Genomic DNA, 56,988 nt, shown 5'->3' with positions numbered 1-56,988 from the left:
GGATAGCTTTATTTAGTTTTGATTAACCACTTTAACCGGTAAATATATTTGCGCACTTAAACCACCTTCAGGGCGATTAGAGAGCACAACCTTGCCATTATGCATGTCTATAATGCGTTTAATAATAGCTAAGCCTAAACCACTGCCTTCACTGCCTCGTGCAGCGTCACCTTGCTTGAATGGTTCGAACACTGATTCTAATTCACTCTCAGGAATACCTGGGCCATTATCATTAACCGCAATAATGACGTACTTTTTATTGCTATTAAAATAACTTTGCACCTCAATATCCCCTTGCGAGTAACGCAGTGCATTTTCAATCATATTCGTCACTACTCGCTTAATAGCCACTGAGCTTATGGGAATATTACCTAGGTTAGGATTGCTTTCAAACGTAATAACACGTTGATGCTTTAATTCACTTTGTACGACTTCGGCTACTAACGCATTGATATCTTCATAGCTCTGTTCTTCACAATTATGATGGCGTAAATATTCAATAAACTGATCAATAATGCCATTCATATCTTCAATGTCGTAAATAATACCTTCGCGTAAATAATCATCTTCATCAACCATCATTTCTGTGGCTAACCTAATACGGGTAAGCGGCGTGCGTAAGTCGTGAGAGACACCGGCCATGAGTAATCGACGATCATTTTCAAGGGCTGCAATACCTCGCGACATTTGGTTAAAAGCCCGCGTTACCTCAATAACTTCACTTGAGCCTTGTTCTTGTAACTTAGTACTAAAATCACCAACACCTACTTTTATTGCCGCTTGTTGCAGTGCTTTTAATGGTCGGTTCAAATGCCTTGCAAATAACCACCCGCCTAATACACTTAAGAAGCCTATACTGGATAAGTAAAAAGTTAGAAATTCAAGATTACTTTCTTTAAATCCGGTTAAGGGAACTTTAACCCAATAGCCCGGTGCTTGCGGGGCTTCCACCCAATAAATAAGTGGTTCGGTTTGACTAATGCGTACCCGAGAAAACCCATTCAACTGCTCTGACATACTTCGCGATAGCCCTGAATACTCACGACTTTGTCCTAAGCCATTGCGCATCGCTTCACGCTGAGTCATCACCTCAATACCGGTTATTTCAAAAAACTTTTCTGAAACTTCATCGGTTACTTCAACACCATCTTCCCAGTCAATAAATACAGTTTTAATTTGCTTAGCGAGCATCAAATTAACTTGCTCAATGGTGGGTTTAACAACATATAAACTTACTGTGACGTAGGATACAATTTGGTTAATCAGCAACAAAGCTGCCACTAAAAAAACAGTTTGCCCAAACGCACTACGTGGAAACATCCCCATAATTATTACTTTTCACCATCAGGAACAAACACATAACCTAATCCCCATACAGTTTGAATATAACGCGGGTTAGCCGCATCCACTTCTATCATATGGCGAAGGCGTGACACTTGCACATCAATACTACGCTCTAGCGCACTGTAATCACGACCTCTTGCCAAGTTCATTAATTTATCACGACTTAACGGCTCTCGAGGGTGAGATACCAACGCTTTTAATACGGCAAATTCACCACTTGTGAGCGATACGGTATTATCCCCTTCGCTCATTTCTCGTGTGGCTAAATTTAAGGTAAATTTACCAAACTTGATTAAATTCTCTTCTACTGAGGGCGCCCCTGGCACTTCTTTTGATTGGCGACGTAAAATTGCTTTTATGCGGGCAAGTAACTCACGTGGATTAAACGGTTTAGGAATATAATCGTCAGCACCGAGCTCCAAACCAATAATGCGGTCTACTTCATCACCTTTAGCGGTCAACATCACAATTGGGATTTGGTTTTCTTTTTGACGTAACCGTCTGCAAATAGAGAGCCCGTCTTCTCCGGGCAGCATTAAATCAAGCACCATTAAGTGAAAGTTTTCACGCTCAATAAGCCTATCCATTTGCTGTGAATCGGCGGCTGTTCTAACAATAAATCCTTGCTCTACTAAATAGCGCTCAAGCAAACTGCGCAAACGTTTATCGTCATCAACCACTAATACTTTTACTGTCTCTTGTCCCATAATCTGTTGCTTATTTTTATAATTTATTAATAGTTAATATAAATGAAAAACTTAATAATAAAAAACTAATTAAGTGCTTAGATTGTTACTGAACATTTCAAACCCATTGGTGGCTATTTTATCTCGACAAGCTGCCTTTATTTTAATACCGTGCCACACATGAAACTTAAACAAGAATACGGCGTGAAAACAAACTTAATTACTCGCGAAGGTTATTTACAACTTCAGCAAGAACATGACCATCTTTGGAATGTAAAACGCCCAGAAGTCACTAAAATTGTGAGTTGGGCTGCAAGCCTTGGTGATCGCTCTGAAAATGCAGACTATCAGTATAACAAGCGTCTATTACGCCAAATAGACCGCCGAGTGCGCTATCTACGTAAGCGCATCCCCGATTTAAAAATTGTTGATTACTCACCCGTGCAAGACGGTAAAGTTTTTTTTGGTGCTTGGGTTGAAATAGAAAACGAGGCTGGGGAGTGTAAGAAGTTTAGAATTGTCGGTCCCGATGAAATTTATGATCGCAACGATTACATTTCTATTGACTCACCGATGGCGCGAGCACTATTAAAAAAACAAGTAGACGATGATTTTGAGGTCATGACCCCTCAAGGTGCTAAGCAATGGTATGTAAATAATATTTCCTACCAAAAATAAAACGGCTTAGTCTTGATTCAGATCATATTAACTTTTTATTGTTTATATTATCTGAGTACGCTATAACTAAAGTAACTCAAGTTATGATGTATTAATTTGAGAGTAGTTAATTAAGGTCGTCACTATGTCAAACATTACAGCGCGCATATTACAAAATGCCCTATTGTTTACACTATTTATGAGTGTAAGTTTGACATTGCATGCAACACCCAAAAATACGCAAATTGATGCTGGTTTTACACCTGCAGAATTTATTGTTTGCGATTCTCCTGACCAAGCAAACCTCGACACCGATATAGACTCTCATGTCGGTGTTATTGCGCTTAGAGAAATTCAACCACTTCCTTTAGCGTTTTACTTTCATTATGAAAGCAGCCTTTTAGTCACACCTTACAGCCATGCACACCCGCGAGCGCCACCCGTTATTTAGTTTAATAACTTGCTTTTAAACATTATTAAATTTTATAACTAATTAGGTGGATATTATGTCTAACTTTAAAGAACTCCGTACCCAAGATATTTCTCATGGCACTATTGCGAATACATTTACTAATGAAGCTGTCATTGATTTAACTTCACCTGCTACACAAGTGGTGACTAGTTTTACTGATACAAGCCCGATGCGTGCATCGTTTGATACAACAATTGAACAAGCGTCAAAACAGTTAACGACTCAACGCTCTGATTTTATTTTGGTAACTGATGAGCAGCAAAAGCTAATAGGTATAGTGGCGAGTGCTGATTTACAAAGCTCAAAAATCATGATTTTAGCACAGCGTTTAGGCTTGCCTCGTAGTGAAATTAGCTTGCGCTATTTAATGACACCGCTAAGTAATTTAATGGGTGTAAGTATGAAAAGCTTAAGCTACTCATGCATTGGTGATGCACTGCAAACTATGGAACATCATGGCGCTATGTTTTTATTAGTCACTGCGGCTAATAATGAAATAAGTGGTTTAATTTCAGCACGCGATATAGCACGTAAGCTGCAAATTCCTGTTCATATTAGTCCAATAGCGCACACATTTAGTGAAGTACTCGAAAGTATAGAGCACCCTCACTAAATCAGCTTTTTATTAGTATAGTTCCAACCCCAGTAATGGCATCTTAAAGCAAGTAAAATAGCTTGCTTTAAGAGCTTTTTATTACCCTCCCCTGTGATATTATTCAAGACATTGACGCATCAGTTAACTTCTTAGCTGGTCTTATTTTTTGTATTAAAAGGTTTTTGCATGAGCGATATCTCTGCACGTTTAGCAACTGAGCTAAATGCACAACAGCAACAAGTGGTTGCAGCAACAAAGTTACTTGATGAAGGCGCAACCGTCCCCTTTATTGCCCGTTACAGAAAAGAAGTGACCGGTGGATTAGATGACACCCAACTACGCCTTCTAGAACAACGTTTGTCTTATTTACGTGAACTTGAAGAGCGTCGTGGCTTTATTCTATCGACGATAGAATCTCAAAATAAGCTTACCGGGGAATTAGCAGCTGATATAAAAGCAGCGCAAAGTAAAACCGAGCTTGAAGATTTATACTTGCCTTATAAGGCAAAGCGTCGCACTAAAGGTCAAATCGCTATTGAGGCCGGTTTAGAACCTCTTGCTAATGCGTTATTTAACGACCCAATGCTCGACCCAGAAGCTGAAGCCGCTCACTATATTAATGCCGATAAAGCCATTATTGATACAAAAGCAGCCCTTGATGGTGCCAAATTTATTCTAATGGAGCGTTTTGCTGAAGACGCTAAATTACTCGCTAAGTTTAGAAGCCATATTAGTCAAAATGGAGCAATTGAGAGTAAGTTAATTGATGGGCAAGAACAAGCAGGTGCTAAATACAGAGACTACTTTGAACATCAAGAGCCGTTAAAAAAAGTGCCCTCGCACCGTGCATTAGCCATGCTAAGAGCACGTAATGAAGGCATTTTACAGTTAACGATTAACCCTGAGCCAAGTGCTGAAAATCCAGCCCAGTTATGTGCCCAAATGATCAGTGATCATTACCGCCTAGATATTAAAAACAAACCTGCTAGTGCATGGTTATTAACTGTGGTGCAGTGGGCATGGAAAATTAAGCTTGGGCTACACTTAGAAAATGAGTTTTTAGCCGCAATGCGTGAAAAAGCCGAAACCGGTGCCATTGACGTATTTGCTAAAAATTTAAAAGATTTATTAATGGCAGCGCCTGCAGGCCCTCGCACGACACTTGGTTTAGATCCCGGCTTGCGTACCGGCTGTAAAATTGCGGTAGTCGATAGCACAGGAAAACTGCTCGCTACACAAACAATCTTCCCACATGCACCACAAAATCATTGGGATAAATCACTGCGCACGCTCGAGCAATTATGTCGCCAACATAAAGTTGAGCTTATTGCGATTGGTAACGGCACTGCTTCTCGCGAATCAGATAAACTAGTTGGTGAGCTTATCAAGGCAAATACGGAGCTTAAACTAAATAAAATCATGGTCAGTGAAGCCGGCGCTTCGGTGTATTCTGCGTCTGAATTTGCCGCTAATGAGTTCCCAGATTTAGATGTATCTTTACGCGGTGCAGTATCTATTGCACGTCGCCTACAAGATCCATTAGCTGAACTAGTTAAAATAGAGCCTAAGTCTATCGGTGTAGGCCAATATCAACACGATGTATCACAAAGCCAACTTGGGCAAAGCCTAATTTCTGTAGTAGAAGACTGTGTAAACAGTGTGGGTGTTGATTTAAATATGGCCTCAGTGCCTTTGCTTGCACGTGTTTCTGGCTTAAACAAAACGTTGGCTCAAAACATTGTAAACTACCGTGACACGAATGGGTCATTTACAAAACGTAGTCAGTTGAAAAAAGTAGAACGCTTAGGGCCAAAAGCATTCGAACAAGCGGCTGGGTTTTTACGCATTAATAATGGCAGCGATCCGCTAGATAACTCATCAGTTCACCCCGAAGCATACCCTATCGTTAAGCGTATTTGTGAACATAACCAGGTAGACGTAAATAACTTAATTGGTAACAGTGAATTTTTAAGTAAACTCGCTGCAAACGACTATATTAACGATAAATTTGGCTTACCAACCGTGACTGACATTATTAGCGAGCTTGATAAACCAGGTCGCGATCCACGTCCTGAATTCAAAACCGCGGAGTTTAAAGCCGGTGTTGAAAAAATTAGTGACCTCAAGCCTGGTATGATTTTAGAAGGTGTGGTTTCTAACGTTGCTAATTTTGGTGCATTTGTTGATGTAGGTGTTCATCAAGATGGACTCGTGCATATTTCAGCTATTACTAACAAGTTTATTTCAGACCCACGCGAAGTGGTTAAAGCAGGTGACATTGTTAAAGTAAAAGTGGTTGAAGTCGATGCTGCTCGTAAACGCATTAGTTTTACTATGCGCCTGGATGACGACATAGACACCAGCAATAAAGCGACACCGCAAAAGCCTCGCAGCAATAATACCAACCAAGCACGAGCGCCTAAGCCTAAACGCGATACAGGCAATGCGATGATGGGGAATGCCTTTGCTGACGCCTTTGCTAACGCAAAAGTGAAAAAGTAATTTAAACGATATATTTAAAAATAAAAAAACCGCCTAGGCGGTTTTTTTATTTTTTAATCAGCTAAATTTGCGCTGAAAATTCGCTCTGGATCGCGGGGGATGTGGCCAGTTGATAAAAGCTAGCAATGCGTCCTGCACGCGCTTCAACTTCAATATCACGCGATTGCTCTTCGCTTTTAGCGGTTTTTAGTTCTGAACTTTCACTATTAGAAAACGACGCACTGACTCTGCTTTTATCTTCGCTGCTGTCTTCGTCATCAGCTGAAGCTAACTCAGCTTGTGCGGCAGCCATTTTCTGTGTGGCGTCTGCCGCAATCGCTCTGTCGGCACCTGAGGGTTCTGCTGGTGCTAGTGCAGCAGCACGTACCGTTTGCATTTTATCGATGGTTGCTTGCGGATCGCCATTGATAACCCCAACATCAATCGGTACTTCACCACCTACGGCATAATTAGTGCCATCGGGGCCTCTTTGGTATTCGTAACTGGGTGAACCGGCATATTGTCCACCAACAGCGGCATGCGCTTGCTCGTGGGTTCGCACTTCGGTATCACGAGCTTTGAGCTCTTTAATTTGTTGCTGTTCTTGCTCAAGTTGAAGCTCTTTTTGCTCACTAACTTCTTCGGCAGCTTGCTGTTTTTCTTGCTCGGCATCATCTTGATCACTATCAGCATTGCCTTCGCGTTGTTCAATAGTTTTGTTGTCTGCAATTTTGCCGCTTGCAGTATAAGTTGAACTATCGCTGTTACCAGGTAGTTTGGCTTTTTCTGCATCACTTTGAGCTTTGTTTTCAGTACTACCGGCGGTGTTTGCAGCGGCTGGGGGAATGACTTCACGTAACTGATTGTCACGCCGAGCAGTCTCCGTATAAACATTTGCAGTGTTTATATTGATAGACGGAAACGGCGTGACGATATTCATGAGGAATTACACTTTAATATCAACTAAAGTGCCTAGTACATCATCTGCAGTTTGAATTGATTGCGTGTTAGCCTTGGCATTAAACTCTTCAACTTTCAAGCTTACTAATGCATCATCAATTCGTGCAGGTTGAGATACCGGCGCGGTTACGGCTTCTTCAGGGCGAGCAGCCGTTAATTGACGTTGCTGCGCTAATTGAGAATCATCTTGCTGCTCTATGCTGGCACGGTTAATCTCAGCGCTGGCCTTTTCAATACCTTGGCTGGCTCTATTAAACCCTTCAACACCGCTATTAAATACAGATCCAATCGGCATAATAATAAACCTCAACCAAATAAATATTGTTTAATTATCGCTCAAAAATCACGCAAAATAAAGCTTTAAACCGCTGTATTCATGGCTTTGCTTCAAAGCATTGATTTAACGGCAGATAAAAATTCGTTTTTATGAGAAATAAATGGCGCATGGGATGCTTTGTCTATCACTTCGTACTCAAAGCCAGAATTAAGTGCGACCATTTTTTCAATTGCTCGATAAGGAACGAGAGAGTCTAAACGCCCAAAAATTCCACTAATCGCGACGGGACAGTGAGAAAATAATTCACGTAAGTCTTCACTTTGCAGTATATCTAACCCCGCACTTAATGCTTGATTACTCGGCGGCGGTGACTGACTCAATAGTTGTTTTAGCTGTTTTACATCATCTCGCGCCGACTCACTGCCCATCGCTTGAATCGCCAAAAAGCGCTCTATCGTTTTTGAACGCTCTTGCAATAGCTGTTCTTTAAACTGTGTGAGCACTTTAGGTTTAATACCTTCCCAGGGCAATTGCTCTACAAAAAAAGGAGTGGAGGCAACTAAAATAACTTTTGACACTTTTTCTGGCCAATGTTTGGCAATATAAATGGCAAACAAACCGCCTAAAGACCATCCCATCAAAACAGATTGTGGTTTTAATTGCTGACTCACCAACTGAGCTGCATCATGTAAAGTATACGGTTCCAAAGAGACATCATGATCACCGTAACCAGGTAAGTCTAAACAATGTACCTTACCAGAATATAAAAATTCTAATTCTGGTTTTATTAACTGCCACACGCCTTGGTTCATTCCCCAACCATGCAACAACACACATTCATTTTGCATATTTGCCTAACCTTAACCAAACTTAAATCTATGATAGCGTTTTAGGGGGAGTTTGTAATGAGGAGAATCAGCGAATGAAACTTAGCCTAACTGATTGGCTTTTTCCCTCGTATTGCGTGTTGTGCCAGAATCAGATACACAGCTCACTGGGACTATGTCAGTTTTGTTTAGATGACCTGCCTTTGCTAGATTTGGCTGAGTATGACAATTTATTTTACCGCCCAGATATTGTAGAAATGTTTCCTAACTGCAGCTTTGAGAAACTATTTGCCTGCGCTTTTTATCAACCCCCTTTTGATTTATGGCTAAAACAACTCAAATTTAATAATCAAATTCATTACAAAAAAGCACTACAGCAAGTCATCAAAAAACAACTTACTACTTTTACTAATAAACAGCATTTAGCTGCTGCTGTATTTATTATTTTACCTTTGCACAAGTCGCGTTTTTTTAGTCGAGGATTTAATCAGGTTACCCAAGTATGGCAGCCTTGTTTGTCATCCTTTAATGTCTTGAATAATGTTTTAATACGCAATAAAAACACCTCGGCACAGTCACAACTGAGCAAAACAAAGCGGATAAAAAATTTACAGCAGGCTTTTTCATGTACTGCCAATTTAGAGGGTAAAACGGTGGTCATTATTGATGATATTATGACCACAGGTGCAACACTCAATGCAGCCACCTTGTCGCTAAAAGAAGCGGGCGCTAAACAAGTCTGGGCATTTACGACCTGTTTAACGCCACTTTAGATTTAGTTACCACTGACACGAAAGGTATGACCGAAAAATAAAGCGTTACTTAATAATCGGCTGGTGCCATACCAGTAACCTCTAAATACAGGGTTGTCTGTCATCGCAATCACACTACCTCGACCATAAGAGTGAGCCATTAGCGCAGCACCACCGGCCACTTGCTCTACATTAACTGCATCAGTAAAACCAGCAAGTAACGGCTGTTGTGTATAGGTGAGTATATTTACAAACGGCGCTTGCGAGGCTTCAAGTAACCAGGTACTGTTTTTAAATACTGGCAGAGTGTCACGCTTAAATGAAAACGTCAGTGGGTGCGTAGTATCTACATCAGTATTAAATATAGCGCCTGCAATACGCTGGCGACCCGCTAGATGGTCTTTGTCTGCATATTTTAAACCTTGAGTATCAAATGCGCTGGCAACATCTTTACGTGATAAGTAGTTTGCTTTTAATAACTGCTGATCAGCTAAGAACTTTGCCCCACCTTTATGACCCCAAATAACGCCGCCTTTTCTCACCCAGCTTTTAATTGCCACTTTGTCGGTATCAGATAACGTCGAATAATCGCCATGCGCCAAAACAATATGGCTGTAATTACTGAGCTCTAAAGACGCTAAACGATTCATTTCAACAATGGTTGGCGCTACGCCTACAAAGCGATCTAGGTAATACCACACTTCACCTGCTTCATATTGGCTAACCCCTTTACCGCCAACTAATAACACCTTAGGCGCAGAAACAACCGCCATAGAGCGCGAGCCTAAGTCGGCACCTTTACTGGTTAAGCCTGTGGTAATTGGCTTAATTTCAATATCAAATTGGCTTTGTGCTTGGTTTAGCTTTGCCACCCAATCAGTCTCTGTTTGTAGTCCTGCAGGGATAATAATACTGCCAGCATCAAAATTTATCTCATTACTCGTTGATGTTGCGGTTAATGGTTTTAATGCAACACGTGCTTTAATACCTTGCTGTAACAGACTATTGAGCATTTTTGGGGCAAGCATGTCGTCCCAAGCAAATCCATAGGCATAGTTTTTAGTTAGCGGCGTTAAAACAGGCTGTTTTGCTTTTTGCCAAGCCGTAGTATCAACCTCTAATCCCCAGCGGCTGTTTACTTTAGCAAATGGTAAATTAAACGCATGCGCTAATGTCCAACCTGATACATCGTAAAAAGTGTTATCGGCAAAGTTTTGCTGTTCACTAAAAATAGCTTTAACTAATCGGTATTGTGGTTGCGCAAGCGGCACAAAATAGCTATTAGCGGTAAAGTTTTTACCTTCAGCTTTTAGTCCCTCTTTAACTGGATAAGCATTGATTTGGTGCTGTTTAAGTATGCTTAAAAAATCGTTAATACGTGTTTTGTCTTCCCCACCTTGAACAATATAACCTTGATAGTCTTCATCTTTGGCAAGCTCAACCGCTTTGTTATAAAAGTTAGCCTGATACTCAAGTAAAGCTTGGCGGTTATCAATTGCCGCTTTAAACGTTGATAAGCTCGTTAAAAGTTGGTTTTTAATCGTAAACGCAAAAGTTAGCGGGCCATTGATCGTTTCTTGAATATGGCCACGAGAACTTGCTTGTTCAAATAAAATACCGACACCACCATTTACATCAGGGTAAGTTGAACCTTTGCCATAATAAAAGTCATCAAAGCTTTCTTCTGTAAAATACAGTGCATTGTTTTCATCTAAAGTTTTTGCATGATAATTTGCAATTGCTTTTGTTAAGCTCACATTTTCTTCAGGGGTAATGGGGTGTTTACGACTTGGGATCCCTGGTTGAAAAAAGTAGCTACTGTTTGGTCCCATTTCATGAAAGTCAGTTAAAATATTAGGTTTCCAATAATGAAACTTGGCTATACGCGCTCGCGACTCAGGGTGCTGCAGTAAAAGCCAATCACGATTTAAATCAAACCAGTAATGATTGGTACGGCTACTTGGCCAGCTCTCTACATGCTCACGCGTTTGCGGATCTGACGATAAGTTCATTCCACGATTACTATTAGCCCAATTAGCAAAACGTGCTAAGCCGTCTGGGTTAAGCGACGGGTCGAGTAAAATCACCGTGTTGTTAAGTAGCTCATTTATTTCATCACCTTGCGCGGCTGCTAAATAATAAGCCACTAGCAAGGCAGCATTACTCCCTGACGATTCGTTACCATGAACACTGTAACCCATCCACACAACACTTGGCTGCTCCGCTGTTTTATTGTTTGAATTATTTAGGCGAGTTAAGTGTGCTTGGCGAGTTTGCTCTATATTTTTTAGTTTGTTCGCTGCGGTAATAGTGAGCATAACTAGTGGGCGTTGCTCGTGGGTACGACCTATTACTTCAAAATTAATTCGATCACTTTTTTGAGCTAAAATTTCCATGTAGCGAACAAGTTGGTCATGCCTTACATGCCATTCACCCACTTGATAACCAAGTACTTTTTCAGGTGTTGGAATGCTGGGTTCAAATTCAACCTGTTGCTCAAAAAAATACGACAGGGGCTTTGCCACACTTGAAAAACTGGCTAGTATCACCATTACTGTTAATATAAACTGCATATAAATCACTCTAAAAATGCTTGTTAATTGCACGCTACCATTGCTTAAAATAGATGCCAACTTTTTTCGCTCAACACTAGCCGCAACACGATGAGCGGAGTATGATATGCAGTATCCGAGTAATTTAGTCAAGTATAGACGGTTTTATGATTTCAATTTCCGAAACAGCGCAAGCGCATTTTGCTAAGCTATTAGCAGATCAATCTCAACAAACGAATATTCGTGTGTTTGTTGTTAATCCTGGTACATCACAAGCTGAATGTGGTGTTTCTTATTGTCCAGAAGACGCGGTAGAAGAGAGCGATATTCGCCTAAACTTTAACGGTTTTGACGCTGTTGTTGATGCCGAAAGCGCGCCTTTTTTAGCCGAAGCTGAAATTGATTTTGTTACTGACAAAATGGGCACTCAGCTAACTCTAAAAGCGCCTAACGCTAAAGCACGTAAGCTAGGTGAAGACGCAAGCCTAAATGAACGCGTTCAACACATGCTAGAAACAGAAGTTAACCCACAACTTGCAAATCATGGCGGCCAAGTAAGCTTAGTAGAGATCACCGCTGCTGGTGTTGCTGTGCTTCAATTTGGTGGTGGTTGTAATGGTTGTTCTATGATTGATGTCACACTAAAAGAAGGCATTGAAAAAGAAATGATTGCTAAGTTTGATGAGATCACCGGTGTGGCTGACATAACCGATCACGAAGCTGGCGAGCACTCTTATTACTAAGTATTAACCCACTATGCTAAAGCCACTTATTTACCGCTTAGGGAGTGACCCTAAGTTGAGTTTAAAGCGCTTTTTTCGCGGCCTAGCACTGTTTGTGCTGGCCGTGATATTTATCACTTTGGGTTATTACAGCCATTATAGTTTACAAGTCATTGGCTTAGTAATTTTAGCACCGGCATTATTTTTAGCATTCTGGGGCTACGCGGGTATTTTTGCCAATCGTTTTTCGCAAGTATTGAAAAACATCCCCGCCAAAAATAACGACCCCGATCTGTGGAAATAACGGTTTAATCAAGTAATTGATTATTGGCTTTTAGCTGCTGATATTTAATGATAAGTGTTACACCACGCATTAGCATAAAACAGCTCATTGCTAACCATAAGCCATTATTTTGCCACGACTGAAACAACCAAAATACCCCAAAAAACCCTATCGTTGCCGATAACAGCATGCTATTTCGCATTGCTTTTGCACAAGTTAAACCAACGAATATGCCATCAAACAAAAAACAACTCATTGCTAAAATTGGCAGCACAATTACCCACGGTAAGTAATATGTAGCCTTTTCAATAACCTCAGGTACATTAGTCAACAGCTTTATAATAGAGCTGCCAAATAATATAAAAAATACACTATACAAAATGCCAAACAACATGCCCCAAAATACGCTTATTTTTACCCATAGCCTTATCTTTTCAACACTTTGTTGACCTTTCGCTTGGCCTACTTTTGCCTCGCTAGCATAAGCAATCCCATCAAGCGCAAAGCTGACCAACATTAAAAAGTTGAGTAGTACCGCATTGGCGGCCAATGTAGTTTCACCTATACGTGCAGCATAAAAGGTCATAAAGCTAAAACATAACTGCAACACTAAAGAGCGAATAAAAATATCGCGATTTAAACTTAATAACCCTGCCATTTTTTCTATGCTAAACCAATTTGCAACCGCTAAACTTATGCTCTGTTTTTTAGCCAGTTGAACCACTAACAGCAAAGCAAAAATTAAAGCCGTGTAATCCGCTATAAATGATGCCCAAGCCGCCCCTGCAACCGCCCAATCAAGATAAACTACAAAATAAATGTCGAGTACAATATTGGTAATATTAGTGACTAACAATAAATAAAGTGGCCCTCGCCCATAATGAACGCCGAGCATCCAGCCTAATAAAACTAAGTTACATAGTGCTGCTGGGGCGCTAAAAATACGAATACTAAAATACCGATAGGCCTCATTGAGCACATCACTATTGGCAGCAGATAAATACGCAATGGCGTGTTTTATAAGGGGGGATAATAAAATCAGAATTAGAGCTACGCTGCTGGCCAATAACAAACTGCGTTTGAGTAAAGCTGCCAGTTGGGTCAAATTATTTTTACCATAAGCCTGTGCCACCAGCCCAGTGGTGCTCATTCTTAAAAAGCCAGCAAGCCAAAATAAAATGGAGATCACGGTAGAACCTAAGGCAATTCCCGCTAAATAATGCGCACTCCCCAGGTGACCAATCACTGCCGTATCAACAATTCCTAACAACGGCACAGTAATATTTGATAATATCATTGGACCGGCTAACAACAACAAGCTTTTATGGTGTGCTTTATTATGTATAAGAAATTGTTTCATTTAGTATTATTGTTCCTGATTTGTGGTTCTTTACGTGCGCAAGCAGTTGTTATTCTACAGTATCATCACGTCAGTGAAACCCTTCCCGCGGTGACCAGTGTAAGCGCCAACACTTTTACTAAACACTTAAATTATTTAAAAGAGCATAACTTTAACGTTATTCCACTAAATGAGCTGATTAGCGCATTAAAACAAGGTAAAGCTTTAGACGATAAAACGCTCGCGATTACTTTTGATGATGGATACAACAATAACTACGAACAAGCTGCGCCTATTCTTGAGAAATTTGGCTATCCGTACACTATTTTTGTAAACCCTAAACTCATTGATGAAAAAGCGAGCTACGTTATGGGGTGGGATAAGCTCAGAGAACTGGCAAAAAAAGGTGCCCTTATTGCCAATCATAGTGCCGAGCATAACTATCTGCATAGAAAGCGCGAAAATGAAACGCAAAGCCAATGGCGTGAACGCACTAAAAACGACATTCTTAGTTCACAGCAGCGTATAAAAGAAGAAATAGGCCACGATTATAAATACCTTGCCTATCCCTACGGAGAGTTTAACAATCAGCTACAAGCTATCGTTACTGAACTAGGCTTTATTGGCATTGGTCAGCACTCTGGTGCAGTTAATCAACATTCTAATTTTAGCCGTTTACCACGTTTTCCCGCATCTGGTTTTTATAGCAAATTAGATACGTTAATTACCAAGCTCAATTCAACTGCTTTTACTATTAATAAACTAACCTATAAAGATAGTGTAACCACACAAAATCCACCGTCGTTAACTATAAATCTAAAGACTGATGACTTTCATAAAAGCCAATTTGCCTGTTATGTATCAAGCGTTGGGCAAGCTAATTTAAATTGGTTAAACGATAATACGGTTGAGGTGACCTCGCCAAAGCAGCTTAATAAAGGCCGCTCTCGCTTTAACTGCACCGCCCCATCAATAAAAAAAGCAGGCAGTTATTATTGGTTTTCACAGCCTTGGGTGATCAATTAAATTCTATTGTTTAATCACTTGATTTAATAACCGCTGGGTCATTTTATCCAGCGGTACGACCTCATTTGCAGCCCCGATATCAATAGCAACCTTGGGCATTCCCCATACTACAGACGAAAACTCATCTTGTGCCAATGTATAAGCCCCTTGTTGTTTTAACGCCAGTAAACCTTTCGCGCCATCACTTCCCATACCGGTTAATAGTGTGGCAACAATATACTTAGCACCAATTTCAAGTAATGAGTTAAACAGTACATCTACTGCGGCTTATGCCTATTTACAGGTTCACCATCATCAAGCTGACAATATAATGCACTACCTTGTTTGTTAATACGTAAATGTAGCCCGCCAGGGGCTATATAAGCGCATCCTGCTACCAGCTTGTTGCACTTCTTTTACGTTAATGGTACGGGTGCGCTGCATTCGCTCTGCAAATGAGGTACTAAATACAGGAAGAATATGCTGCGTTATTACAATGGGTGGGCAGTTTTTTGGCATGCGTATAAGTACTTCTTTTATCGCCTCAGTGCCTCCGGTTGACGCACCAATCGCAATCACTTTATTTACTAAAATTGGGCATTAGTGGGGATGGGTTCTGCTACAGCACTATTTTTTTATAGACTCGAACCCGTGCACTGGCTGCCACTCTGACTTTTTGCTAAACAATATCAGCATATTGACTCATTTGCTCCTTGACATTAACTGTTGGCTTAGCAATAAAGTCAACTGCACCAATCTCAAGCGCTTCAAGCGTAATGGGTGAACCTTTTTGTGTTTTAGCCTTATAACTTTGCCCATCTTTACTGGTTAAAAACCAGCGTTTTAGTAAAGCATCATCAAGACCATTTACGTTCGCTGCGGTATAAATACCACTTTGCGCCTTCGCCAGTACATTAGAGTCAAGATCAGTGGCTAACATCTTCACATCCCAATCACTTGGAAAAGCTCTTTGCAGCGTCATTGCTAAACTATAGGGCTCTTCACCGGTAGAGCAGCCTGCAGACCAAATTCGAACGCGCTTAGTCTGTTTATTTTCTTAAACAGGGTTGGTATTAACTGATCTTTTATAAACTCAAAATGATGCATTTCACGAAAAAAAGAGGTTAGATTAGTGGTAATGGCATTGATAAATGTATCAAACTCCTGATCTTTATGATTTTTTAAGTAATCGAGGTAGCTTAAAAAGTTTGTTAATTTTCGCTCACGAATTCGTCTTGCCAAGCGTGAGTAGACCATCTCTCGCTTATGCTCTCCTAGTACAATACCGCAGGCGTTATAAACTAAATGAGCCACTTCCTTAAAATCACTACCCGTTAATAAAAACTCTTTCATTATTTGCTCTCATTTAAAAATAAAGCGAGATTCACGCATACATTGCAGGTGAACCTAACTAAAGTGAGTTTAAAACTCCTCCCACTCTTCAGCCGAGTCTACAAAATTTTCACCTTTGCTTTTATTACTAACGAAGCTATTTTGTTGCTGATAAGATATTTCAGGTGTGCGAATAATAGGCGATACCACTGTCATATCTTGCTGGCCTAATGAGAAAAAGTGCAGTAAACATAAAACCCCTTTAAAATCGTAAAACCTTTAAAAGCTAGTTTTTGTAGTATTCGGCTATTTCAATAAATTCTGCGGTTAATTTTGTAGTATTAACCAAAGGCACATCACCTTGTTTAAATTCAGGCTTAAAAATAGCTCTTAGTGCGCCACTGCCATCAACAAGGGCAACAGATGCACTATGATCCACCGCATAATCAGATTCATTACTATCACTAATTGCGTAAATTAATCCAAGCTCGCGGACAAATGGAAATAAGTCTTTATGCTCACCTGACACAGCTAAAAAATCTGGATTAAAGTAATCTATGTACTCTTTACGTTTTTGGGCAATATCACGTTTAGGATCAACAGATATAAACCATACTTGTAGTGGGTACTCAGCCTGCAAATTTTTATAGATATTGTTGAGCTTAGCTAGCGTCATTGGGCAAATATCAGGGCAACTTGTGTAACCTAAAAACACTAAATTCCATTGACCTAAAAACTGCTGTTTGGTTACTAACTTCCCTTGTTGATCATTCAACGAGAAATCAGATAACGGCTTTGCGGTTTCATAAACTAACGCATCAAGATCTTGTAAATTTTTTTTATCACTACAGGCCGATAAAAAGAGTACTGAAAAAACAACTAAACCACACCATAACTGCTTCATATAACTAGCCATTTATCTATAAATAAGATGATAAATAGTACCATCAAATGAATAATCGAAAAACGAAATAAATCCATCGCAGTGTCTTCTTTGGCAGCAAACTTTAAGTTAATTGCTTTGTATATAAATACAATATTGAGAAGACATGCCCCGCTTAGATAAATAAGCCCTGACATGCCAATCAAATAAGGAAACACACATACAATGGCGAGTAATACCGAATATGCAAGCACGCATGTTTTACAAAAATCGATACCATGGGTGACCGGTAACATGGGGATTTTAGCCCGCTCATAATCACTTTTACGCGCGATGGCGAGCGCCCAAAAATGAGGTGGGGTCCAGGTAAATATAATCATCACCAGCAACCAAGGGGCTGCCGCCATTTGATTTGTTTCAGACACCCAACCGAGTAATGGAGGCATTGCACCGGCTAATCCCCCTATAACTATATTTTGTGGTGTGGCACGTTTTAAAAATGACGTATAAATAAACGCATAACCAACAAGTGCAAATAAGGTCAGTATGGCTGTGAGCGTATTTGCCCACAATATCAGCATAATAAACCCAGCACCCCCAATCACAGTGGCAAAGCTCAGTGCATGTAATTTACTTAAACGCCCTTTAGCAACAGGGCGATGGCGGGTGCGTGCCATTTTGCTATCAATTTCACTATCAACAACATGATTAATGACTGCGGCGGCCGCAGAGAGTAATCCAATCCCTAATAAACTGATGAACTGAACCCCAACACCTCTGCCAACATCAGGGGCTAGCGCTAAGCCAACCCATGCTGTTAACACTAGCATAGCCACTACTTTAAATTTACTTATTGCCAAATAATCTTGGATTAAGTGGTAACTTTTAGTCAATAACGATGCGCTGTAAACGGGCTGCATTGCTTTTTTATTAATTGTAAGTGCCATAATCATTCCCCTCTAAGTACTTACTTTTAGGTAATAACATAACCTAACCATAGTTAGTAACAGTATGGCAGCCATTAAGTTATGCGCCAGTGCCACGCCTAACGGAAAATGAAAATGCACCACGGCTAACCCTAAAGCTATCTGGCAAAATAACGCCACTAACACACTCACCGTACAGCTTTTAATTTTTTGCGAATAGGCATGACTGTATATACGCCACATCACCAAGGCTAAAACAATGCAAGTCACTAAGGCCCATATTCGATGCAGTAAATGAATCGACATACGCGCCTGTTGCGACAACACACCAAATTCATAATTACTGTGCTCAAGGGGGAGCTGAAAGACACTACTGAATGAAAAAGGCTGAGCGTAACTACATAGCGGTAAGCCATTACAATGTGGAGCCGCATAATTAGCCGCTAACCAACCTCCGAGGGCGATTTGTAAAATCAGTACCGTTAATGCCACGAGGCTTAATTTAAAGTGAGGTTTTGCGCCCGCATCACCACCTGTAATAGGTTGGCTGGTCAGACGCAAATACAATAGCGTTAATAACGCTAAAATACTAAATCCTCCGAGCAAATGCCCCATAACTATAAGCGGCTGTAGGTTCATAGTAACCGTCCACATACCTAATGCGGCCTGAAAAATAACAAGCAGCAGCAATATCATAGGCAACCTTACAGGCGTGGTTGGGTACTGACGCTTTAGAAAAGCTAAAATAAACAACACTAAAATTAATACCCCAAGCGTGCCTGCAAAGTAGCGATGGATCATTTCTTTCCATGCTTTTGCTTTTTCAAATATCATATCGGGATAACTTTGAATCGCTTGTGCAATCTCTGCTTCGTGTTTAGGCACGGTTAAAAAGCCATAACAACCAGGCCAATCGGGACAACCAAGCCCAGCGTCACTTAAACGCGTGTATGCGCCCAGAGCCACCACAATTAATGCGAATAAACTCGTTGCTAATACCAAATTTTTATAGTTTTTATACATAGCATCCTCTACTTAGCTCGAACGAGAGTAATTGAGTAATTTTTTTAGATCTTTTAATAACCCTTTTTGGATCAAACGGTTTTCTTGTGGTTGAGAACTAAATGGATACTCCAGTACAATTAGCCCCATATGATCGATTAAATACAAACTGGCAGGCTTTAACTGCTGTTGCTCATCAATAACATGCCAACGCGTTGTAACTAGCTCAGGCTGTCCCATAATAGCCATATCAACTTTGTGTTGGTTTTTGCCAAGGGCAATATATAAATTGTCTAAAGCGGCTAATTGCTCTGTGCAAGACGCTTTGCATTGTGCTGAATAATTTAAAGCGATGGTCCATTGCTTAGGGTTATGCTGCGCCCAATTGTCTAGCTTAATTTCACGCTCTAAAAATTCACCATGGTTAGTAATTGCTGTAGGTAGCCAATCAAGTTTTAACGCGCTGTAAGCCAGCACTAAGGGAATAGCGCAGCACACAGCAAAGAGTAACAGGGGTTTATTTTTCATTATCTATCCTCTTCCTGCTTGCGAAAATAGCGACCACCACACAGGCAACCGCAATTAAAAACCACTGTACTGAGTAGGCATAATGTTTTTCTGGACTCATAACAACGGCTTCATAATGAGGGGCAGCAATTTCATCAGCTTGACCTTGGCGGTAAGCCATAAAATTCACTAAAGGGCGATTAGATTGGCTACTCAATGCTTGTAAATCAATGATTTGAATTCGTTTGGCTAAATCCGACTGAGTATTGTTATTGGCTAAAGTAAAGCCACTTAAATTATCTTCTTTAATTTGTGCCGTTAACGTAAATTTACCACTGGGTATTGTTACGTTTGGTAGGATTTCTCTTGAACGTTCTGCTTTTACCCAGCCTAAGTTCACTAACAAAAAGCGTGATTCATCAGACAGTTTTAATAATGCCAGTAAGTCGTAACCAACCTGACCATTATAGATTTGGTTATCAAGCAACCAATAATTATTAGTGTCAAAATAACCATTTAACGAAACCAATACACCGGTTTTGTTCCACTCTTTTGGCAGCTGTTGTAACTCTGCCCAGCTCATTACGCCATGTTGTTGTATATTTTCAATGGCACTAAGCTGCTGTTGCTTTTGTTCTGCTCGCTGTAATTGCCAAAACCCTAGTCGCACACAAACCAATACCACAATAACAACCAAGCAAATTGTTATTATTGAGCTAAGCTTTTGTTTGTTAAATACAACTAACTGCATAAGGGTAAAATCCAGTGATTATTAAAATTATTATTGTTCTACTGTTATTATTTATATTATTTAATTTATTTCGTGCTTTATTAATTATGGTGTCAGGGAAAACCAATGGACGCCCTATGTCTCACTTTTTAGGGCGTCGGGTGCTATTTTCTGTTGTGGTATTAATGATGGTGATTGCCGCACTAAAACTTGGTTTTATTACGGCAAATCAGTCCCCCTTAATCACTAAAGCACATACACAAATACAAACAAACACAGCCAAACAACATCAACAAAATGCCAGTACCAAGCTGCAGCTTGAAAGGCAAAGTGCTTATCTTTAGTGAAATGTCCTTTCATAATGCGTAAAAACACCACCAATAAAATAATTGTTCCTAAGGTGACGTGCATGCCGTGAAAGCCGGTTAACAAAAAGAAGGTATTGCCATAAATGCCCGCATCAAGGGTTAAGTTAAGATCGTTATAAGCATATATATACTCTTCTACCTGCAGCCCTAAAAAGCACACTCCGAGTAAAATGGTCGCTCCCAAGCATACTTTGAGTGGGGTACGTTTATTATTTTCCATCGCCACATGGGCAAAATGTAAAGTTACCGACGAGGCAAGCAAAATAAGGGTGTTGATAAGCGGCAACCCTTGCCAGCCCATTGCTTGGGTCGTGGTGCCTCCTGGGGTATTTAGCAATGGCCACATGGCTTCAAACGTCGGCCACAATACTTCATTTGTCATGGCGTTGTTATCCGCACCTCCAAGCCAAGGCACAGAAAACATGCGAGCATAAAAAAGCGCCCCAAAAAATGCCATGAAGAACATCACTTCTGAAAAAATAAACCAGCTCATACCTTGCCTAAAAGAACGGTCCATTTGTGCAGAATAAAGCCCTTGATCAGACTCGTGTATGACATTTTTAAACCAGCTAAACAGCATGTAAAGTAGTACAGCTATACCTACGTATAACAAGTAAACGCCATTACCACCCTCTTTGCCCATATCCATTACGGTTAAGGCTGCGCCTACCGCAATAAAAAATAACGCAACTGCCCCAACTATTGGCCATGGACTTTGCTCTGGTACATAATAATGTTCATATTTTTGATTCATTTTATTTGCTCCTAGTTTTTCACCAGTTTTATAAGCTAGTTATTACTGGCTACTAGCCTCTCGCTAATATCAAATACGGTATAAGACAGGGTTAACTCTTCTACATCACTGGGTAATTCAGTATCTACATAAAACAATAATGTAAACTCCAGCTCTTCACCTGCCTTTAACGGTTGCTGATCAAAGCAAAAACACGCTATTTTGTGTAAATACTTGGCCGCTTTTCCTGGTGCTACCGACGGTATAGCCTGCATTACTTTATCTTCATTGCTGTTATTTTTAGCGCTAAACTTAACTTCACGCATGGCCCCAGGCTTTACATCTACACTGTACTGTTTAGATTTAACTTCAAAAGGCGCACCACTTTGCGCATGCGTAGTGAAACTAACGCTGACTTCTCTATTTTCAGTGACCAAGGTACTTTGCTGTGCCTGCTCTAACGAGGGCTTACCATTAAGCCCCGTTATATCGCAAAACACGTCATACAAAGGGACCATGGCAAATGCAAATGCAAACATTGCAATGCAAATCACCACCAGCTTTTTTAATAACGGCAAGTGAGTCATTATTTAATGTCCGGCGGCGTTGAGAACGTATGATAAGGCGCAGGTGAATCAACTTCCCATTCAAGCCCCTCAGCTCCATCCCAAACTTTTGCAGGCACTTTGTCGCCCCCTTTTGCACATTTATACACAACCACCACAAATAATAATTGCGATAAACCAAAGGCAAACCCACCTATACTAATAATGGCGTTAAAATCAGCAAACTGTAGCGCATAATCTGGAATACGGCGTGGCATACCGGCTAACCCCACAAAATGCATTGGGAAAAACAGCACATTTACACTTATTAACGACAACCAAAAATGCCATTTTGCTAAGGTAATATTGAACATGTTTCCGGTCCATTTTGGCAGCCAATAATAAGCCCCCGCCATAATAGAAAACACCGCGCCCGTTACGAGTACATAATGAAAGTGTGCAACCACAAAATAGGTATCATGATATTGGAAATCGGCAGGTGTAATCGCTAGCATCAATCCCGAAAAACCACCTAAAGTAAACAACACAATAAATGCGATACTAAACAGCATTGGCACTTCAAAGCTAATAGACCCGCGCCACATAGTCGCTACCCAGTTAAATACTTTTACGCCGGTAGGTACCGATATCAGCATAGTCGCGTACATAAAAAACAACTCACCCGCCACGGGCATACCAGTGGTAAACATATGATGCGCCCACACAATAAAGCTCAACAAGGCAATGGAGGAGGTGGCATACACCATAGAGGCATAACCAAATAGTTTTTTACGTGAAAAGGTGGGAACAATCGTAGAAATAATGCCAAAGGCAGGCAAAATCATAATATAAACTTCAGGGTGACCAAAAAACCAAAAAATATGTTGGAACATCACCGGATCGCCACCACCAGCGGCATCAAAGAAACTGGTCGCGAAGTATTTATCGGTGAGCACCATAGTAACTGCACCAGCAAGTACCGGCATAACTGCAATAAGTAAAAACGCCGTGATCAACCATGTCCACACAAATAACGGCAGCTTCATCCACGTCATACCCGGAGCACGCATATTTACTATGGTGACCACCACATTAATGGCCCCCATAATCGAACTAATACCCATAATATGCACAGCAAATACAAACATTGCTGTGTTGTCGTTACTATAAGTGGTGGAAAGCGGCGCGTAAAAGGTCCAACCAAATGCAGGGCCACCACCAGGCATAAATAATGAAGCTAATAGGATTAAAAACGCAAACGGTAAAATCCAAAAGCTCCAGTTATTCATTCTCGGTAAGGCCATATCTGGCGCACCAATCATTAGCGGGATCATCCAGTTTGCCAAGCCGGTAAAGGCTGGCATAACCGCACCAAACACCATTATTAAACCATGCACTGTGGTCATTTGATTAAAAAAGTGAGGATCAACCAGTTGTAGGCCCGGCTGAAATAACTCAGCTCGAATAACCATCGCCATTGCCCCACCAATTAAAAACATGGTGAGTGAAAAAATTAAATATAAGCTACCTATATCTTTATGGTTGGTTGTAAATAACCAGCGCTTAAAGCCTGTGGCAGGTTGATGGGCATGATGAGCCTCATTGGTATTAGGTTGTTCTGCAATGCTACTCATTATTTAGCCTCCCCATCAGCATCCAGTGCCGCTTGTATCTCGCTCGGTTGAATTACATCACCAGTGTCATTACCCCACGCGTTGCGTTTATAGGTAATAACAGCTGCTATTTGCTTGATTGATAATTGCTTTGCGAAAGACTGCATAGCCGTACCCGGTTTACCGTGGAGCAAAATATCTATATGCCCTTTGATATCACCTATGACTATTGGGCTGCCTTTAAGAGCCGGAAAAACACCTGGTAAGCCTAAGCCAGTTGGTTGATGGCACGCCGCGCAGCTCGCCATATAAACCTGCTCACCAAGCGCCATCAGCTCTTCTTTTGGTACAACTTGGTCTAATAACGCAGCGTCTGCCTCAGCTGCTTTTTGTTTGGCTTGTTTAGCCTCTGCTAACCACGTTTTAAAGTCTTCTTCTGTTTTAGCTTCTACTACAACAGGCATAAAACCATGATCTTTACCGCAAAGCTCTGCACACTGCCCACGGTAAGTACCGACCTCATTAATATTAGTCCATGTTTCGTTAATAAACCCAGGGTTTGCATCTTTTTTAACGGCAAAGTCAGGCACCCACCATGAGTGAATAACATCATCTGAAGTCATTAAAAAACGTACTTTTTGATTAATTGGTAGTACCAGCGGTTTATCGACCTCGAGTAAATAGTTCGGGTTTTTATCAGCAAGATTGGTTATTTCATTTTGAGGGGTAGCTAGCATGGAATAAAACTCAACGTCCTCCCCCATATACTCGTAATGCCACTTCCACTGTGAGCCTGTAATTTTAATGGTGAGATCAGCTTTGCTGGCATCCTCCATGGCAATTAAGGTTTTAGTCGCAGGAATGGCCATAACAATTAATATGACAAAAGGGATCGCAGTCCACAGTATTTCTACTTTGGTGCTTTCATGGAATTGGGCAGGGACAGCCCCTTTAGATTTGCGATGATGAATGAGTGCCCAAAACATAATGGCAAACACGATCACCCCAATCACACAACATATTAAAAAAATAGTCATGTGCAGTTGGTATACATTATTACTTATATCGGTTACGCCTTTACGCATATTATATTGGCTATTAGCAAGCACATTCTGCGAAAAAACAAACAATATAAGCCACAAGGAAGAACTCAGCTTACCCATGTGACGGCTCCTTTGATGCTATTGCTGACGCAAAGCGAAGAGGCATACGGCTTAAACGCCTATTCGTTATTTTTATTTTTTATAAGGGTGCTGGATTTAGTAAATGTGTGTTCTCAAAACGACTAAGCTGTGAGTTATTTTTATTCCAGCTCTTTAATAACTAGTTAAAAAATAAACAATAAGCAAGGTGAGTATGAAAAATAGACAAGGTGAATTTTTTAAAATGCGCAGTTAAAAAATAGCAACCAGTCAGGCAATTAATCTAAGAGTCAGGTTTAGTAGGGGGTGTATTGAAATTACAGGATAGAAATATAAAAAAATTGTTAACTTAAAAAAGCAGAGTAAATTTGTTTATTTATAAAGTATTTAGTGATTTTATTTATGATAGGGGGAGCACTTAACATCATATAGTCATACATTTGATAAGTTAGACATTGTGCTGCTAACAAACCCAGCGCCTAATCACCATTAAGCGCTAAATTATGCTTTAATACTACATCCAGTCAGCGTTACGAATAACACCTACCGCTAAGCCTTCAATATTGAACGACTCATTTTCTAAATCGACCTCAATAGCTGAAAACTCATCATTTTCAGCATGTAAGAGTACTTTTCTGCCCGCTTTTTCTAAACGCTTCACGGTTACATCGTCGTCAACACGGGCAACAATAACTTGTCCATTTTCGGCAACTTGGGTTTTATGCACAGCAAGTAAATCACCATCCATAATACCAATATCTTTCATACTCATACCGTTAACACGCAATAAAAAATCGGCCGCAGGTTTAAACATTAAAGGGTCAATTTTACAGTGGCTTTCTACATGCTGTTGCGCCAATATTGGCTCACCGGCAGCCACCCTGCCAATTAAAGGTAAGCCTAACTGCTCTGGCTCCTCTTCTTCAACAAGCTGAATTCCGCGACTCGCGCCTGGCTTCATTTTAATAACACCTTTTTTGGCCAATGCTTTTAAGTGTTCTTCTGCAGCATTTGCACTTTTAAAACCCAGTGTTTGTGCAATTTCGGCACGTGTAGGAGGCATACCAGTGTCTTTAATAAACACTTTAATGAGTTCGAGTATTTGCGCTTGGCGTTTCGTTAATGGTCGCATACAACTGGTTTTCCATACAGTACAATTAACTGTGAGTATATACAGTTATTTAAAAATCGCAAATATAAATTAATGCCTTATATTCTGTTATCATCAAACAATAACCTACTTTAAAAGCAGGGTAATAAATGTAATTATTAGCAACGCATTATCATATTAATAAATTTTAATTCTCGATTACTTATCCAAGGAGCTAGCATGAGTATTTGGCATCAACCGATTACATTAGAGTTTTGTAAGCAATTAGATCAAGGTATTACAGGCCAAGGGACACTCATGAAAACCATGGGAATAGAGATCAGTGAAATTGGTGATGACTACTTAGTGGCAACTATGCCGGCAATTCCAGAGCATCATAACCCTATGGGTATCGTTCATGGTGGTGCAAATGTGGTACTTGCTGAAACAGTAGCAAGTTATGCCGCTAATTTTGTGGTTGATTTCAATCGGTTTTATTGTGTTGGCCAAGAGATCAGTGCAAGTCATTTAAAGGCATCACGCAATGGCACATTAACGGCCACAGCGAGAGCTTATCATATCGGCAAACGCAGCTCGGTTTGGGATATTAAAATAACCAATAGCCGCAATGAGCTTTGCTGCGTATCACGTATGACCGCAGCCGTAGTAGAGCGAAAAGGCTAGTAAATCTGTTAACCAAGGTTGAGGTTAAATTACTTTTCGAGAGGGTAAATAGTAATTTCCACGCCTGCACCAATTGCAGATATACGTAACAAGGTATCTGCATGTAAAGCTTGGTTAAAGCATTTTGGCGAAGTGCCAGACTCAAAACCCATATCGAATGTTCTGCGTGAACAACTCAACCATTGCTTTAATGCATTGCGTGAACACGACTCGATTAACTCGCACAAGTGATTAATCGCTTTATCTGGCGTGGTTATTTCACCTGCAACCTCAATGCGAGCAAGTTGACGGTATTCGTCTTTATCATAATGTAAAATAGTTGCGACCTTTTTTAAATCAGCAACTAATACGCTAATATCTTGCTTTGACTCAAGCTCTAGATCTACATTTAAAAATTGAATTTCCGACATTATCTCGTTTTTACCCTCTATTAATCTCATTGCAAACTTTAACGCAGTTTTACCGTTATACCAAATCAACAACGCAGGAATCACTGCATTAACGCGTTTTTAGCGTTAGCCTCTGAATATTACCCACTATTTACTCCTAAAAAACGCCCTACACAAAATACGCAAATTAAAATTAAAGCATGCCGGCGGCGGTTTACTTTTTTATTCTAGGCCTTAAACTAGCCGCTCCTGTAGTTCACGTATGTGATGGATATGATTCGGTTTATTTTAGCTTTGTTGGCTTGCTGTGCTTGTTTTTCAGCAATGGGCGAACAATTTACGCGGTTTTCGAGTGCCAAAAAGCACTTAATTAATACCCTTCCCGAAAACGCTAAAAGTATTTATTGTGGTTGCGATATAAAAAAACAAGGCAAAAAGTTAGTACCCGATCCTACCCATTGTGGCTACGTGCCTCGCAACACACTAACCCGCTCAGGCAAAGTAAATCAACGTGCATTGCGAATTGAATGGGAACATATTGTCCCTGCATGGGAATTTGGTCACCAGTTACAATGCTGGCAAGATGGTGGGCGTAAAAACTGCCGCAAAGTTAGCGCTAAGTTTCGCTTGATGGAAGCCGATATAAACAATTTAGCCCCTGCAATCGGTGAAATTAATGCCGATCGCTCAAACTACCGCTTTGGTATGTTAGCCCAAAACGCGACGCAATATGGTCGCTGTGAGGTTAAAGTTAATTTTAAACAACGTGTTGTTGAACCGCCTGTTCATGCACGTAAACGCATTGCCGATGCGTACGCTTACATGCAAAAAACGTATGGTTTAAAAATTTCAGCTAAACAACAAAAGCTATTTAATGCTTGGCAACAACAAGCTTATGCTGCTAACACAAATAGTAAAAAGCTGTAAGTTTAAATTAAAAGCGTGTAACACACGCTTTTAATTAACCTATAACGCTTGGTGTGGTCCAAATATTTCGTAGTGAATATTTGAGCTTTGCACACCTAAATCAAGTAGCTGGCCTTTTACGTAAGCCATAAATGATGCTGGTCCACACAAATAAAATGCCCCTTCGCTAATAGGTAATGATGCCTCAAGCACCGTTAAATCCATTAGCCCAGTGAAATCACACTCCTCGCCACCTTGATTAAACCAAGTAAATGTTTTTAGCTGTGGATGCATTGCCGTTTGCTGCGCTAAATACCCTTTAAATGAAAATTCGCGGCTGTTTTCACACGCGTGCAAATAACTAATCGCTTGATTTTTATCACCACTAAGTAGCGTTTGCAGCATTGCCATCATCGGGGTTTGGCCAACACCTGCTGAAATAAGTACCACTGGAGTTGCCTCATTTTTTAAAATAAAATCTCCCGCTGGCGGGTATAACTCTACTCGTGCGCCTTGCTCTAGTGAGTGTAAATAATTAGACACCACGCCAGGCTTTGGTTGGCACTCTTTTTTAACGCTAATACGATAGTTTTTAGCATTGCTCTTTTGCGAAATAGAATACTGGCGGATCTCTTCATATTCTGCGCCCTCAGGCTTAACTTTAATGCCAATGTACTGTCCTGGCTTGTAGGTAATAACTGCTTTACCATCCACAGGTGTCAGCGTAAAACTAGTTACGAATTCAGATTCAACATGTTTATCAGTAATTTCAAACTGGCGCGTGCCTGCCCAGCCACCATGGTTGTTTTTACTGTGCGCATACAATGCCGCCTCTTCGGTAATACAAATATCAGCAAGTACACCGTAGGCCTCGCGCCACGCATATTCAACATCGGCAGTAAACTGCTCAGGAATAAGCTCTTTAAGTGTGCCGATCAAATGCGCCCCTACAATAGGGTAGTGTTCGGGTAAAATATTCAAGCTGGTATGCTTATGGTTAATTCTAGCTAATGCCTCTTTTAACACGGCTAAATTATCAATATTTTGCGCATACGCAGCCAAGGCATTAAATAATGCAAATTGCTGACGACCCGTTTCTTGGTTGGTCATATTAAAAATATGTTTAAGTTCCGGGTTATGGCTAAACATGCGCTTATAAAAATGATCGGTGACGGCTGTACCCGCTTCTGCAAGTAATGGAGCTGTACTTTTTACAATCTCAATAGTTTTTTCAGATAACATTTTGGTTTCCTATGGGTGAACTAACCACGACGCCCATCAACACGACGCCGCGTTAATATAGGAGTGCAGTGAATTAAAAATAATAAAAAGGCCAGTAACCAAAGCACAGCACTGCTCTGCCAAGCTAGGTGTGGCCCAATAAAAGACGGGAGAAAAGCACGAATAATTGCGGCACTAAACACCAATGCAAATGCAAGGTTCATAAAACCAGGAATAGTAAGTGAGCGACCGGTATGTCCTAGTGATACCCGTGTCATCATGGCTAAAATCATCATGCCGATACCACCAATAGTGATAAAATGCAGCGCGTCTTTAAACAGTATTACACTGCTATAAAAACTGATTGCCACTAACATTAAACCTATACCTAAGGCTAAATACGCAAAGTGTAACGACCATAATAATGGGACTTTTAGGACTTGCTTGTTCCACCAGCAAACACCGCGAACTAAATGCAAAAACGCTGCACTCATCACAACTATTGCCGGGTTAATTACAGTGAAAAATAATTTACTAATAAAAAATAATGCTATCGCCAATACCGATAAGTATAAAATAGCTTTATCTATGTTTGGTGTGCGTACCTGCTTAGATAAGCCCAGCCCTTTGGCGGTAAAAAAGGGTAATACACGTCCAGCCACAACCCCCACCAACAAGCTTATAACCAGTACTGCGGTATCAACCATTACAAGCGCTAGCTGCGTTTGGTTTTTTAGCACTAGTATTAAATACAACATATTGAGCGTACATAAAAATGAAAGAATAAATAAAAACAAGTAGTTGCGTTTACTGCTCGCCTTTATCAACATGCTAGCTAACACTATGATTACCGAGAGCCACCAAACAACTTGTAAAATCAGTACCGCATAAACATTAAACTGAGCAATGCTAGGCACAACTATAAAAAAACTAAGCCGTGCACTAAGCCATATTAAGCTAAGCCACATCAATGGTTTACCATTAATACTTGCAACACCGGTCCACGTTTGTGCTGCAGTAAGTAAAAAGCCAGCCACAACCACGCCCGCAAAACCAAATAACATTTCATGTGCATGCCACAAATTAGCAGGCATAACTAAATACCACTGTGCATCGCCACTTAAAATAAGTAACCAATAACCCACAGACAAACACGCTAGTGATCCACCCGCTAAAAAAAAGGGTCTAAATGCCAACATCCATAATGACCATTGTGATACCTGATGAAATGCGACCTGCGCTGGCATAGGTTCGGCTAAGTTTATGGGCTTCATTAGCGCACCTCCTGTCCCAGCCCATGCTGTGCAACACAGCGCAGTACGTAACTCACTTTGATAATAGCCGCGAGAACAATCGTGCTAATATGTGCAAAAATTTGTACCGGTATAGAAAAGTAGCCTGCATAGGGATAACTTATTAGCAGCGTAATCAACACCCCCAATACGCTAATCCATAGCATCTTATTTGCATGAGATAGCACACGGTAATACAGAGAATTAGACTTCACTGAATAATTAACCTGTCCTAAAAAAATACTGCTCATAACAACTCCAATAACTGCTTTCGTTATTTTGTTATTACACAGACCATGCCAATTAAATAAAACTCTTAAATTCAACGCGTTATTTAATTTCACTTTACAAAAAGAGTCTTTATGACCTACTATAAAAACCAATTAAATACACTAACAGGTCATTTTGACATGAACCAACAACTCAACCTGACTCAAGTTGCCTTGGAGCTTGCACAAAGCACCTTACATGCCCACAGTTTTGAGCAGCTCTTAGCCACGGTTGAACGTGTTATTCCAAGTGATGCTAGCGCCTTGTTAATTCGCCAAGGCGAGCAATTAAAGCCTTTAGCGATTAAAGGTTTAATGCCTGATAGCTTAGGCAGGCGTTTTAATATTGCAGAGCATCCTCGTCTTGATGCTATTTGTAATCACCGCTTGGCACTGCAATTTGCACATGACTGCCCACTACCTGATCCATATGACGGCTTACTACTAGCTAAAACCGGTGATATTCCAGTGCATGCCTGCTTAGGTTTACCGCTTTATGATAAAGATTCGCTGCTTGGTATTTTGACCTTTGATAGCCTAAACGCTGATGCGTTTGACGGCATTACGGCTGATACACTCAACACCTTACAAACCTTGTGTAGCGCACACTTTAAAACAGCTCTAGAGCTTGCCCATTACAAACAGCATGCTCAGCATTCAAATGAATTAGTACAAGCGTTAAACCGTGAGGCACTCAAACGCGATGGTGGTGAAATTATTGGCCAAAGCCCAGTAATACAAACCCTTAAAAACGAAATAAAGCTGGTTGCAGCCTCTAATTTTAGTGTATTAATTTTAGGTGATACTGGGGTCGGCAAAGAGTTGGTGGCGCGTAATATTCACTTGCATTCAGCACGCAAAGATCAGCCATTGATCCATTTAAATTGTGCATCACTGCCTGAAAACCTCGCAGAAAGTGAATTTTTTGGCCATGCAAAAGGCGCTTTTACCGGCGCCCAAAATGCCCGCCAAGGTAAATTTCAGTTAGCCGATGGCGGTACCTTATTTTTAGATGAAATAGGCGAGCTACCACTGGCAATGCAAAGTAAATTATTACGGGTACTGCAAAGTGGTGAAGTACAAACCGTTGGCGAAGATGAACTTAAATATGTTGATGTTAGAGTGATTGCAGCAACTAATCGCGACCTAAAACACGAAGTAGAACAGGGGCGATTTCGCGCCGACTTATATCATCGCCTAAGTGTGTACCCGTTAAGCGTAGCGCCTTTAAAAGCCCGTGATGAAGATGTTATTTTATTAGCCGGTTATTTTGCAGAAAAAACAGCCCGCAAGCTCGCTATTAAACAGCTAAAACTCAGTATTGAAACGCAACTGCTGCTTAAAAAATATGACTGGCCAGGCAATGTGAGGGAGCTTGAGCATGTGATTAACCGGGCTGCATTAAAGGCTAAACAACATCATTGGCAGCAACCAATTATTACTATTGAACCTGTGCATTGTGAATTAAATTTAAGCGCTGTTAACACCTTAGCTCTTGAACACTCAAACCAGCTTGTAATCCCATCTTTAGCAAACAACATTTCGTTAAAGCAAGCCACAGATACCTATACTCAGCAACTTATAATACAGCAACTTAAACAACATAATTATAACTGGGCCAGTACCGCGCGCAGTTTACAGGTCGACCGTGCTAATTTAACACGGCTGGCCAAGCGCTTAGGTATTTCAATAAAAAAATCGTTGTCGCCTAGTTAACTTAACTTTCGCTGCTTAAAATAATTTTTTAATAGCTGACTAAACGCTTGAACTTTTGCCGTTCGGTGCACTAAATGATGCGTAACCAGCCACAAATCGGTTGGCCAACTCAGTTCATTAGGCAGTACAGGGACTAAATCAGAGTATTGCGCTGCAACATCATGCTGTAATCCGCCAATACCGAGCCCTTTAACTATGGCGCGAGTCGCTTCTGAGGTTTCTGACACTCTTAGCTTAACTTGCGACGGGGGAATATTTTCATCAACCCATGCAAAGTAAGGCACTTTGGCATTATACCCTGCTACACCTGACACAAAACTATGCAGCGATAGTTGCGCTAATGTTTGTGGCAACCCATAACGGCTAATGTAATGCTTTGATGCATAAAATCCTGACGAGAGCGCCGCTAAATGCTGAGCAATATAATCACCCTCATCCGGTCTGGGTCCAGCTCTTACTGCGATATGTGCTTGGCCATGATCTAAACGTAAGCGTTTTTGATCCATAATCACTTGTAATTGCACTTGCGGATGCAAGGTTTGAAACTGCTCGCACACCTCACTTAATACATCAATAAAGCCACTAACTGTGGTGAGTAACAAGCTACCTTGCAAGGTGCTATCTGCAGCAATAATGTCATTATGTAGGCGCTCTAGTTCACCATTAATCGCTTGTGCTGTGGTAAATAACTTAGCGCCAATTTCTGTGACTTTGTAGCCGCGAGCATGGCGATGAAATAATCGCGCATTTAAGCTTTTTTCTAAGTTATTTATTCGCCTGAGCACCGTACTATGGTGAACATCTAACACTTCGGCCGCGGCAGTTAAAGTACCTAAGCGCGCTACCTCGTAAGCAACTTTCAGGTCTTGCCAATCATTAAATTGAATTGCCATGATAACTACTCTTTAATCTGTGCATATGCGCACACAAGTTTTGCGTTTATTTGGCTTTTCTGCAAGTGATTATTTGTTAAAGTCACATTATACAAACTCATTATCAGGAGCAGCTCATGACAACACCAAAAATTATTGCCCTAGCAGGTAGCTTACGTAAAGATAGCTTTCATCAAAAACTCATTAACGAAGCGGCACGCTTTGCTTTAGAAAGTGGCGCTGAAGTAGAAGTGATTAAACTCGCAGACTTAGCCATTCCTATGTTTGATGAAGATCTCGAGGCACAAGGCACACCAGCCGGTGTACAACAACTTAAAGACAAACTTCGCGCAGCCGATGGCATTTTGCTGGCCAGCCCAGAATATAATGGCTCTATTACCGCGGTGTTAAAAAATGCTATTGATTGGGCATCGCGCACCGAACAAGGCGCAGAGCCTGCATTTGCAAATAAAGTAACCGCGTTATATGCAGCCTCACCAGGTGGGTTGGGCGGCTTACGGGGCTTAAATCACGTGCGTGATATTTTATCTGGCATTGGCAGTTTAGTATTAGCCAATCAATTAGCTGTACCGGCTATTCATACTTTGTTAGACGAAAACGGCCGTATTAATGACCCTGCTACCGCTGAAAAAGTGGCTGGTCTTGCACAGCAGTTAGTTAGCGTAGCAAGTAAGCTTAAATAAGCAGCAACTATAACTTTGTTGCTGCAAGCTTTGCAGCAATAAAGTCTTCATGGGTAACATACAATAAATTAGCAACACGACGAATAACGTATTCTTCTTGTGGATCAAGTTCACCATCTGAGTATGCTAATCGCCAGAGTAGTTCAACTATTTCAATGCGCTGTTGTGCACTGCATTGATTATTAATTTGCTTTGAAAATTGAAAATAATCAATGGCGTCATCTAAGCTCGAACTTGCTTGTTCGGTTAACTCATCTACTGCTTCATCAGTTAAATCAAAATACTTTTTTAATGTCAGACTTAGCGTTTGTTGCTCATCTGCCTGTAAATCGTTATCCGCTCGCATTACCTCAATTAATAATGCGGCAACCGCTGTTTTTAAATCATGTTGTTCAATATCATAATCTTGCTGATCAATACTCGAAAAAAGCTGTTTAATTTGCTTGAACATCACATTTCCCCTTTTTGGGTGTTAGACTTATATCATAACGGGTGTAATTGATATGCTGATCACACTACCCAATATCAAGATGGAGTTAAAGGTTTATGAGTATAAAAGCCAATCATTACATACATGGAATTATTAGCTGGGGTTTATTAACAGGGTGTTTGAGTGTGTCGGCAGAGCAAAGTGAAATGCAACGGCTCTACGATTTTGATGAAAAGGTGCATTATAAGCAAACTCAAATAGACACTAACAATTACCACCTAGAAATACAGTCTGATGACTACCCGCACTTTAGAAACCAAAGTGTCTTTTTGTTGCGCCACGCAAATCGTTTATGCCGCGATAATCCTTTTATGTTAAAAGTGATTGAGGGCGTGCAGGAGTACCAACGCTTTCCAACTAAACCGCGTGCTTATCAGCCACCGCTCAGTGTATTTGTGCAGTGTGAAATGCCCGCAGAAAAAACCTCAAAAAAATAACACCTTGTTATTTTCAGTAAAACCACTGAGTATTAAAATAGCCTGTGGTTTTACTGTAGTTAACCTGAACTAAGTTAGTTAGCGCCATATCCCCACGGCGCAGCCGGTGGTGTAATAGGTTTAGTTAAATCAAAATCAACACGGAATTCGCGACCTTGGCGAATAAGTCGATAAGTGAACTGCTCAGGGTAAATATACATTTGCCATGTATTGCCTACCGATTGCGGTATGCCTTGGCTAACAAATAACTCTTTTGAATACTGATCTGCAGGGAATGACTGCATATTAGCAAAACCCGCATTTAAAGTATGACCACCATACATAGTAGATACATCATCAGTACCATCTTTATGGCGGTGATCGTGCTTTAGGCTCAACCCACTGCCTGTTTTAGTAATGATCCACGTACGAGAGGCGTCATCACCGACATGAAACGGCACTTGTAGTTCATGTTCATTACACTTACGCACATGCATAACTAACTTTTTATCGGCAAATGAACTCGGCCCTGTGGCATTATCAACCGTTACTTTACCCTCGAAAGCTTTACCGCAATGGGCAGCAATACTATTGAAAAAGCTATCATGACTTGGAATTGATATCAAAGGCGCTGGACGTGCTATTGCTGCAGTGGATGCCAGCATAAGCGCTGCAGCTGTTAATAATTTCATAATGTGTCCCTAAACATGTAAAAAATCAGCTTAGCGTTTAAGCAAACACAAAGAAAATAATCACGATGAACAGCAATAAGAAATTAACAGAGCAATAGGATTTTACTGTAATTAATTAGTAAAAAAATATCGCTTGAAAGAAAATGAGAAATTAAATATCGTTGATTGATAAAGGTAGGTAATTAAACACAAAGTCAGTTTTAGCACGGAGCACATATATAGATGGAGAACTATATCGGCCTAGTAATCATCGTATTACTATTAATTATTCAAAATCGCTACACTTTGCACATATATCAACACCTTGCTGAGCAGCACCCAGAACAATGGAAAAAATTATCACAAAATTCATTAGATGGGACACCCTATGCCAATCTTGCTGAGTCATTTAAAGATGGTTTTTTTTCGACTATCAACGACCCAAAGGTAGTCCGCTACCAGAAATTTAAAACTCTCAATTTATTACTAATGGCAATGATTACATTAGCAAGCTTATTGCGTGGTTTTTTAATATAAGCGATTAAAAAAGCGCAACCTAAGCTGCGCTCCAGTTTCATATGTAAAAGGTTACTGCCACGGTCTCTCTGCGGCTAACTGCTTTTCAAACGCATCAATTTGCGGATTGAGGGTTTCGGTTACACCGATAAAGTCTAAGCCACTTAATAAACGTTCTTTTACGTCTTTGCGAATATCAAAGCTGATTGGCGCAAACTGATTGCTGGTAAGCACCTGGTTTTCAAGATCCACATCAATGTGAATATCGTCGTGCTGCTCACTTAACACAAATAACTCTTCCAGCGTTTGCGCTGGCAATGCAATGGCAAGCATTTGGTTGTTGCCACAGTTATTAAAGAAAATATCAGCAAAGCTTTCAGCCAAAATCACTTCAAACCCATATTGCTTTAATGCCCATGGTGCGTGCTCGCGTGATGAGCCACAGCCAAAATTATCGCGGGTTAATAATATTTGCGCGCCTTGGTAACAAGGACGGTTTAAAATAAATTCAGGGTTTGGCTCGCCATTATCTAAATAACGCCAATCGTAAAATAGCGCAGCATCAAAACCATCACGGCTGGTTGAAGTTAAAAACTGCTTAGGAATAATTTGGTCGGTATCGACGTTGTTTTTATCAAGTGGGGCCATTAAGCCGCTAAAATAGATGCTCATTAAGCTTCTCCTCTAATATCAACAAAGTGACCATGTATTGCAGCGGCTGCCGCCATTGCAGGGCTCACTAAGTGTGTACGCCCGCCTCGCCCTTGGCGACCTTCAAAATTACGATTCGAGGTGGAAGCACAGCGTTTACCAGCCCCTAAACGGTCATCGTTCATAGCTAAACACATAGAGCAGCCTGGCTCGCGCCACTCAAATCCTGCAGCTTTAAAAATATCGGCTAAGCCTTCATCTTCAGCTTGTTGCTTAACTAAGCCTGAGCCTGGAACAATCAGCGCTTCAATACCAGCTAAAACCTGTTTACCTTCAACAATTTTTGCTGCAGCGCGTAAATCTTCAATGCGGCTGTTGGTGCATGAGCCAATAAATACCGTGTCTACTTTGGCGCTTGATAGTTTATCGCCCGCTTTTAAGCCCATGTATTTAAGCGCACTGCGAATTGCATCGGCTTTAATTAAATCGGTTTCTTTGTCTGGATCTGGAATACATTCATCAACGCCAATCACTTGCTCTGGATTAGTCCCCCAAGTAACTTGCGGTTGGATACTGCCTGCATCTAACTCTACTTCTAAATCAAAATGCGCACCGTCATCCGTTTTTAAAGTTTCCCAGTAGGCAACAGCGGCATCAAAATCAGCACCTTTAGGCGCAAATGGGCGGCCTTTTAAGTACTCATAAGTGATTTTATCTGGGGCAATTAAGCCCGCCTTAGCACCCATTTCAATGCTCATGTTACACAATGTCATACGGGCTTCCATTGATAGAGCTTCTATGCCTTCACCACAAAATTCAGCCACATAGCCAGTGCCACCAGCAGTGCCTAGCTTGCCAATAACCGCCATAATTAAATCTTTAGCTGTTACTGTAGGGCGTAATACACCGTTAATTTGAATTTTTAACGACTTCGCCTTTTTTTGCTGTAGCGTTTGCGTAGCTAATACATGCTCAACCTCTGAGGTACCAATACCATGTGCCAAGGCACCAAACGCACCATGCGTTGAAGTATGACTATCGCCGCAGACTATAGTGGTACCTGGTAAAGTAATCCCCTGCTCAGGGCCAATAACATGCACTATGCCTTGGTTTACTGAGTTTAAGTCGTACAGCAAAATGCCAAATTCTTTACAGTTTTCATCCAGTGCCATTAATTGATTTTTAGAGACTTCGCTAGCTGCATCCAGTGAACGACTTTTAGTTGAAACATTATGATCCATGGTGGCAATGGTTTTTTCTGGACAACGCACTTTACGATTTTTTTCACGTAAGCCGGCAAATGCTTGTGGTGACGTCACTTCGTGTACTAAATGACGGTCAATATAAAGTAAATCGGTTTGCTCATTAATGCTGGCAACGGTATGTGCTTGCCAAATTTTATTGTATAAGGTTTGGGCCACTTGCTAACTCCCTGATCTGATTGAGCCACAGCCTGACGGTGCTGTGGCTTTAATAATTAAATGCGTGAAACGATGGCCGCTGCTACATCGGTGGTGGTATAGCCGCCCTGCGGATAAATATCCGACGTTCCCACACCGGCTTCAACCGCCTCTGCGACTGCTTTTTCAATCGTACGAGCCGCTTCGTCTTGGCCTAATGAGTAACGTAGCATTAAGGCGGCACTTAAAATTTGTGCGATTGGGTTTGCCACCCCTTTTCCGGCGATATCAGGCGCTGAACCACCCGCGGGTTCATACAAGCCAAAGCCTGATTGATTTAAGCTAGCGGAGGGTAATAACCCCATTGAACCGGTGATCATCGCGCACTCGTCCGATAAAATGTCGCCAAATAAGTTATCGCACAGTAATACATCAAACTGGCTAGGCTGTTTAACTAGCTGCATCGCTGCATTATCTACATAAATATAATCTAAGCTCACTTCTGGAAAGTCTTTACTCACTTCGGTTACCACTTCGCGCCATAAAACGCTTGATGCTAAAACATTGGCTTTATCGACCGAGGTTACATGATTGCTGCGTAATTTAGCGGCCTCAAAAGCAAAACGTGCAATACGCTCTATCTCTTTACGTGAATAAGTTTGCGTATCAAATGCAGTTTCTTCTGCCCCTTCGCCACTGCGACCTTTCTCACCAAAATAAATACCACCCGTTAGCTCGCGCACACATAAAATATCAAAGCCTTTTTCGCTAATATCAGCACGTAGTGGTGATGCAGCGCTTAATGCTGGTAATAATTGTGCTGGGCGTAAGTTACAAAACAAACCAAAGTGCTTGCGCAGTGGTAACAGTGACGCGCGCTCCGGTTGGTCATTAGGTGGTAAATGTTCCCACTTAGGACCACCTACTGAACCAAATAAAATAGCATCGGCGTTTTCACATGCTTTTAAAGTGGTATCAGGAAGGGCTTTGCCAAACTCATCAATCGCTGCTCCGCCAATCGCGTGGTGTTCACGGTTCAGAGTAAAACCAAACTTATCACTTACTGCATCAAGCACTTGCTCTGCAGCTGCCATAACTTCTGGGCCAATACCGTCGCCCGCTAATACGGCAACGCTGTAATGTGTTTTACTCATCCAGCTTTCCTTTGTTGTTTTAAATCAGACACTTTTTGTGCTCGATAAATTAAGTTATAAACCCGAACCATAGCGCGTACTGAGGCTTCGACCACATCGGCCGCAATACCGGCACCGTGATAAGGACGGCCATCATATTTAGCAATAATATTCACTTGTCCTAATGAGCTTGCACCTTGGCCGGTGGCCTCTAAATTGTATTCAATCATTTCAACGCTCATACCAGTTAAGCGCTCAATGGCTGCAAATGAGGCTTCTACCGGGCCGTTACCTGTGGCCGCTTCTTGTTTTGCTTCGCCATCAATCAACAAACCTATCGTTGAGCTGGCTACCGATTGAGAGTTCGACGTAGAGTGAACAAACTCTAATTGATATTTTTCATCTTTGTCGCTGATTTGATTAAAGTAAATCATTGCTTCTAGGTCGTAGTCATATACTGTGCCTTTTTGGTCAGCTAACGCAACGAAACTTTGGTATAAGCTATCCATGTCGTAATCAGATTTTTGATAACCTAACTCTTCTAAGCGATGCTCTATAACATGACGCCCTGAACGCGAGGTCATATTTAATTGATTACTTGGCACACCCACACTTTCAGGTGACATAATTTCATATGTATTTTGCGCTTTTAAGACACCATCTTGGTGAATACCTGAACTGTGGGCAAACGCATTTTCGCCAACAATCGCTTTATTTGGCTGTACCGGCATATTACAAATTTTGGCTACTTGGCGAGAGGCGCGGTAAATTTCTTCGCTTTTTATATCGGTATATACGTTTAAATGGTCTTTGCGCATTTTCATGATCATCGCCACCTCTTCAAGTGAACAATTACCCGCGCGCTCCCCTATACCATTAATCGTACATTCGATTTGGCGAGCACCGGCTTGAACGGCAGCAACAGAGTTAGCAACGGCTAAGCCTAAGTCGTTATGGCAATGCACACTTAAACGGGCTTTATCAATATTTGGCACGTTGTTCATTAAATGACGGATCATTGCTGCGTATTCATCTGGCGTTACAAAACCGACGGTATCTGGCAAGTTAATCGTGGATGCACCGGCATTAATAGCTTGCTCAACTATTTTGCATAAATCCCAATGTGGTGTACGTCCTGCGTCTTCACATGAAAATTCCACATCATCAGTGTAATTACGGGCAAGCTTGATTGATTTAACCGCCATTGCAGTGGCATCATCAAGGCTCATTCGCAACTTGTGTTCAAGATGAAGCGGGCTGGTTGCAATAAAAGTATGAATACGGCTTTGCTGTGCACTGCGAAGCGCCTCGCCACAGGCCTCAATATCTTTGGCAACCGAGCGTGCTAAGCCACAAATAATAGGGCCTTTTACTTCAGTGGCAATTCGCTGCACTGAGCGAAAGTCAGCGGGGCTCGAAACCGGAAAGCCCACTTCCATGACATCCACATTTAAGCGGCTAATGGTATGCGCTAGTTGAATTTTATCATCTTCAGTCAGGCTTGCTTTAAGTGCCTGTTCGCCATCACGTAAGGTGGTATCAAAAATCCATACTTTATCTTGCTCTTGCATAACTGCCCCTCATTCCTGTGTTACCCAAATTTCGATTTATCCCTGCAGCGAGATAAAAAAAACCCCGCAATTGCGGGGTTTTGTTGTTTAGCTCAATGCAAACACACTAATCCCCGCTCACTTGCCACAGCAGTAAGAGGTTTAGTTTTAGTGTAATTAAACGATTAGTTTGCATTTGTTTTCTTGTGTGTGTGTCCAATGAGGCTTATTTTTATCATTGCAGCGCAGTAGGCGCAAGCATAAAAATGCCATAAAAATAATTACACAAGACTTTTAAGGGATCTAAAATTCAACAAATAGATAAAAAAGAGATAAAAAATTCAACCTCAGAGGGCGTGGCGTTTAAATTAACAAGCACCGTAAAGTACAGTGCTTATTTTAACTTTTTTTAATATTTACTCTTTCTTTTCTGCGCGTACGTAATTTGACGCACCACGAGTAATATAGCGTAACTGCCAAATAACTCGCTCAATTAATTCATCGCGTTGCTGACCTTCAATATCTAGCGCTTCGGCGCCAGCATTAAATACCAACGTAACCATAGCCTCTGCCTGAATATACGCATGAATCGCATCACAGGGCGTTTCACTTTCTAAATAATGAGCAAGCTCTAAAATAAAGTGTTTCACTTCACGTGCTACTGCCGCTCTAAATGCTTTTGAGGTACCCGAGCGCTCACGCAGCAATAACCTAAATTGATTACTAGAGTTATCAATAAACTCCATAAAAGTAACCACAGACGTATTTATTACACTGCCGCCACTGGCTATTCGCCTACGAGCTTGACGCATCAGCTGACGCAGCGTTAAACCCGCTTCATCAACCATGGTTAAACCTAGCTCGTTCATATCTTTAAAGTGACGATAAAAAGAGGTGGGCGCAATACCGGCTTCGCGCGCTACTTCACGCAAGCTCAAATTTGAAAAGCTATGATCAGCACTAAGCTGATTAAAAGCAGCTTCAATTAATGCTTGTCGTGTTTTTTGTTTCTGTTGTGCTCTAACGCCCGACATCAACAGCTCCCTGAATGAATTTGTAATAAATTTTTAATTAAAAAATAGCTAATAGTACAGTCTAATACTTGACGGCAGCAGATTGAAATATTATTTTAGCGTACAGTTGTACGCTGAGAAATGAGAAAGATGAAAAAACCACCACTTATATGGACCAACGTCCTTTTCTTTAGCCTGACGTTTTTGGCTGCTGTTACACTTGTACCTTGGTATGGGTTTAACTATGGCTTTACAGGCACACAATGGGCTGCTTTTGTAGCTTGCATGTTTTTCGCGGGATTATCGATCACTGCGGGTTACCATCGTTTATGGGCGCACAAAACTTACAATGCACACCCGGTCGTTGAATTTATTTTTGCCTTAGGCGGCGCGTTTGCTTTGCAAAACAGTGCACTGCATTGGAGCAGCGATCATCGTATTCACCACGGTCAAGTTGATGACCCTGTAAAAGACCCTTATGCAGCTACCAACGGCTTTTGGTATAGTCACATAGGCTGGATGCTGCGCGACTACCAAGGCGATAGCTACGGTGATTACAGCAATTGCCGCGACCTACAACGCAATAAAATAGTGATGTGGCAACATAAACATTACTTAAAGCTGGTAGTTGCCATGAATGTTGGTTTACCACTGGTATTAGGTTTAATGTTAGGTGATGTGTGGGGCATGTTATTACTAGCGGGACTACTTCGTTTAGTACTGAGCCAGCATTTTACCTTTTTTATTAACTCTGTTGCGCACATTTGGGGTTCTCGCCCTTACACAGAAAAAAATACCGCACGCGATAACGGCTTTTTAGCCTTATTTACTTATGGCGAGGGTTATCATAACTTTCATCATATTTTTGCTAGCGATTACCGCAACGGCATTAAGTGGTTTCATTACGACCCAACTAAATGGATGATCCGCTCGTTAGCAGCTCTTGGTCTAGCAAGTAAATTAAAGCGCACACCGGTTGAGCGCATCGAAAAAGCTAAAGCAGAAACCTTGATGAGCAAAACACAAGGTCGCCTCGCAAAATTGCCTTTAGCGCAAGATAAGCTTACATTATTACAACAAGAGTACGATTTGTTGCTAAAAAAACTGCAAAATTATTGCTCATTACAAAAACAAGTGTTGGAAGCTAAAAAAAATAATATGGCAAAGCAGTGTGAAAAGTCGGCATTAATGGCACAATATCACGAGCTTGAGGCCGCCTGGGAAACACAAAAACAGGCATGGCTAGCACTTAATGCGAGGTTATTAAAAGCCTCTTTTAGTTAAAATAGGAGTGGCTGTGGCCAAACAACCAGAAAAGAAAAAAGTACCCGTGACATACCAATATGATGCAATCATTATTGGCACGGGTCCTGGCGGTGAAGGGACCGCTATGAACCTCTCTAAAAGTAACAAAAAAGTAGCGGTTATTGAACGCCAAACAGCCGTGGGTGGTGGCTGTGTACATTGGGGTACCATTCCTTCAAAGGCACTTCGTCATTCTGTTAGTCGCTATATTGAATACAAAGCAAATCCTTTATTTAACGTAGGCGAGCGTCCGGTAAGACTTACCTTTCCTGATATTTTACGCCATGCCAGTTCGGTAATTTCAAAGCAGTCAAACTTACGCAGCAGTTTTTACGATCGTAACCGCATTCATATGTTTCAAGGCGACGCTAGCTTTGTTGATAAGCACACTATTGAAATTAGGCGTAATGACGGTTCTACTGAGCGCCTTACTGCACAAACGATTGTTATTGCTACCGGCTCACGACCTTATCGCCCACCAGGGGTTGATTTCACCCACTCACGAATTTACGAAAGTGACACTATTTTAGGCCTTGAACATGACCCTCATCGCGTACTTATATACGGCGCGGGTGTAATTGGTTGTGAATATGCATCTATCTTTAAAGGGATAGGTGCCAAAGTCGACTTAGTGAATACTCGCGATCGCTTATTGGCGTTCATGGATGCTGAAATATCTGATGCATTAAGCTATCACTTTTGGAATAGCGGTATTGTAATTCGTCATAACGAAGAATTTGATCGCATTGAAACCCGTGATGACTGCGTTGTTATGCATTTAAAATCGGGCAAACGTGTTAAAGCTGACTGTATTTTATTTGCCAATGGCCGAACCGGTAACACTGACACCCTTAATTTAGAAGCCATTGGCTTAAAAGCAGATAGCCGCGGACAGATAAAAGTAAACGAAACCTACCAAACAGAAGTAGACAATGTATACGCGGTAGGTGATGTTATTGGCTATCCAAGTCTTGCTAGTGCTGCCTTTGATCAAGGTCGAATTGCCGCAGATGCCATCGCGTGTGGTAATTGTGATGAAAAGCTGATTATTGATATTCCAGCCGGTATTTATACTATTCCTGAAATGAGTTCTGTCGGTAAAACAGAGCAGCAATTAACTGCTGCAAAAGTACCGTATGAAGTGGGACGTGCGCAATTTAAACATTTAGCCCGCGCGCAAATTGCAGGCACAGACGTGGGCAGTTTAAAAATATTATTTCATACAGAAACCAAAGAAGTACTCGGCGTGCACTGCTTTGGTGAGCGTGCCTCTGAAATTGTACATATTGGCCAAGCTATTATGGAACAAAAAAATGGTGGCAACACCATCGACTACTTTGTAAATACCACGTTTAACTACCCGACGATGGCAGAAGCCTACCGAGTTGCGGCGTTAAATGGCTTAAATCGCTTGTTTAAGTAATATTAAGCACTAGGTAACAAAAAGCCCGCTTGAATCAAGCGGGCTTTTTTAATAACTCATCATTATTTAGAAACTATTTAACCTGAACTTTGGTTAAGAGATTTACTAACGTATTGAATCAAAATTGATATTTATATTTATTTTCTCTAGCCAGAGATTTCCAGTGAAAACAAGGCGAAATTACGCGTCAATAGCTCGCCTATTGCAAGTAAATTCAACGTAGTTAGCGCTATAAATAGCTGCTTGAGATAGATTTATTATCCAGAGTTCAGGTTATTTATGATATTGCGCACTTAATTCATGCACGGCGTTAATGAATACACCGGCATTTTCTGGGTCAACATCTGGTGTAATGCCGTGGCCTAAATTAAATACATGGCCATTGCCAGTACCAAAGTCTTCTAAAATAGTACCAACCTCTTGGCGAATACGATCAGGCGTACCATGAAGCATTGATGGGTCCATATTACCTTGCAGTGCTACTTTATCGCCAACACGACGTTTAGCATCACCAATGTTAATAGTCCAATCTAAACCTACTGCGTCACAGCCCGTTGCGGCAATCGCTTCAATCCACTGACCACCATTTTTGGTAAATAAAGTAACCGGTACTTTACGGCCATCGTATTCACGAATTAAGCCATCAACAATTTTATGCATGTATTGCAATGAAAACTCATTGTAATCACGCGGGCTTAGTACACCGCCCCATGAGTCAAATACCATTAGCGATTGCGCACCCGCTTTAACTTGCGCGTTTAAGTAATCTATCACCGAATCAGCTAGTTTATCGAGTAATAAATGCAGTGTTTGCGGCTCAGCAAACGCCATTTTTTTGATTTTACCAAATACTTTACTGCTACCACCTTCAACCATGTAAGTTGCAAGTGTCCAAGGCGAACCAGAAAAACCAATTAATGGCACTTCGCCTTTAAGTTCACGACGAATAGTGCTCACTGCGTTCATTACATAGCCAAGCTCATCGGTAGGATCGAGTTTAGGAATTTTTTTAACATCAGCTAGTGACGAAATTGGGCGTTCAAACTTAGGGCCTTCGCCTGTTTCGAAGTACAAGCCTAATCCCATTGCATCGGGAATAGTTAAAATATCACTAAACAAAATAGCTGCATCTAATGGGTAACGGCGCAAAGGCTGTAATGTTACTTCACAGGCTAACTCAGCATTTCTACACAGGCTCATAAAATCGCCCGCTTGTGCACGTGTAGCACGGTATTCAGGTAAATAACGTCCTGCTTGACGCATCATCCATATCGGCGTGACATCAACAGGTTGCTTGGCAAGGGCACGTAAATAACGGTCGTTTTTTAATTCGCTCATAGCGTATAGAGTCCTAGGGCTTTTAGAAATTGTGCAAGATTGTACCACCATATTCACGACCCCTCTATCGCTAAGCGATTAAATCGCTACAGAGTAGCGCTAGATCAAGTAATTTTTAATTTTCATGTTGCTTTGTACATAAAAAAACCAAACAAACGTTAATAATAAAAACTTTTCATTAAACTATTTGCAACACCTAAAAAAGCTTGATATTGTATCTCCCGCGTTAACAAAACAATAACAAAAATTGTTAATATAAAAATAATAAAAATCTCTAATAAAAATAAGAATGCTTGTTTAAACAAGTCTAATAAAGAAATTAAACCACCGTAACAGGTGGTTTTTTCTTGCCTGAAATAAATTACTTACAACTTATACCTTAAACAAAACCCTCTGGTATTACATCTATTTTACTTGTTGATATACACGCCAATTAAATATATCTTGGATGATAGAAACTTTATTACCAATTAAAAATCCAACCCAGCTTAGGAGAAGAATTATGCTGAAGCGTGTAGAAAAAGCTCAACAAAAGTGGGGGGGTAGCCATACGGTCATCGACAATTGGTTAAACGAACGCCAAGAGCTGATTGTACTTTATTGTAAAATTGCAGGCTTTTCACCTTACGAGAAAAAAGATCAATCTTTGCCTGAACCATCACAAATTCAAGCATTTTGCCAAATCTTAATGGATTACCTATCGGCCGGCCACTTTGAAGTGTACGACGATATTGCTAAAGCTTGCGAAAAGAAAGGCTTAGAAAGCCAACAACTAGCAAATACTATATACCCACGTATTTCAGATACCACTGACATTGCTCTAGATTTCAATGACAAATACGCTGAAGTAGACGCAGAAGATTTGTTAGTAGGATTTGATAATGACCTATCGGTTATTGGTGAAGCACTCGAAGCGCGCTTTGCACTCGAAGATGAGTTAATTGATAACTTATATTCTAACCACACTGACTAATTAGTTATTCAGTGCAATAAAAAAGGGACTTAAGGTCCCTTTTTTGTTTTATATAAATACTTATTCTGCAGCGGCAGCTTCTGCATCATTTTGAATTTCTAATAATTCAACTTCAAAAATAAGTGTTGAATTAGCAGGAATTTTACCTAAGTCACGATCGCCGTAAGCAAGGTCTGAAGGAATAGTAAATTTGTACTTAGACCCTACAGACATAAGTTGTAAACCTTCAGTCCAACCAGGAATTACACGGTTTAGTGGGAACGTTGTTGGCTCGTTACGTGAGTAAGAGCTATCGAACTCAGTACCGTCTAACAATGTGCCTTTATAATGTACTTTAACCACATCAGTTGCTACTGGTTTTGCGCCTTCGCCTTCGCTCATTACTTCGTACTGTAAACCAGACTCAGTAACCATCACGCCTTCTTTTTTAGCGTTATCAGCTAGGTATTTTTCACCTTCAGCTTTACTTTTTTCAGACTCTACTTTTGCTTTTTCTTCTTGTTTAGTGCGCACTGATTCGTCTAATGCTGTTAGTACTTCACGAATTTTCTCTTCGTCAATTTTTGCATTACCCGCAAGTGCATCTTCAAAGCCTCGCATTAATAAAGCTTGGTCTAATTCAATACCAATTTCTTTTTTATCCGCTAAGTCTTTATTTAAAAAGTTACCTACAGATGCACCAATACCGTATGCTTGTTGTTGCGCTACAGTATCTAGTTTAACGTCTGCTTGCTCTTTTTTTGCTTCTTGATTACAAGCTGTAAGCGCTAAAACTGACGCTGCAATCAATGACAATTTAATCGTCTTTCTCATTTTAAATCTCCGACACACTTTGCAGTTGCCATTTATTGTAATATTACTAGTTAAAGATTAACGGCCTACATGGTAGGCTGCTTGTTTAATAGCTAAACTAAAAACATATCCAGTGATTAGACAAACAACCTAGGCGTTTAACGAGACCTAGTCTAACCTCTCAGTCACGAAGAGTTAAGAGGAAATACCTGTAATATGTCGTTATTTCGTACTTTTTTAGTCGCCACTTGCTGTTTATTAACAATTGCATGTAGTGATGAAAAACAACAAGCAGTGGCCAGTTTTGAGCACACAGCACAGGGCGCCTTTTCATCTGCGTTATCGCACGATGGTCAATACAGCTTAGTATCTTCTATCCATCATGGGGTCGCACTTTGGGATAATCAACAGCAAGCCCTTAAATACCAATGGTTTCAACAACAAGCGCAAGACAGCCTTGTTTACGCTGTAGCCATTGCTTTTGATAATAGCGTGGCTGTTACCGCCGAAAAAGCCACCTTTGCGGTCTGGGATATTGCCACCGGCAAAAATAAAGGCTTTTATAAAATACAAAAAGCCAGTATCCGCGATATTGCTATTAGTAACCAAGGCCAAAGTGTTGTTTACGGGCGTAGTGATGGCGTTGTAGTATTTATAAACCTTAATACTGGCAGACGCATTGAATTTTTAGGCCACCAAGATAAAGTAAACACCGTAGACCTATCACCTAATGGGCGCTATGCATTGAGCGGCTCTAACGATTATGTGGCCTACTTATGGGATACCCAAAGTGGACAAGTTATCCATCGCTTTAATCACCCAACCCGAGTAACCCAAGTCGCTTTAGATCCTCAAGGTCGTTATGCTTTTACCGCCGACAGTATGGCACAAGCAAATGTATGGGAGCTGACTACAGGTGACCTTGTTAGTAAACTAAAGTATATTGCGCGTCAGAAAATTTTTACCGCAGTGCGCTTTAACGATCAAGGCACTTTATTAGCAACCGGTTCACCCAATAAACGAGTTGATTTATGGCAGCTAACCAGTGGTGAAAAAATTCAAACATGGCAAGTCACTCCGCGAGAAGGCAGTAAGCCCAAATCGGCAGTGGTACTTGATGTGGCATTTACAGATAACGGTAAATCATTGTTAACTGAAAGCTCGAGCGGAATCGCTGAGCGCTTTATTATACGAGAACCAAATGAACACAATTGAACATCGGCTAATGGAACTTGAGGCTAAAGTGGCTTTTCAAGACGAAACAATTGAAATTTTGAATGATGAAATAAAAGTTCACCAGCAACAGTTGGCAAAAATAAAGCGCCAAACCGAGTTGCTGGCTGAAAAACTTAAAGAATCGCAAGCATCGCAACCTATGATGTCGAATATACCGGAGCCTCCGCCACCGCATTACTAAACTGTTTAGGTTTAGTCGCCTGGATTAAACACGCCAATGATCTGTTCAAATTGGCGTGTTGATGCCTGCACAGCCTGCTCTGGTTGAGCCATTTTATGACCACACTGCATACATTCAACTTTTTCTACGTCATGCTCTTTGTAGAGCATTAACATATCCATGGTTTTACACTCAGGACACGTTGCTCCAGCAATAAATCGTTTTTTATGTTTCACTTCGTTTTTCCTACCATTTTGACTGACGTTATTTTATCGCAATATTTGCCTACTTGATACGATTGATATAGCTAATAAGATCCGTGTTATAATGGCCGCAATTCAATCAAGGCACAGTAAAGTAACGTATTTATGATCCAAATCTCAGAAATAGAACTGCTTCGCGGTGGCAAAGCTTTATTAAAAAATGCATCGGCTACACTATTCCCAGAGCACAAAGTAGGCCTTGTTGGTGCCAATGGCTGTGGTAAGTCAACGTTATTTAGTTTATTAAAGTCTGAGCTTTCGTTAGATGGCGGTAATTGCAGTATTCCTAAAGATTGGTCACTGGCCTCAGTAAAGCAAGAAACCCCCGCCCTTGAAATAAGCGCTATAGATTACGTACTACAAGGCCACCCTGAATATTATGCACTGCGTATAGCGCTACGTGAAGCCGAGCAAAATAACGATGGCGACACCCAAGCTAAAGTGCATATTCAGCTTGAAAATATTAAAGGCTATAGCATTGAAGCCAAAGCAGGTGAGCTGTTACATGGTTTGGGCTTTGCTAATAATCAAATAGAAAACCCGGTAAGTGCATTTTCGGGTGGTTGGCGCATGCGCTTAAACTTAGCCCAAGCGCTTATTCGCGATGCCGACTTACTATTACTGGATGAGCCAACAAACCACCTAGATTTAGATGCCGTGTATTGGCTCGAGCGTTTTTTACGTGCCTACACCGGCACGCTAGTACTTATTTCTCACGACCGTGAGTTTTTAGATGCTGTGGTTGATCAAATTTGGCATATAGATAAACAACTTATTAATGTGTACAAAGGTAACTACTCGCAGTTTGAACGCCAAAAAGCTGAGCGCCTATTACAGCAGCAAGCCATGTTTGAAAAACAACAAGAACAAATAGCGCATCTTGAGCAGTTCATTACCCGCTTTAAAGCCAAAGCTAGTAAAGCCAAACAGGCACAAAGCCGTGTTAAAGCGCTAGAGCGAATGGAAAAACTTGCCCCAGCACATGTTGACTCGCCATTTGATTTTGAATTTGCCGAGCCAACCGCCCTGCCTAACCCGTTAATGACACTCGACAAAGCCAAAGCCGGTTATGGCGATGTCACCATTTTAAACAGTATTAAGCTGAACTTAGTACCAGGCAGCCGTATTGCACTACTGGGCAGAAATGGTGCAGGTAAATCAACACTAATTAAGCTGCTCTCTGGTGACTTACAACCTCAAGCAGGTGAAGTGTTTCAGCATCAAGGCTTAAACATTGGCTACTTTGCGCAGCATCAACTGGAGTCTCTAGATTTAAAAGCCAGTGCCGTCACTCACCTGCAACGCTTAAACCCTAAAGCCAGCGAACAATCATTGCGTGACTTTTTAGGCGGTTTTGCCTTTGTAGGCGATAAAGCACTCGACCCTGTAGCTCCCTTTTCTGGCGGTGAAAAAGCCCGTTTAGTACTGGCTATGTTGGTTTATCAAAAACCAAATTTATTACTACTCGATGAGCCAACCAACCACCTTGATTTAGAAATGCGCCACGCTTTAGTTATGGCATTACAAGGCTTTGAAGGCGCTATGGTCACGGTATCGCATGACCGTCATATGCTTAAAAATACCGCCGATGAATTTTATTTAGTTGATAATGGCGAGGTCACCCAATTTGGCTACGACCTAGATGCATATTATCAGTGGCTGCTTAATGCTAATAAAGAAGCCGCTAAAAACGACACCGACGAAGAGCCAAAAGCCCATTCACAAGTTAACCGTAAAGAACAAAAGCGCTTAGAGGCCGAGTTTAGAAAAGCGATTCAACCGCTGAAAAAGCAAATTGAAAAGCTTGAAAAACAATTGGATAAATTTGCTGCAGAATTAGCTGACGTTGAAGAGGCGCTAGGCGATAACACACTTTATAACGATGAAAATAAAGCTAAGCTTAAAGAGTTAATTACTAAACAAGCCACACTTACGCCTAAGCTTAACGATGTTGAAGAAGAGCTACTTATGGCCCTTGAAGAAATGGAACAGAAAGAGCAGGCATTCGCCGATGAACTTGCTTAACAGCAACGATTTTTGGCAGTTTGCATGTAACCTTTATAGCAAAGGTGACATGCAAACGCGCCTGTTGGATTATCAAAACCAGCTAGGTAAAAACGTAAACCTGTGCTTATTGCTTTACTACTTAGATTCTCTCAATCTAACAATTAGCCAAGCACAGCTAAATAAGCTTGAACAATCAATTAGTGAGCTTGATAAGCAAGCATTGAAGCCACTTCGAGCCACACGTGCCTATTTAAAAGCCAATAAAACCCAGGTTACAGATTACGCCGCAATTCGAAAAGCGCTTCTAGGTGCCGAGCTAAAATTAGAAAAGCAGCAACAAATAATATTGATTGATGAAGTTAATAGTATGAATTTAACACCTTGTGCAACGCCCAATAACAGCGATAAATATTTGGCATAATTTTTCACTATTAATTTCATCAGATCATAAAGCCATTTATATTATGAATATTAGCTCTTATATACATGGTTACTTTGGTTTACTTTTATACACCAAGCTATATATCTTTAGTTTTGTATTGAAATACCTCTTCTAAAGGTAAGTTAAAAACTAAAGAAATTTTAAAAGCCACCTCTAAAGTGGGTGAATATTTATTTGCCTCAATTGCCATTACCGTTTGCCGCGTTACGCCAATAGCATCTGCTAACTGCTTTTGCGTCATTTCATCGCGTAAAAAGCGTAATGTTCGAATAGAGTTAGTTATTGCATACTCACTCATAGATATCACCCGTTCTGCCTTTATAAAGCTGCGCTATGTAATTGATTATTTCGGCAATCAAAAAAGCGCCTACCATGATATGCATTGGTAAATATGGAATATTATATTCGATGGCTGGGCCCCAGTTATTAGCTTCAATTTGATATTGAAAAATAGCAACACAAATTCCCGCCTGTAAGATTATGGCCTTGTATTTATAACCCACTAAATTTATTTGCTTTTCTCTCACATCAGGTGGCTGATTTAATTCATTATCACTGATAAATGCAAGTAATAAATAGCTCAATACTATAAGTATCACAGAATAAATTAACACCTGTAGCAATAAGCCAGATAACCAAGAAACAGAACTAAGCTGCTGCGTACTCGCATCCATTAGGCTGTTTACATAAAAGTAAGATATGTACACACTTACTAGTAAATCGATACTCAGCGTCAGTTCTCTAAAACTTATGCTTTGTAAAAGTTCTTTAAAGTGCTCTGAACGAGTCATATAAAGCTAACTCCAAGTAAAATATTTTTGACTTTTAAACTATAAGTTCACTTTTTAGCCATGTCAAATATATTTAACACCAGGTTTATTTTATTTAACCTAAAACAAAGCAACGGTTATTCAAAGCTGAACTTTGCTGACCATCTTTATTATAAAAGTGATTAAAAAATCGCAGATAATTTACTAAAAAGTGCAAAATCGACTTAACTTTATTGATCAAAATCAACATCTGCATTGCCCATTTTATAATCTGTAAAATAGCTTGATCTGGATCATATCAAGTACCACTGAGCCAGCCTATGATTACCCCATAGACATCAGGAGGCAATTATGGACGTATTCTTTAGAGATTTTTTTAGCGACCCAGTACTATTTTTATCATTTGGATTTTTAGGCGTCGTTATTAGTTTATGCCTCTTCTTTGTGTATTTTTTCATGAAAAAAGTACACGATGCAGATATTAAAGAACAGCATTAAGCACGACGCACAAAGCGCCTTATTAGTTTACTGATTAGGCGCTTTTTATTTTTAAATATAAAAAATTTGCTACACTAGCGCTTCGTTAATTGCAAAGTGCGTAGTACAGACATGATCCCTAAGTTCAAACCCGCATGGTGGATGACCAACCGACACGTTCAAACCATAATACCGCGTTTTTTCCGCCCTTTTCATCATACTCGCTACGAACTTGCGCAACTTGATACGCCCGACGGTGATTTTATTGAGCTTGCTTGGTCACTCCCGCATAACGAAAAAGCACCACTCGCAGTAGTACTTCATGGACTTGAAGGCAATATCAACAGTTTTTATGCCAAAGGCATGATGAAGTCATTAAAAAAGCAAGGCTTTGCTGTCGTATTGATGCACTTTAGAAACTGCTCAACCGAAGTAAACCGCTTACCAAGAGCCTACCATAGTGGCGACACCGCCGATTTAGCTTTTTTTATAAATCATTTAAAACAACAGTTTCCAAATCGCCCTATTGTAGCGGTGGGTTTTTCATTGGGTGGTAATGTACTGGCTAAGTATTTAGGCGAAGAAAACATTCACTGCCCGCTTAACGCAGCTGCCGTTATATCTGCGCCCTATGATTTATCATCATCTAGTGATGTTATTCGTAAAAGCTTAGGTAAAATTTATCAAAAATATTTGCTCGATCGAATGAAAAAGTCAATGCAACGTAAATTACCGCAAATTAAACAGCAGATACCGATCACCACTGATCAATTAATGGAAATTGACGATTTATTAGAGTTCGATAACCAGCTTACAGCACCGTTGCATGGCTTTGAAAATGCACACGACTACTACAAAAAAGCCAGTGCGATGCCGTATTTAAAAGATATTGCGACACCTACACTAATTATTCATGCCAAAGACGACCCTATGCTGTCGATTAAAGCGGTTCCAAGTAGTCAAGATGTAAGTGAGCATGTTACGCTGCGTATCTCTGAAAAAGGCGGCCACGTAGGTTTTATTAGCGGTAACAACCCATTTAAACCCGTGTATTGGCTAGAGCAAGTAGTGCCTGACTATTTTAAGCAATGTGTATTTAATAACACCGATAATGAGTGACTATGATTATTCCTTTTGAACAACTTGATAAAGACACACTGTACAACCTAATTGAAAGCTATGTACTGCGTGAAGGCACAGATTATGGCGAACAAGAATTCAGTATTGAAAGTAAAGTGGCGCAAGTTAATCAGCAATTAAAAAGCGGCGAAGCTATGGTGTTTTTCTCTGAACTGCACGAATCGGTCACCATAATCTCTAAACGTGAATTCAAAGCACTGCAAAGTGAAGCGCAATTCGACGAGTAAACTTGTCAGACACGACGTAAAAATAGACAATGGTTTTTTTAACTCAAAGAGCCATTATAAATGATAAAACTAAGCTCACTAGTTGCTGCAATGTCGATTGCATTAACCGGCGCAGTCAGCGCTGAAATAACCCCCTCGGATAAAGCAATCAAGCTTGCTCACGATACCATTTTAATCGACACTCACATTGATGTGCCTTACCGCATTCATGATAAATGGGCGGATGTAACTAAAGCCACTGAGGGCGGCGATTTTGATTACCCTCGTGCAGTAAAAGGCGGTTTAAACGCGCCATTTATGTCGATTTATATTCCTGCCCATTTAGAGTTTGAAGGCAAAGGAAAAAGCTTTCAATTAGCGAATCAACTGATTGATGGTATGGAAGCGATTGCACAACGTGCACCTGACAAGTTTGCCATTGCTGACTCAACACAAGATATTGAGCAACAGTTTAAGGACAATAAAATATCAATCGCCATGGGTATGGAAAACGGATCGCCTATCGAGGGCGAAATGAAAAACCTACAACACTTCTTTGATCGTGGTGTGCGCTATATCACCCTTGCTCACTCGCAAAGCAACCATATTTCTGACTCATCATACGATATTCGTCGCAAGTGGAAAGGCCTGAGCCCATTTGGTAAAGAGCTAGTAAAAGAGATGAATAATATCGGCATGCTGATTGATGTGTCTCATATTTCGGACGATGCATTTTATCAAGTGATGGAACTGTCTAACACCCCTGTGATTGCATCACACTCATCACTACGTAAATACACACCAGGTTTTGAGCGTAATATGAATGACGACATGCTGTTAGCCCTTAAAAAGAACGGTGGTGTGATTCAAATTAACTTTGGTTCAAGTTTTGTTACTTCAAAAGCCGGAAGTTGGTACGATCAATTAAAAAGTAAAAAACAAACAATTACTGAAGAAGGCAAAAAAGTAGCTAAAGATTTTGATGCGATGTACCGCGCTAAAAATCCATTCCCATTTGCTAGCCTTGAGCAAGTTCTTGATCATATTGATCACGTTGTGAAGCTAATTGGTATCGAGCATGTTGGTATTGGCTCTGATTACGACGGTGTAGGTGACTCACTGCCTATCGGCTTAAAGGATGTATCTAGCTACCCTAACCTAGTTCAAGGTTTGATGGACAGAGGTTACAGCGACACCGATATTAAAAAGATTTTAAGCGGTAATACACTAAGAGTGTGGAAGCAAGCTGAGCAATACGCAAAATCGCATTAAGCTTTACGCGCTAGGCTTAGGTCTAGCGCTTATAGCCAATTTAAACACCGTATTTTGCCACTCACGCCCCGCCTTCTTAATTAACCCGTATATTTCATCCTCATTTAACACATTTTTTAACAGACTTATATTTCGAAAACAGATGAATTACCCATTTTAGAGGCAGATTATTTTATGACTATAAACAAAGGAACTATTGCGATTACTATAGCAACACTTGCCTTGGTAATTTCATGCTACGGAACATTTTTTAAAAATCAGCCCAGCTCACTTAATAAACCCAAGCAACAGCTAAGCCCCACAGTTTCTAATAGTACTCCTGCAGAATATCAGCAATCAAATGAAGCCTTAATTGACGAACTAAGCAAAAAAGTAAGTTCGCTACAACGCAAAGTAGCAAACTTAACACTGCACGCTAATGGCTCTTATCAAGAACAAGATACCGACGAATTTAAGGAACTTGTTCTTGACGTACTAGAGGAAAAACAGCAGCAAGAAGATGAAAAACGACGTGAGCAAAATCCTCTTTATAGCTTTTATGCAGACTTACCAGAAGACTATGATTTAAGGATCAAATCAGAACCTGATTATGCTAAACAAATAAACTCTCAATTAAGAGAGCAAACTTTAGATCCAAGCATCTCTGATTTAAATAGGTTAGCTGCACTGAGCCAACTGCAAATGAATATGTATATTCTAAATAAATCTACTATGCCCGAGTATGACTATGAAGTAGTAGGTAACATTTTAAATTTAGCGAACAACAGTAGTGACGAAAAATTTAAAATTCAAGCTGTTGAGTTAACAACTCAGACACCGGTACTTGATTACCGCCTTGCAGAGCAATTTACAATCTTGTTAGAGCAAGACACGAATGATTATATCCGTCGCTTAGCTGCACAAGGGTTGATGGCGCAATACTACCAAGCTCAAAATAAACAAGATGGCTATACAAAGCAAATGGCGCAACATCTACTTTCAGTTTATGACAATACCTCTGACAATGCAGTCAGGGCAACGCTTGACGAAATGATGGGTAACCAAGATATGCTTGATGAATTACGTAAGAATGCTGGTTACTAACTGATTAAGTTCATGCTCCCACTTTGTTACAGCGATAACATTAATACTTTTACTTCAGACATTAAAAAACCCGAGGCTAAGCTCGGGTTTTTCGTATTAATTAGCTAGGCTAATTATTACTCTACGATAGTTACTACAAAGCACCTACGCCTAAGGTAACTGCGCCACCTTCACATGAAGTAAATTGCAGACATTAAAAAACCCGAGACTGAGCTCGGGTTTTTTCGTATTAATTAGCTAGGCTAATTATTACTCTACGATAGTTGCTACAAAGCACCTACGCCTAAGGTAACTGCGCCACCTTCACTTGATGTAAATCGCAGCCATTAAAAAAGGCCACCTAAGTGACCTTTTTCTAACAATTAACTTAAACGTTAATTATTAC

At 40.7% G+C, this 56,988-nt stretch carries 60 protein-coding genes and 2 pseudogenes; 26 read left to right on the top strand and 36 right to left on the bottom strand.

The window, feature by feature from the left end:
- Positions 1–12 precede the first annotated feature (12 nt).
- Both envZ and ompR read right to left on the bottom strand, forming a co-directional pair.
- Positions 13–1,326: a two-component system sensor histidine kinase EnvZ gene (envZ, locus tag MTN97_RS11800; RefSeq protein ID WP_138626731.1), complete on the bottom strand. Its 1,314-nt coding sequence runs from the start codon at positions 1,324–1,326 to the stop codon at positions 13–15.
- A gap of 5 nt (positions 1,327–1,331) precedes the next feature.
- Positions 1,332–2,051 carry a two-component system response regulator OmpR gene (ompR, locus tag MTN97_RS11795; RefSeq protein WP_036980498.1) on the bottom strand — a complete coding sequence of 240 codons (720 nt, stop codon included), beginning with the start codon at positions 2,049–2,051 and terminating at the stop codon, positions 1,332–1,334.
- A 183-nt stretch (positions 2,052–2,234) separates the two neighbouring features.
- On the opposite strand from ompR, the gene greB reads away from it, so the two are divergent.
- The 4 genes from greB (at position 2,235) to MTN97_RS11775 (ending at position 6,256) form a co-directional block, all read left to right on the top strand.
- Positions 2,235–2,708, top strand: coding sequence for a transcription elongation factor GreB (greB, locus tag MTN97_RS11790; RefSeq protein WP_024602196.1), 474 nt, complete (start codon positions 2,235–2,237; stop codon positions 2,706–2,708).
- 124 nt (positions 2,709–2,832) lie between these two features.
- Complete coding sequence (locus MTN97_RS11785) at positions 2,833–3,138, top strand: hypothetical protein (protein WP_024602195.1); 306 nt, start codon at positions 2,833–2,835, stop codon at positions 3,136–3,138.
- Positions 3,139–3,193: 55 nt separating this feature from the next.
- On the top strand, positions 3,194–3,772 hold the full coding sequence (locus MTN97_RS11780; RefSeq protein WP_069438581.1) for a CBS domain-containing protein: 579 nt from the start codon (positions 3,194–3,196) through the stop codon (positions 3,770–3,772).
- Between the two features lie 168 nt (positions 3,773–3,940).
- Positions 3,941–6,256, top strand: coding sequence for a Tex family protein (locus MTN97_RS11775; RefSeq protein ID WP_248474464.1), 2,316 nt, complete (start codon positions 3,941–3,943; stop codon positions 6,254–6,256).
- A 61-nt stretch (positions 6,257–6,317) separates the two neighbouring features.
- Here the strand turns inward: MTN97_RS11775 and MTN97_RS11770 are convergent, their stop codons facing one another.
- The 3 genes from MTN97_RS11770 to bioH all read right to left on the bottom strand — a co-directional run bounded on the left by MTN97_RS11770 (position 6,318) and on the right by bioH (position 8,320).
- On the bottom strand, positions 6,318–7,175 hold the full coding sequence (locus MTN97_RS11770) for a putative metalloprotease CJM1_0395 family protein (RefSeq protein WP_248474463.1): 858 nt from the start codon (positions 7,173–7,175) through the stop codon (positions 6,318–6,320).
- Positions 7,176–7,181: 6 nt separating this feature from the next.
- Positions 7,182–7,490, bottom strand: a complete 309-nt coding sequence (locus MTN97_RS11765; protein WP_248474462.1) for a hypothetical protein — start codon at positions 7,488–7,490, stop codon at positions 7,182–7,184.
- 92 nt (positions 7,491–7,582) lie between these two features.
- On the bottom strand, positions 7,583–8,320 hold the full coding sequence (gene bioH, locus MTN97_RS11760) for a pimeloyl-ACP methyl ester esterase BioH (RefSeq protein ID WP_248474461.1): 738 nt from the start codon (positions 8,318–8,320) through the stop codon (positions 7,583–7,585).
- Positions 8,321–8,394: 74 nt separating this feature from the next.
- Between bioH and MTN97_RS11755 the strand changes: the two genes are divergently transcribed.
- Positions 8,395–9,072 carry a ComF family protein gene (locus MTN97_RS11755; RefSeq protein WP_248474460.1) on the top strand — a complete coding sequence of 226 codons (678 nt, stop codon included), beginning with the start codon at positions 8,395–8,397 and terminating at the stop codon, positions 9,070–9,072.
- Between the two features lie 2 nt (positions 9,073–9,074).
- Here MTN97_RS11755 and MTN97_RS11750 read toward each other — a convergent pair whose 3' ends face one another.
- Positions 9,075–11,624: a M14 metallopeptidase family protein gene (locus MTN97_RS11750; protein WP_248474459.1), complete on the bottom strand. Its 2,550-nt coding sequence runs from the start codon at positions 11,622–11,624 to the stop codon at positions 9,075–9,077.
- A gap of 146 nt (positions 11,625–11,770) precedes the next feature.
- Here MTN97_RS11750 and nfuA point away from each other — a divergent pair, with 146 nt between their 5' ends.
- Both nfuA and MTN97_RS11740 read left to right on the top strand, forming a co-directional pair.
- Positions 11,771–12,346 carry a Fe-S biogenesis protein NfuA gene (gene nfuA, locus MTN97_RS11745; RefSeq protein WP_036980513.1) on the top strand — a complete coding sequence of 192 codons (576 nt, stop codon included), beginning with the start codon at positions 11,771–11,773 and terminating at the stop codon, positions 12,344–12,346.
- A 13-nt stretch (positions 12,347–12,359) separates the two neighbouring features.
- A complete protein-coding gene (locus MTN97_RS11740) occupies positions 12,360–12,629 on the top strand; it encodes a hypothetical protein (protein ID WP_036980514.1) in 270 nt (89 codons plus the stop codon).
- 4 nt (positions 12,630–12,633) lie between these two features.
- On the opposite strand, the gene MTN97_RS11735 is transcribed toward MTN97_RS11740, so the two are convergent.
- On the bottom strand, positions 12,634–13,905 hold the full coding sequence (locus tag MTN97_RS11735; RefSeq protein WP_248474480.1) for an MATE family efflux transporter: 1,272 nt from the start codon (positions 13,903–13,905) through the stop codon (positions 12,634–12,636).
- 42 nt (positions 13,906–13,947) lie between these two features.
- On the opposite strand from MTN97_RS11735, the gene MTN97_RS11730 reads away from it, so the two are divergent.
- Positions 13,948–14,973: a polysaccharide deacetylase family protein gene (locus MTN97_RS11730; protein ID WP_248474458.1), complete on the top strand. Its 1,026-nt coding sequence runs from the start codon at positions 13,948–13,950 to the stop codon at positions 14,971–14,973.
- Positions 14,974–14,976: 3 nt separating this feature from the next.
- Here the strand turns inward: MTN97_RS11730 and MTN97_RS11725 are convergent.
- From MTN97_RS11725 to MTN97_RS11695, 8 genes and pseudogenes are all read right to left on the bottom strand, one after another.
- Positions 14,977–15,471: pseudogene (locus tag MTN97_RS11725) on the bottom strand (CheB methylesterase domain-containing protein).
- 276 nt (positions 15,472–15,747) lie between these two features.
- Positions 15,748–16,305: pseudogene (locus MTN97_RS11720) on the bottom strand (CheR family methyltransferase); the annotation flags it as partial.
- A gap of 69 nt (positions 16,306–16,374) precedes the next feature.
- On the bottom strand, positions 16,375–16,500 hold the full coding sequence (locus tag MTN97_RS17920) for a hypothetical protein (RefSeq protein ID WP_282447371.1): 126 nt from the start codon (positions 16,498–16,500) through the stop codon (positions 16,375–16,377).
- A 70-nt stretch (positions 16,501–16,570) separates the two neighbouring features.
- The gene (locus tag MTN97_RS11715; protein ID WP_069438575.1) at positions 16,571–17,188 is read right to left on the bottom strand and encodes an SCO family protein; all 618 of its coding nucleotides are present in this window, start codon (positions 17,186–17,188) and stop codon (positions 16,571–16,573) included.
- Positions 17,185–18,114 carry a heme o synthase gene (cyoE, locus tag MTN97_RS11710; protein ID WP_248474457.1) on the bottom strand — a complete coding sequence of 310 codons (930 nt, stop codon included), beginning with the start codon at positions 18,112–18,114 and terminating at the stop codon, positions 17,185–17,187. The genes MTN97_RS11715 and cyoE overlap by 4 nt, the downstream gene beginning before the upstream one ends.
- Positions 18,115–18,126: 12 nt before the next feature.
- On the bottom strand, positions 18,127–19,116 hold the full coding sequence (locus MTN97_RS11705; RefSeq protein WP_036980520.1) for a COX15/CtaA family protein: 990 nt from the start codon (positions 19,114–19,116) through the stop codon (positions 18,127–18,129).
- A gap of 12 nt (positions 19,117–19,128) precedes the next feature.
- A complete protein-coding gene (locus MTN97_RS11700; RefSeq protein ID WP_069438574.1) occupies positions 19,129–19,623 on the bottom strand; it encodes a transmembrane cytochrome oxidase associated protein in 495 nt (164 codons plus the stop codon).
- Positions 19,613–20,353 carry an SURF1 family protein gene (locus MTN97_RS11695; RefSeq protein WP_013466137.1) on the bottom strand — a complete coding sequence of 247 codons (741 nt, stop codon included), beginning with the start codon at positions 20,351–20,353 and terminating at the stop codon, positions 19,613–19,615. Before MTN97_RS11695 ends, MTN97_RS11700 begins: the two co-directional genes overlap by 11 nt.
- A 14-nt stretch (positions 20,354–20,367) precedes the next feature.
- Here MTN97_RS11695 and MTN97_RS18030 point away from each other — a divergent pair, with 14 nt between their 5' ends.
- On the top strand, positions 20,368–20,676 hold the full coding sequence (locus tag MTN97_RS18030) for a DUF2909 family protein (RefSeq protein WP_076922637.1): 309 nt from the start codon (positions 20,368–20,370) through the stop codon (positions 20,674–20,676).
- Here MTN97_RS18030 and MTN97_RS11685 read toward each other — a convergent pair.
- The 5 genes from MTN97_RS11685 to lexA all read right to left on the bottom strand — a co-directional run bounded on the left by MTN97_RS11685 (position 20,579) and on the right by lexA (position 25,865).
- On the bottom strand, positions 20,579–21,454 hold the full coding sequence (locus MTN97_RS11685; RefSeq protein ID WP_013466138.1) for a cytochrome c oxidase subunit 3: 876 nt from the start codon (positions 21,452–21,454) through the stop codon (positions 20,579–20,581). The genes MTN97_RS18030 and MTN97_RS11685 overlap by 98 nt on opposite strands.
- Before the next feature lie 35 nt (positions 21,455–21,489).
- The gene (locus tag MTN97_RS11680; RefSeq protein ID WP_248474456.1) at positions 21,490–22,020 is read right to left on the bottom strand and encodes a cytochrome c oxidase assembly protein; all 531 of its coding nucleotides are present in this window, start codon (positions 22,018–22,020) and stop codon (positions 21,490–21,492) included.
- Positions 22,020–23,612: a cytochrome c oxidase subunit I gene (ctaD, locus tag MTN97_RS11675; RefSeq protein ID WP_028834828.1), complete on the bottom strand. Its 1,593-nt coding sequence runs from the start codon at positions 23,610–23,612 to the stop codon at positions 22,020–22,022. The genes MTN97_RS11680 and ctaD overlap by 1 nt, the downstream gene beginning before the upstream one ends.
- Complete coding sequence (gene coxB / locus MTN97_RS11670) at positions 23,612–24,754, bottom strand: cytochrome c oxidase subunit II (protein WP_036980527.1); 1,143 nt, start codon at positions 24,752–24,754, stop codon at positions 23,612–23,614. The genes ctaD and coxB overlap by 1 nt, the downstream gene beginning before the upstream one ends.
- A gap of 493 nt (positions 24,755–25,247) precedes the next feature.
- Positions 25,248–25,865: a transcriptional repressor LexA gene (lexA, locus tag MTN97_RS11665; protein WP_008114166.1), complete on the bottom strand. Its 618-nt coding sequence runs from the start codon at positions 25,863–25,865 to the stop codon at positions 25,248–25,250.
- 198 nt (positions 25,866–26,063) lie between these two features.
- Between lexA and MTN97_RS11660 the strand changes: the two genes are divergently transcribed.
- Positions 26,064–26,507 carry a PaaI family thioesterase gene (locus tag MTN97_RS11660; protein ID WP_013466144.1) on the top strand — a complete coding sequence of 148 codons (444 nt, stop codon included), beginning with the start codon at positions 26,064–26,066 and terminating at the stop codon, positions 26,505–26,507.
- A gap of 29 nt (positions 26,508–26,536) precedes the next feature.
- Here the strand turns inward: MTN97_RS11660 and MTN97_RS11655 are convergent, their stop codons facing one another.
- Positions 26,537–26,917, bottom strand: a complete 381-nt coding sequence (locus tag MTN97_RS11655; RefSeq protein WP_036983336.1) for a hypothetical protein — start codon at positions 26,915–26,917, stop codon at positions 26,537–26,539.
- Positions 26,918–27,169: 252 nt separating this feature from the next.
- On the opposite strand from MTN97_RS11655, the gene MTN97_RS11650 reads away from it, so the two are divergent.
- Positions 27,170–27,823, top strand: a complete 654-nt coding sequence (locus tag MTN97_RS11650) for an endonuclease (RefSeq protein ID WP_028834827.1) — start codon at positions 27,170–27,172, stop codon at positions 27,821–27,823.
- A gap of 39 nt (positions 27,824–27,862) precedes the next feature.
- Here MTN97_RS11650 and hmpA read toward each other — a convergent pair whose 3' ends face one another.
- On the bottom strand, positions 27,863–29,044 hold the full coding sequence (gene hmpA / locus MTN97_RS11645) for an NO-inducible flavohemoprotein (protein ID WP_248474455.1): 1,182 nt from the start codon (positions 29,042–29,044) through the stop codon (positions 27,863–27,865).
- Positions 29,045–29,064: 20 nt separating this feature from the next.
- Entirely contained in the window at positions 29,065–30,297 is a 1,233-nt protein-coding gene (locus MTN97_RS11640; protein WP_248474454.1) for an NnrS family protein, read from the bottom strand.
- 428 nt (positions 30,298–30,725) lie between these two features.
- Here MTN97_RS11640 and norR point away from each other — a divergent pair, with 428 nt between their 5' ends.
- Positions 30,726–32,300, top strand: a complete 1,575-nt coding sequence (gene norR, locus MTN97_RS11635) for a nitric oxide reductase transcriptional regulator NorR (protein WP_248474479.1) — start codon at positions 30,726–30,728, stop codon at positions 32,298–32,300.
- Here norR and MTN97_RS11630 read toward each other — a convergent pair.
- A complete protein-coding gene (locus tag MTN97_RS11630) occupies positions 32,297–33,193 on the bottom strand; it encodes a LysR family transcriptional regulator (protein ID WP_028834824.1) in 897 nt (298 codons plus the stop codon). The two genes, norR and MTN97_RS11630, sit on opposite strands and share 4 nt — an antisense overlap.
- Before the next feature lie 116 nt (positions 33,194–33,309).
- Here MTN97_RS11630 and MTN97_RS11625 point away from each other — a divergent pair, with 116 nt between their 5' ends.
- Positions 33,310–33,876: an NADPH-dependent FMN reductase gene (locus MTN97_RS11625; protein WP_036980537.1), complete on the top strand. Its 567-nt coding sequence runs from the start codon at positions 33,310–33,312 to the stop codon at positions 33,874–33,876.
- Positions 33,877–33,883: 7 nt separating this feature from the next.
- Here the strand turns inward: MTN97_RS11625 and MTN97_RS11620 are convergent, their stop codons facing one another.
- The gene (locus tag MTN97_RS11620) at positions 33,884–34,327 is read right to left on the bottom strand and encodes a TerB family tellurite resistance protein (RefSeq protein ID WP_010392360.1); all 444 of its coding nucleotides are present in this window, start codon (positions 34,325–34,327) and stop codon (positions 33,884–33,886) included.
- A 95-nt stretch (positions 34,328–34,422) separates the two neighbouring features.
- On the opposite strand from MTN97_RS11620, the gene MTN97_RS11615 reads away from it, so the two are divergent.
- Positions 34,423–34,803 (top strand): hypothetical protein, encoded by a 381-nt coding sequence (locus tag MTN97_RS11615; RefSeq protein WP_069438567.1) that lies wholly within the window; start codon positions 34,423–34,425, stop codon positions 34,801–34,803.
- A 74-nt stretch (positions 34,804–34,877) separates the two neighbouring features.
- On the opposite strand, the gene MTN97_RS11610 is transcribed toward MTN97_RS11615, so the two are convergent.
- Positions 34,878–35,474 (bottom strand): hypothetical protein, encoded by a 597-nt coding sequence (locus MTN97_RS11610; RefSeq protein ID WP_248474453.1) that lies wholly within the window; start codon positions 35,472–35,474, stop codon positions 34,878–34,880.
- A 222-nt stretch (positions 35,475–35,696) separates the two neighbouring features.
- Here MTN97_RS11610 and MTN97_RS11605 point away from each other — a divergent pair, with 222 nt between their 5' ends.
- The gene (locus MTN97_RS11605) at positions 35,697–35,990 is read left to right on the top strand and encodes a hypothetical protein (protein ID WP_069438565.1); all 294 of its coding nucleotides are present in this window, start codon (positions 35,697–35,699) and stop codon (positions 35,988–35,990) included.
- Between the two features lie 51 nt (positions 35,991–36,041).
- Here MTN97_RS11605 and leuD read toward each other — a convergent pair whose 3' ends face one another.
- From leuD to fabR, 5 genes are all read right to left on the bottom strand, one after another.
- Entirely contained in the window at positions 36,042–36,641 is a 600-nt protein-coding gene (gene leuD, locus MTN97_RS11600) for a 3-isopropylmalate dehydratase small subunit (protein ID WP_248474452.1), read from the bottom strand.
- A complete protein-coding gene (leuC, locus tag MTN97_RS11595; RefSeq protein ID WP_036980551.1) occupies positions 36,641–38,041 on the bottom strand; it encodes a 3-isopropylmalate dehydratase large subunit in 1,401 nt (466 codons plus the stop codon). The genes leuD and leuC overlap by 1 nt, the downstream gene beginning before the upstream one ends.
- 56 nt (positions 38,042–38,097) lie before the next feature.
- Positions 38,098–39,174: a 3-isopropylmalate dehydrogenase gene (gene leuB, locus MTN97_RS11590; protein ID WP_248474451.1), complete on the bottom strand. Its 1,077-nt coding sequence runs from the start codon at positions 39,172–39,174 to the stop codon at positions 38,098–38,100.
- The gene (gene leuA, locus MTN97_RS11585; protein WP_013466157.1) at positions 39,171–40,724 is read right to left on the bottom strand and encodes a 2-isopropylmalate synthase; all 1,554 of its coding nucleotides are present in this window, start codon (positions 40,722–40,724) and stop codon (positions 39,171–39,173) included. The genes leuB and leuA overlap by 4 nt, the downstream gene beginning before the upstream one ends.
- A 395-nt stretch (positions 40,725–41,119) precedes the next feature.
- Entirely contained in the window at positions 41,120–41,737 is a 618-nt protein-coding gene (gene fabR, locus MTN97_RS11580) for an HTH-type transcriptional repressor FabR (protein ID WP_013466159.1), read from the bottom strand.
- Between the two features lie 129 nt (positions 41,738–41,866).
- On the opposite strand from fabR, the gene MTN97_RS11575 reads away from it, so the two are divergent.
- Together MTN97_RS11575 and sthA are read left to right on the top strand one after the other, a co-directional pair.
- Complete coding sequence (locus MTN97_RS11575; protein WP_024602170.1) at positions 41,867–43,000, top strand: fatty acid desaturase; 1,134 nt, start codon at positions 41,867–41,869, stop codon at positions 42,998–43,000.
- 13 nt (positions 43,001–43,013) lie between these two features.
- Positions 43,014–44,444, top strand: coding sequence for a Si-specific NAD(P)(+) transhydrogenase (gene sthA, locus MTN97_RS11570; protein ID WP_214552743.1), 1,431 nt, complete (start codon positions 43,014–43,016; stop codon positions 44,442–44,444).
- 273 nt (positions 44,445–44,717) lie between these two features.
- On the opposite strand, the gene hemE is transcribed toward sthA, so the two are convergent.
- Positions 44,718–45,782 carry a uroporphyrinogen decarboxylase gene (gene hemE / locus MTN97_RS11565; RefSeq protein WP_036980553.1) on the bottom strand — a complete coding sequence of 355 codons (1,065 nt, stop codon included), beginning with the start codon at positions 45,780–45,782 and terminating at the stop codon, positions 44,718–44,720.
- 502 nt (positions 45,783–46,284) lie between these two features.
- Here hemE and MTN97_RS11560 point away from each other — a divergent pair.
- Entirely contained in the window at positions 46,285–46,755 is a 471-nt protein-coding gene (locus MTN97_RS11560; RefSeq protein ID WP_010392345.1) for an Rsd/AlgQ family anti-sigma factor, read from the top strand.
- Positions 46,756–46,815: 60 nt separating this feature from the next.
- Here MTN97_RS11560 and fkpA read toward each other — a convergent pair whose 3' ends face one another.
- On the bottom strand, positions 46,816–47,568 hold the full coding sequence (gene fkpA / locus MTN97_RS11555) for an FKBP-type peptidyl-prolyl cis-trans isomerase (protein WP_036980556.1): 753 nt from the start codon (positions 47,566–47,568) through the stop codon (positions 46,816–46,818).
- A 195-nt stretch (positions 47,569–47,763) separates the two neighbouring features.
- Between fkpA and MTN97_RS11550 the strand changes: the two genes are divergently transcribed.
- Positions 47,764–48,762, top strand: coding sequence for a WD40 repeat domain-containing protein (locus MTN97_RS11550; RefSeq protein ID WP_036980559.1), 999 nt, complete (start codon positions 47,764–47,766; stop codon positions 48,760–48,762).
- On the top strand, positions 48,749–48,964 hold the full coding sequence (locus tag MTN97_RS11545) for a SlyX family protein (RefSeq protein WP_036980562.1): 216 nt from the start codon (positions 48,749–48,751) through the stop codon (positions 48,962–48,964). The genes MTN97_RS11550 and MTN97_RS11545 overlap by 14 nt, the downstream gene beginning before the upstream one ends.
- Positions 48,965–48,975: 11 nt before the next feature.
- On the opposite strand, the gene MTN97_RS11540 is transcribed toward MTN97_RS11545, so the two are convergent.
- Positions 48,976–49,179 carry a YheV family putative zinc ribbon protein gene (locus tag MTN97_RS11540; RefSeq protein WP_008114218.1) on the bottom strand — a complete coding sequence of 68 codons (204 nt, stop codon included), beginning with the start codon at positions 49,177–49,179 and terminating at the stop codon, positions 48,976–48,978.
- A 132-nt stretch (positions 49,180–49,311) separates the two neighbouring features.
- On the opposite strand from MTN97_RS11540, the gene MTN97_RS11535 reads away from it, so the two are divergent.
- Together MTN97_RS11535 and MTN97_RS11530 are read left to right on the top strand one after the other, a co-directional pair.
- A complete protein-coding gene (locus tag MTN97_RS11535; RefSeq protein WP_138627313.1) occupies positions 49,312–51,231 on the top strand; it encodes an ATP-binding cassette domain-containing protein in 1,920 nt (639 codons plus the stop codon).
- A complete protein-coding gene (locus tag MTN97_RS11530) occupies positions 51,218–51,634 on the top strand; it encodes a TIGR02444 family protein (protein WP_138627314.1) in 417 nt (138 codons plus the stop codon). Before MTN97_RS11535 ends, MTN97_RS11530 begins: the two co-directional genes overlap by 14 nt.
- Positions 51,635–51,731: 97 nt before the next feature.
- Here MTN97_RS11530 and MTN97_RS11525 read toward each other — a convergent pair whose 3' ends face one another.
- Positions 51,732–51,953, bottom strand: a complete 222-nt coding sequence (locus MTN97_RS11525; protein WP_010392331.1) for a helix-turn-helix transcriptional regulator — start codon at positions 51,951–51,953, stop codon at positions 51,732–51,734.
- Positions 51,946–52,446, bottom strand: coding sequence for a hypothetical protein (locus MTN97_RS11520; RefSeq protein WP_248474450.1), 501 nt, complete (start codon positions 52,444–52,446; stop codon positions 51,946–51,948). Before MTN97_RS11520 ends, MTN97_RS11525 begins: the two co-directional genes overlap by 8 nt.
- A gap of 588 nt (positions 52,447–53,034) precedes the next feature.
- On the opposite strand from MTN97_RS11520, the gene MTN97_RS11515 reads away from it, so the two are divergent.
- From MTN97_RS11515 to MTN97_RS11500, 4 genes are all read left to right on the top strand, one after another.
- Positions 53,035–54,021, top strand: coding sequence for a hydrolase (locus MTN97_RS11515; RefSeq protein WP_248474449.1), 987 nt, complete (start codon positions 53,035–53,037; stop codon positions 54,019–54,021).
- Positions 54,022–54,023: 2 nt separating this feature from the next.
- Positions 54,024–54,269 (top strand): YheU family protein, encoded by a 246-nt coding sequence (locus MTN97_RS11510; protein ID WP_036980572.1) that lies wholly within the window; start codon positions 54,024–54,026, stop codon positions 54,267–54,269.
- A gap of 60 nt (positions 54,270–54,329) precedes the next feature.
- Positions 54,330–55,520, top strand: a complete 1,191-nt coding sequence (locus MTN97_RS11505) for a dipeptidase (RefSeq protein WP_248474448.1) — start codon at positions 54,330–54,332, stop codon at positions 55,518–55,520.
- 174 nt (positions 55,521–55,694) lie between these two features.
- Complete coding sequence (locus tag MTN97_RS11500) at positions 55,695–56,603, top strand: hypothetical protein (protein WP_248474447.1); 909 nt, start codon at positions 55,695–55,697, stop codon at positions 56,601–56,603.
- The last annotated feature ends 385 nt before the right edge of the window (positions 56,604–56,988 follow it).

The sequence above is a fragment of the Pseudoalteromonas sp. 2CM36K genome (genome assembly GCF_023161865.1).
Taxonomy (GTDB): Bacteria; Pseudomonadota; Gammaproteobacteria; order Enterobacterales; family Alteromonadaceae; genus Pseudoalteromonas; species Pseudoalteromonas tetraodonis.
This window is presented reverse-complemented; position numbering and strand designations above follow the sequence as displayed.

Excerpts from the sequence above, each read along its gene's own strand:
- MTN97_RS11700 (WP_069438574.1), bottom strand. The coding sequence starts at position 19,623 with ATGAAAAATAAACCCCTGTTACTCTTTGCTGTGTGCTGCGCTATTCCC.
- MTN97_RS11685 (WP_013466138.1), bottom strand. The coding sequence starts at position 21,454 with ATGAATCAAAAATATGAACATTATTATGTACCAGAGCAAAGTCCATGG.
- leuA (WP_013466157.1), bottom strand. The coding sequence starts at position 40,724 with ATGCAAGAGCAAGATAAAGTATGGATTTTTGATACCACCTTACGTGAT.
- MTN97_RS11630 (WP_028834824.1), bottom strand. The coding sequence starts at position 33,193 with ATGGCAATTCAATTTAATGATTGGCAAGACCTGAAAGTTGCTTACGAG.
- MTN97_RS11505 (WP_248474448.1), top strand. The coding sequence starts at position 54,330 with ATGATAAAACTAAGCTCACTAGTTGCTGCAATGTCGATTGCATTAACC.
- leuB (WP_248474451.1), bottom strand. The coding sequence starts at position 39,174 with ATGAGTAAAACACATTACAGCGTTGCCGTATTAGCGGGCGACGGTATT.
- MTN97_RS11605 (WP_069438565.1), top strand. The coding sequence starts at position 35,697 with ATGGAGAACTATATCGGCCTAGTAATCATCGTATTACTATTAATTATT.
- ompR (WP_036980498.1), bottom strand. The coding sequence starts at position 2,051 with ATGGGACAAGAGACAGTAAAAGTATTAGTGGTTGATGACGATAAACGT.
- hmpA (WP_248474455.1), bottom strand. The coding sequence starts at position 29,044 with ATGTTATCTGAAAAAACTATTGAGATTGTAAAAAGTACAGCTCCATTA.
- cyoE (WP_248474457.1), bottom strand. The coding sequence starts at position 18,114 with ATGGCACTTACAATTAATAAAAAAGCAATGCAGCCCGTTTACAGCGCA.
- MTN97_RS11515 (WP_248474449.1), top strand. The coding sequence starts at position 53,035 with ATGATCCCTAAGTTCAAACCCGCATGGTGGATGACCAACCGACACGTT.
- MTN97_RS11650 (WP_028834827.1), top strand. The coding sequence starts at position 27,170 with ATGATTCGGTTTATTTTAGCTTTGTTGGCTTGCTGTGCTTGTTTTTCA.
- MTN97_RS11610 (WP_248474453.1), bottom strand. The coding sequence starts at position 35,474 with ATGAAATTATTAACAGCTGCAGCGCTTATGCTGGCATCCACTGCAGCA.
- MTN97_RS11730 (WP_248474458.1), top strand. The coding sequence starts at position 13,948 with ATGTATAAGAAATTGTTTCATTTAGTATTATTGTTCCTGATTTGTGGT.
- MTN97_RS17920 (WP_282447371.1), bottom strand. The coding sequence starts at position 16,500 with ATGACAGTGGTATCGCCTATTATTCGCACACCTGAAATATCTTATCAG.
- bioH (WP_248474461.1), bottom strand. The coding sequence starts at position 8,320 with ATGCAAAATGAATGTGTGTTGTTGCATGGTTGGGGAATGAACCAAGGC.
- MTN97_RS11765 (WP_248474462.1), bottom strand. The coding sequence starts at position 7,490 with ATGCCGATTGGATCTGTATTTAATAGCGGTGTTGAAGGGTTTAATAGA.
- coxB (WP_036980527.1), bottom strand. The coding sequence starts at position 24,754 with ATGGGTAAGCTGAGTTCTTCCTTGTGGCTTATATTGTTTGTTTTTTCG.
- MTN97_RS11715 (WP_069438575.1), bottom strand. The coding sequence starts at position 17,188 with ATGAAGCAGTTATGGTGTGGTTTAGTTGTTTTTTCAGTACTCTTTTTA.
- ctaD (WP_028834828.1), bottom strand. The coding sequence starts at position 23,612 with ATGAGTAGCATTGCAGAACAACCTAATACCAATGAGGCTCATCATGCC.
- MTN97_RS11545 (WP_036980562.1), top strand. The coding sequence starts at position 48,749 with ATGAACACAATTGAACATCGGCTAATGGAACTTGAGGCTAAAGTGGCT.
- MTN97_RS11775 (WP_248474464.1), top strand. The coding sequence starts at position 3,941 with ATGAGCGATATCTCTGCACGTTTAGCAACTGAGCTAAATGCACAACAG.
- fkpA (WP_036980556.1), bottom strand. The coding sequence starts at position 47,568 with ATGAGAAAGACGATTAAATTGTCATTGATTGCAGCGTCAGTTTTAGCG.
- lexA (WP_008114166.1), bottom strand. The coding sequence starts at position 25,865 with ATGCGACCATTAACGAAACGCCAAGCGCAAATACTCGAACTCATTAAA.
- fabR (WP_013466159.1), bottom strand. The coding sequence starts at position 41,737 with ATGTCGGGCGTTAGAGCACAACAGAAACAAAAAACACGACAAGCATTA.
- MTN97_RS11535 (WP_138627313.1), top strand. The coding sequence starts at position 49,312 with ATGATCCAAATCTCAGAAATAGAACTGCTTCGCGGTGGCAAAGCTTTA.
- hemE (WP_036980553.1), bottom strand. The coding sequence starts at position 45,782 with ATGAGCGAATTAAAAAACGACCGTTATTTACGTGCCCTTGCCAAGCAA.
- MTN97_RS11740 (WP_036980514.1), top strand. The coding sequence starts at position 12,360 with ATGCTAAAGCCACTTATTTACCGCTTAGGGAGTGACCCTAAGTTGAGT.
- MTN97_RS11655 (WP_036983336.1), bottom strand. The coding sequence starts at position 26,917 with ATGTCGGAAATTCAATTTTTAAATGTAGATCTAGAGCTTGAGTCAAAG.
- MTN97_RS11525 (WP_010392331.1), bottom strand. The coding sequence starts at position 51,953 with ATGAGTGAGTATGCAATAACTAACTCTATTCGAACATTACGCTTTTTA.
- MTN97_RS11755 (WP_248474460.1), top strand. The coding sequence starts at position 8,395 with ATGAAACTTAGCCTAACTGATTGGCTTTTTCCCTCGTATTGCGTGTTG.
- MTN97_RS11785 (WP_024602195.1), top strand. The coding sequence starts at position 2,833 with ATGTCAAACATTACAGCGCGCATATTACAAAATGCCCTATTGTTTACA.
- norR (WP_248474479.1), top strand. The coding sequence starts at position 30,726 with ATGAACCAACAACTCAACCTGACTCAAGTTGCCTTGGAGCTTGCACAA.
- MTN97_RS11695 (WP_013466137.1), bottom strand. The coding sequence starts at position 20,353 with ATGCAGTTAGTTGTATTTAACAAACAAAAGCTTAGCTCAATAATAACA.
- MTN97_RS11660 (WP_013466144.1), top strand. The coding sequence starts at position 26,064 with ATGAGTATTTGGCATCAACCGATTACATTAGAGTTTTGTAAGCAATTA.
- envZ (WP_138626731.1), bottom strand. The coding sequence starts at position 1,326 with ATGGGGATGTTTCCACGTAGTGCGTTTGGGCAAACTGTTTTTTTAGTG.
- MTN97_RS11520 (WP_248474450.1), bottom strand. The coding sequence starts at position 52,446 with ATGACTCGTTCAGAGCACTTTAAAGAACTTTTACAAAGCATAAGTTTT.
- nfuA (WP_036980513.1), top strand. The coding sequence starts at position 11,771 with ATGATTTCAATTTCCGAAACAGCGCAAGCGCATTTTGCTAAGCTATTA.
- MTN97_RS11770 (WP_248474463.1), bottom strand. The coding sequence starts at position 7,175 with ATGAATATCGTCACGCCGTTTCCGTCTATCAATATAAACACTGCAAAT.
- MTN97_RS11735 (WP_248474480.1), bottom strand. The coding sequence starts at position 13,905 with ATGATATTATCAAATATTACTGTGCCGTTGTTAGGAATTGTTGATACG.
- MTN97_RS11530 (WP_138627314.1), top strand. The coding sequence starts at position 51,218 with ATGAACTTGCTTAACAGCAACGATTTTTGGCAGTTTGCATGTAACCTT.
- MTN97_RS11640 (WP_248474454.1), bottom strand. The coding sequence starts at position 30,297 with ATGAAGCCCATAAACTTAGCCGAACCTATGCCAGCGCAGGTCGCATTT.
- MTN97_RS11615 (WP_069438567.1), top strand. The coding sequence starts at position 34,423 with ATGAGTATAAAAGCCAATCATTACATACATGGAATTATTAGCTGGGGT.
- MTN97_RS11705 (WP_036980520.1), bottom strand. The coding sequence starts at position 19,116 with ATGTATAAAAACTATAAAAATTTGGTATTAGCAACGAGTTTATTCGCA.
- MTN97_RS11750 (WP_248474459.1), bottom strand. The coding sequence starts at position 11,624 with ATGCAGTTTATATTAACAGTAATGGTGATACTAGCCAGTTTTTCAAGT.
- MTN97_RS11500 (WP_248474447.1), top strand. The coding sequence starts at position 55,695 with ATGACTATAAACAAAGGAACTATTGCGATTACTATAGCAACACTTGCC.
- MTN97_RS11560 (WP_010392345.1), top strand. The coding sequence starts at position 46,285 with ATGCTGAAGCGTGTAGAAAAAGCTCAACAAAAGTGGGGGGGTAGCCAT.
- MTN97_RS11575 (WP_024602170.1), top strand. The coding sequence starts at position 41,867 with ATGAAAAAACCACCACTTATATGGACCAACGTCCTTTTCTTTAGCCTG.
- MTN97_RS11620 (WP_010392360.1), bottom strand. The coding sequence starts at position 34,327 with ATGTTCAAGCAAATTAAACAGCTTTTTTCGAGTATTGATCAGCAAGAT.
- MTN97_RS11510 (WP_036980572.1), top strand. The coding sequence starts at position 54,024 with ATGATTATTCCTTTTGAACAACTTGATAAAGACACACTGTACAACCTA.
- MTN97_RS11550 (WP_036980559.1), top strand. The coding sequence starts at position 47,764 with ATGTCGTTATTTCGTACTTTTTTAGTCGCCACTTGCTGTTTATTAACA.
- MTN97_RS11780 (WP_069438581.1), top strand. The coding sequence starts at position 3,194 with ATGTCTAACTTTAAAGAACTCCGTACCCAAGATATTTCTCATGGCACT.
- MTN97_RS11680 (WP_248474456.1), bottom strand. The coding sequence starts at position 22,020 with ATGACTCACTTGCCGTTATTAAAAAAGCTGGTGGTGATTTGCATTGCA.
- leuD (WP_248474452.1), bottom strand. The coding sequence starts at position 36,641 with ATGAGCATCTATTTTAGCGGCTTAATGGCCCCACTTGATAAAAACAAC.
- MTN97_RS11625 (WP_036980537.1), top strand. The coding sequence starts at position 33,310 with ATGACAACACCAAAAATTATTGCCCTAGCAGGTAGCTTACGTAAAGAT.